Source organism: Methylomonas defluvii (assembly GCF_033949435.1).
GTDB lineage: Bacteria > Pseudomonadota > Gammaproteobacteria > Methylococcales > Methylomonadaceae > Methylomonas > Methylomonas defluvii.
On the sequence record NZ_JAXARY010000009.1, the window covers coordinates 57,216 to 114,413 of the forward strand.

54 protein-coding genes, 1 pseudogene and 1 riboswitch (2 of these 56 running past the window's edge) are annotated in these 57,198 nt (G+C 52.1%); of the genes and pseudogenes, 20 read left to right on the top strand and 35 right to left on the bottom strand.

Annotation, left to right across the window (positions count from 1 at the left end):
* The 4 genes from QLH52_RS11160 to QLH52_RS11175 form a co-directional block, all read right to left on the bottom strand.
* Positions 1-154, bottom strand: the beginning of a protein-coding gene (locus QLH52_RS11160; protein ID WP_319961597.1) for a hypothetical protein. Its footprint begins 284 nt before the window's first position; the window shows 154 of its 438 coding nt (coding positions 1-154); the start codon lies at positions 152-154; the stop codon falls past the left edge of the window.
* Complete coding sequence (locus QLH52_RS11165; protein ID WP_319961598.1) at positions 151-1,839, bottom strand: hypothetical protein; 1,689 nt, start codon at positions 1,837-1,839, stop codon at positions 151-153. Before QLH52_RS11165 ends, QLH52_RS11160 begins: the two co-directional genes overlap by 4 nt.
* Complete coding sequence (locus QLH52_RS11170) at positions 1,809-3,428, bottom strand: DUF1175 family protein (RefSeq protein WP_319961599.1); 1,620 nt, start codon at positions 3,426-3,428, stop codon at positions 1,809-1,811. Before QLH52_RS11170 ends, QLH52_RS11165 begins: the two co-directional genes overlap by 31 nt.
* Before the next feature lie 132 nt (positions 3,429-3,560).
* Positions 3,561-5,726: a zeta toxin family protein gene (locus QLH52_RS11175; protein ID WP_319961600.1), complete on the bottom strand. Its 2,166-nt coding sequence runs from the start codon at positions 5,724-5,726 to the stop codon at positions 3,561-3,563.
* A 305-nt stretch (positions 5,727-6,031) separates the two neighbouring features.
* Here QLH52_RS11175 and glyQ point away from each other — a divergent pair, with 305 nt between their 5' ends.
* Genes glyQ through QLH52_RS11205 form a run of 6 tightly spaced genes read left to right on the top strand, consistent with a single transcriptional unit; the run spans position 6,032 to position 11,839 of the window.
* Positions 6,032-6,937 carry a glycine--tRNA ligase subunit alpha gene (gene glyQ, locus QLH52_RS11180; RefSeq protein ID WP_341850218.1) on the top strand — a complete coding sequence of 302 codons (906 nt, stop codon included), beginning with the start codon at positions 6,032-6,034 and terminating at the stop codon, positions 6,935-6,937.
* Positions 6,938-6,949: 12 nt separating this feature from the next.
* Positions 6,950-7,960 carry an AAA family ATPase gene (locus QLH52_RS11185; RefSeq protein WP_319961601.1) on the top strand — a complete coding sequence of 337 codons (1,011 nt, stop codon included), beginning with the start codon at positions 6,950-6,952 and terminating at the stop codon, positions 7,958-7,960.
* Positions 7,953-8,477 carry a hypothetical protein gene (locus tag QLH52_RS11190; protein ID WP_319961602.1) on the top strand — a complete coding sequence of 175 codons (525 nt, stop codon included), beginning with the start codon at positions 7,953-7,955 and terminating at the stop codon, positions 8,475-8,477. The genes QLH52_RS11185 and QLH52_RS11190 overlap by 8 nt, the downstream gene beginning before the upstream one ends.
* A gap of 23 nt (positions 8,478-8,500) precedes the next feature.
* On the top strand, positions 8,501-10,570 hold the full coding sequence (glyS, locus tag QLH52_RS11195; protein ID WP_319961603.1) for a glycine--tRNA ligase subunit beta: 2,070 nt from the start codon (positions 8,501-8,503) through the stop codon (positions 10,568-10,570).
* Complete coding sequence (gene gmhB, locus QLH52_RS11200; RefSeq protein WP_319961604.1) at positions 10,567-11,109, top strand: D-glycero-beta-D-manno-heptose 1,7-bisphosphate 7-phosphatase; 543 nt, start codon at positions 10,567-10,569, stop codon at positions 11,107-11,109. The genes glyS and gmhB overlap by 4 nt, the downstream gene beginning before the upstream one ends.
* Positions 11,075-11,839, top strand: a complete 765-nt coding sequence (locus QLH52_RS11205; RefSeq protein WP_319961605.1) for a lysophospholipid acyltransferase family protein — start codon at positions 11,075-11,077, stop codon at positions 11,837-11,839. Before gmhB ends, QLH52_RS11205 begins: the two co-directional genes overlap by 35 nt.
* Positions 11,840-12,223: 384 nt before the next feature.
* Here the strand turns inward: QLH52_RS11205 and QLH52_RS11210 are convergent, their stop codons facing one another.
* The 3 genes from QLH52_RS11210 to QLH52_RS11220 all read right to left on the bottom strand — a co-directional run bounded on the left by QLH52_RS11210 (position 12,224) and on the right by QLH52_RS11220 (position 14,633).
* A complete protein-coding gene (locus QLH52_RS11210; RefSeq protein WP_165385996.1) occupies positions 12,224-12,361 on the bottom strand; it encodes a hypothetical protein in 138 nt (45 codons plus the stop codon).
* A 100-nt stretch (positions 12,362-12,461) separates the two neighbouring features.
* The gene (locus QLH52_RS11215; RefSeq protein WP_319961606.1) at positions 12,462-14,369 is read right to left on the bottom strand and encodes a DCC1-like thiol-disulfide oxidoreductase family protein; all 1,908 of its coding nucleotides are present in this window, start codon (positions 14,367-14,369) and stop codon (positions 12,462-12,464) included.
* Positions 14,370-14,504: 135 nt separating this feature from the next.
* Positions 14,505-14,633 carry a hypothetical protein gene (locus tag QLH52_RS11220; RefSeq protein WP_255189959.1) on the bottom strand — a complete coding sequence of 43 codons (129 nt, stop codon included), beginning with the start codon at positions 14,631-14,633 and terminating at the stop codon, positions 14,505-14,507.
* A 231-nt stretch (positions 14,634-14,864) separates the two neighbouring features.
* Between QLH52_RS11220 and QLH52_RS11225 the strand changes: the two genes are divergently transcribed.
* Positions 14,865-15,266: a hypothetical protein gene (locus QLH52_RS11225; RefSeq protein WP_084153294.1), complete on the top strand. Its 402-nt coding sequence runs from the start codon at positions 14,865-14,867 to the stop codon at positions 15,264-15,266.
* 58 nt (positions 15,267-15,324) lie between these two features.
* Here the strand turns inward: QLH52_RS11225 and QLH52_RS11230 are convergent, their stop codons facing one another.
* A complete protein-coding gene (locus tag QLH52_RS11230; RefSeq protein ID WP_033156854.1) occupies positions 15,325-15,516 on the bottom strand; it encodes a DUF2970 domain-containing protein in 192 nt (63 codons plus the stop codon).
* 75 nt (positions 15,517-15,591) lie between these two features.
* Here QLH52_RS11230 and metH point away from each other — a divergent pair, with 75 nt between their 5' ends.
* Together metH and QLH52_RS11240 are read left to right on the top strand one after the other, a co-directional pair.
* Positions 15,592-19,263, top strand: a complete 3,672-nt coding sequence (metH, locus tag QLH52_RS11235) for a methionine synthase (protein WP_319961607.1) — start codon at positions 15,592-15,594, stop codon at positions 19,261-19,263.
* Between the two features lie 11 nt (positions 19,264-19,274).
* The gene (locus tag QLH52_RS11240) at positions 19,275-19,538 is read left to right on the top strand and encodes a glutaredoxin family protein (RefSeq protein ID WP_319961608.1); all 264 of its coding nucleotides are present in this window, start codon (positions 19,275-19,277) and stop codon (positions 19,536-19,538) included.
* 67 nt (positions 19,539-19,605) lie between these two features.
* On the opposite strand, the gene QLH52_RS11245 is transcribed toward QLH52_RS11240, so the two are convergent.
* Positions 19,606-23,733 (bottom strand): PAS domain-containing protein, encoded by a 4,128-nt coding sequence (locus tag QLH52_RS11245; protein WP_319961609.1) that lies wholly within the window; start codon positions 23,731-23,733, stop codon positions 19,606-19,608.
* Positions 23,734-24,049: 316 nt separating this feature from the next.
* Complete coding sequence (locus QLH52_RS11250; RefSeq protein ID WP_319961610.1) at positions 24,050-25,075, bottom strand: HD-GYP domain-containing protein; 1,026 nt, start codon at positions 25,073-25,075, stop codon at positions 24,050-24,052.
* A 331-nt stretch (positions 25,076-25,406) separates the two neighbouring features.
* On the opposite strand from QLH52_RS11250, the gene QLH52_RS11255 reads away from it, so the two are divergent.
* A complete protein-coding gene (locus tag QLH52_RS11255) occupies positions 25,407-25,592 on the top strand; it encodes a YjfB family protein (RefSeq protein ID WP_205452606.1) in 186 nt (61 codons plus the stop codon).
* Positions 25,593-25,613: 21 nt separating this feature from the next.
* Here QLH52_RS11255 and rsmI read toward each other — a convergent pair whose 3' ends face one another.
* Complete coding sequence (rsmI, locus tag QLH52_RS11260) at positions 25,614-26,465, bottom strand: 16S rRNA (cytidine(1402)-2'-O)-methyltransferase (RefSeq protein WP_205452608.1); 852 nt, start codon at positions 26,463-26,465, stop codon at positions 25,614-25,616.
* A gap of 21 nt (positions 26,466-26,486) precedes the next feature.
* On the opposite strand from rsmI, the gene QLH52_RS11265 reads away from it, so the two are divergent.
* Genes QLH52_RS11265 through QLH52_RS11275 form a run of 3 tightly spaced genes read left to right on the top strand, consistent with a single transcriptional unit; the run spans position 26,487 to position 29,270 of the window.
* Positions 26,487-28,307: a penicillin-binding protein activator gene (locus tag QLH52_RS11265; protein ID WP_205452610.1), complete on the top strand. Its 1,821-nt coding sequence runs from the start codon at positions 26,487-26,489 to the stop codon at positions 28,305-28,307.
* A 1-nt stretch (position 28,308) separates the two neighbouring features.
* Positions 28,309-28,677, top strand: a complete 369-nt coding sequence (locus tag QLH52_RS11270; protein ID WP_205452614.1) for a YraN family protein — start codon at positions 28,309-28,311, stop codon at positions 28,675-28,677.
* Positions 28,678-28,682: 5 nt separating this feature from the next.
* A complete protein-coding gene (locus QLH52_RS11275) occupies positions 28,683-29,270 on the top strand; it encodes a phosphoheptose isomerase (protein ID WP_020483819.1) in 588 nt (195 codons plus the stop codon).
* A gap of 53 nt (positions 29,271-29,323) precedes the next feature.
* On the opposite strand, the gene glgC is transcribed toward QLH52_RS11275, so the two are convergent.
* The 3 genes from glgC to QLH52_RS11290 all read right to left on the bottom strand — a co-directional run bounded on the left by glgC (position 29,324) and on the right by QLH52_RS11290 (position 33,351).
* The gene (gene glgC, locus QLH52_RS11280) at positions 29,324-30,589 is read right to left on the bottom strand and encodes a glucose-1-phosphate adenylyltransferase (RefSeq protein WP_033156847.1); all 1,266 of its coding nucleotides are present in this window, start codon (positions 30,587-30,589) and stop codon (positions 29,324-29,326) included.
* Between the two features lie 101 nt (positions 30,590-30,690).
* A complete protein-coding gene (locus QLH52_RS11285; protein ID WP_033156846.1) occupies positions 30,691-31,164 on the bottom strand; it encodes a hypothetical protein in 474 nt (157 codons plus the stop codon).
* Positions 31,165-31,458: 294 nt separating this feature from the next.
* Entirely contained in the window at positions 31,459-33,351 is a 1,893-nt protein-coding gene (locus QLH52_RS11290; protein WP_171697225.1) for a transketolase C-terminal domain-containing protein, read from the bottom strand.
* A gap of 926 nt (positions 33,352-34,277) precedes the next feature.
* On the opposite strand from QLH52_RS11290, the gene QLH52_RS11295 reads away from it, so the two are divergent.
* A complete protein-coding gene (locus QLH52_RS11295; RefSeq protein WP_319961611.1) occupies positions 34,278-34,742 on the top strand; it encodes a hypothetical protein in 465 nt (154 codons plus the stop codon).
* A 74-nt stretch (positions 34,743-34,816) separates the two neighbouring features.
* On the opposite strand, the gene QLH52_RS11300 is transcribed toward QLH52_RS11295, so the two are convergent.
* Genes QLH52_RS11300 through rluD form a run of 3 tightly spaced genes read right to left on the bottom strand, consistent with a single transcriptional unit; the run spans position 34,817 to position 37,353 of the window.
* Complete coding sequence (locus tag QLH52_RS11300; protein ID WP_101052695.1) at positions 34,817-35,692, bottom strand: ZIP family metal transporter; 876 nt, start codon at positions 35,690-35,692, stop codon at positions 34,817-34,819.
* 1 nt (position 35,693) lies between these two features.
* A complete protein-coding gene (gene pgeF, locus QLH52_RS11305) occupies positions 35,694-36,419 on the bottom strand; it encodes a peptidoglycan editing factor PgeF (protein ID WP_101052693.1) in 726 nt (241 codons plus the stop codon).
* Positions 36,400-37,353 carry a 23S rRNA pseudouridine(1911/1915/1917) synthase RluD gene (rluD, locus tag QLH52_RS11310; RefSeq protein ID WP_319961612.1) on the bottom strand — a complete coding sequence of 318 codons (954 nt, stop codon included), beginning with the start codon at positions 37,351-37,353 and terminating at the stop codon, positions 36,400-36,402. The genes pgeF and rluD overlap by 20 nt, the downstream gene beginning before the upstream one ends.
* 83 nt (positions 37,354-37,436) lie before the next feature.
* On the opposite strand from rluD, the gene QLH52_RS11315 reads away from it, so the two are divergent.
* From QLH52_RS11315 to QLH52_RS11325, 3 genes are read left to right on the top strand one after another with little or no spacing between them, the layout of a single operon-like run.
* Positions 37,437-38,285: an outer membrane protein assembly factor BamD gene (locus QLH52_RS11315; protein ID WP_171697229.1), complete on the top strand. Its 849-nt coding sequence runs from the start codon at positions 37,437-37,439 to the stop codon at positions 38,283-38,285.
* A gap of 3 nt (positions 38,286-38,288) precedes the next feature.
* Positions 38,289-39,509: a hypothetical protein gene (locus QLH52_RS11320; protein ID WP_205452625.1), complete on the top strand. Its 1,221-nt coding sequence runs from the start codon at positions 38,289-38,291 to the stop codon at positions 39,507-39,509.
* Between the two features lie 54 nt (positions 39,510-39,563).
* Entirely contained in the window at positions 39,564-40,118 is a 555-nt protein-coding gene (locus QLH52_RS11325) for a DUF2058 domain-containing protein (protein WP_319961613.1), read from the top strand.
* 4 nt (positions 40,119-40,122) lie between these two features.
* On the opposite strand, the gene trmB is transcribed toward QLH52_RS11325, so the two are convergent.
* From trmB to aroG, 9 genes and pseudogenes are all read right to left on the bottom strand, one after another.
* Positions 40,123-40,800, bottom strand: a complete 678-nt coding sequence (gene trmB / locus QLH52_RS11330; RefSeq protein WP_319961614.1) for a tRNA (guanosine(46)-N7)-methyltransferase TrmB — start codon at positions 40,798-40,800, stop codon at positions 40,123-40,125.
* 147 nt (positions 40,801-40,947) lie between these two features.
* On the bottom strand, positions 40,948-41,550 hold the full coding sequence (locus QLH52_RS11335) for a hypothetical protein (RefSeq protein WP_319961615.1): 603 nt from the start codon (positions 41,548-41,550) through the stop codon (positions 40,948-40,950).
* A gap of 7 nt (positions 41,551-41,557) precedes the next feature.
* Complete coding sequence (locus QLH52_RS11340; protein WP_319961616.1) at positions 41,558-41,755, bottom strand: hypothetical protein; 198 nt, start codon at positions 41,753-41,755, stop codon at positions 41,558-41,560.
* Between the two features lie 271 nt (positions 41,756-42,026).
* Positions 42,027-43,042, bottom strand: a pseudogene (locus tag QLH52_RS11345) (IS5 family transposase).
* 166 nt (positions 43,043-43,208) lie between these two features.
* Positions 43,209-43,529 carry a hypothetical protein gene (locus tag QLH52_RS11350; protein ID WP_319961617.1) on the bottom strand — a complete coding sequence of 107 codons (321 nt, stop codon included), beginning with the start codon at positions 43,527-43,529 and terminating at the stop codon, positions 43,209-43,211.
* 5 nt (positions 43,530-43,534) lie between these two features.
* Positions 43,535-43,735 (bottom strand): (2Fe-2S)-binding protein, encoded by a 201-nt coding sequence (locus QLH52_RS11355; protein ID WP_171697235.1) that lies wholly within the window; start codon positions 43,733-43,735, stop codon positions 43,535-43,537.
* Positions 43,736-43,839: 104 nt separating this feature from the next.
* Positions 43,840-44,016 (bottom strand): hypothetical protein, encoded by a 177-nt coding sequence (locus QLH52_RS11360; RefSeq protein WP_319961618.1) that lies wholly within the window; start codon positions 44,014-44,016, stop codon positions 43,840-43,842.
* Between the two features lie 19 nt (positions 44,017-44,035).
* Positions 44,036-45,013: a sulfur carrier protein ThiS gene (gene thiS / locus QLH52_RS11365; protein WP_319961619.1), complete on the bottom strand. Its 978-nt coding sequence runs from the start codon at positions 45,011-45,013 to the stop codon at positions 44,036-44,038.
* A gap of 3 nt (positions 45,014-45,016) precedes the next feature.
* Entirely contained in the window at positions 45,017-46,096 is a 1,080-nt protein-coding gene (gene aroG, locus QLH52_RS11370) for a 3-deoxy-7-phosphoheptulonate synthase AroG (protein WP_319961620.1), read from the bottom strand.
* A 106-nt stretch (positions 46,097-46,202) separates the two neighbouring features.
* On the opposite strand from aroG, the gene QLH52_RS11375 reads away from it, so the two are divergent.
* Positions 46,203-46,997 (top strand): RMD1 family protein, encoded by a 795-nt coding sequence (locus QLH52_RS11375; protein ID WP_033156832.1) that lies wholly within the window; start codon positions 46,203-46,205, stop codon positions 46,995-46,997.
* Positions 46,998-47,213: 216 nt separating this feature from the next.
* Positions 47,214-47,936, top strand: a complete 723-nt coding sequence (locus tag QLH52_RS11380) for a hypothetical protein (RefSeq protein WP_033156831.1) — start codon at positions 47,214-47,216, stop codon at positions 47,934-47,936.
* On the opposite strand, the gene cobD is transcribed toward QLH52_RS11380, so the two are convergent.
* The 4 genes from cobD to QLH52_RS11400 form a co-directional block, all read right to left on the bottom strand.
* The gene (gene cobD, locus QLH52_RS11385) at positions 47,907-48,926 is read right to left on the bottom strand and encodes a threonine-phosphate decarboxylase CobD (RefSeq protein WP_319961621.1); all 1,020 of its coding nucleotides are present in this window, start codon (positions 48,924-48,926) and stop codon (positions 47,907-47,909) included. The two genes, QLH52_RS11380 and cobD, sit on opposite strands and share 30 nt — an antisense overlap.
* The gene (gene cbiB, locus QLH52_RS11390) at positions 48,919-49,836 is read right to left on the bottom strand and encodes an adenosylcobinamide-phosphate synthase CbiB (RefSeq protein WP_319961622.1); all 918 of its coding nucleotides are present in this window, start codon (positions 49,834-49,836) and stop codon (positions 48,919-48,921) included. The genes cobD and cbiB overlap by 8 nt, the downstream gene beginning before the upstream one ends.
* A 115-nt stretch (positions 49,837-49,951) precedes the next feature.
* A complete protein-coding gene (locus QLH52_RS11395; RefSeq protein WP_319961623.1) occupies positions 49,952-50,527 on the bottom strand; it encodes a hypothetical protein in 576 nt (191 codons plus the stop codon).
* Positions 50,528-50,546: 19 nt separating this feature from the next.
* Positions 50,547-52,370 carry a TonB-dependent receptor domain-containing protein gene (locus QLH52_RS11400; protein WP_051670006.1) on the bottom strand — a complete coding sequence of 608 codons (1,824 nt, stop codon included), beginning with the start codon at positions 52,368-52,370 and terminating at the stop codon, positions 50,547-50,549.
* A 119-nt stretch (positions 52,371-52,489) separates the two neighbouring features.
* Positions 52,490-52,707, bottom strand: a riboswitch (cobalamin riboswitch).
* A 139-nt stretch (positions 52,708-52,846) separates the two neighbouring features.
* Here QLH52_RS11400 and fliW point away from each other — a divergent pair.
* Entirely contained in the window at positions 52,847-53,305 is a 459-nt protein-coding gene (gene fliW, locus QLH52_RS11405) for a flagellar assembly protein FliW (protein ID WP_033156828.1), read from the top strand.
* Between the two features lie 48 nt (positions 53,306-53,353).
* Here the strand turns inward: fliW and panD are convergent, their stop codons facing one another.
* From panD to pcnB, 5 genes are all read right to left on the bottom strand, one after another.
* Complete coding sequence (gene panD / locus QLH52_RS11410) at positions 53,354-53,734, bottom strand: aspartate 1-decarboxylase (RefSeq protein WP_033156827.1); 381 nt, start codon at positions 53,732-53,734, stop codon at positions 53,354-53,356.
* A 97-nt stretch (positions 53,735-53,831) separates the two neighbouring features.
* Positions 53,832-54,683: a pantoate--beta-alanine ligase gene (panC, locus tag QLH52_RS11415; protein WP_319961624.1), complete on the bottom strand. Its 852-nt coding sequence runs from the start codon at positions 54,681-54,683 to the stop codon at positions 53,832-53,834.
* A 4-nt stretch (positions 54,684-54,687) separates the two neighbouring features.
* The gene (gene panB, locus QLH52_RS11420) at positions 54,688-55,497 is read right to left on the bottom strand and encodes a 3-methyl-2-oxobutanoate hydroxymethyltransferase (protein ID WP_319961625.1); all 810 of its coding nucleotides are present in this window, start codon (positions 55,495-55,497) and stop codon (positions 54,688-54,690) included.
* On the bottom strand, positions 55,494-55,997 hold the full coding sequence (gene folK / locus QLH52_RS11425) for a 2-amino-4-hydroxy-6-hydroxymethyldihydropteridine diphosphokinase (protein ID WP_319961626.1): 504 nt from the start codon (positions 55,995-55,997) through the stop codon (positions 55,494-55,496). The genes panB and folK overlap by 4 nt, the downstream gene beginning before the upstream one ends.
* A protein-coding gene (gene pcnB / locus QLH52_RS11430; RefSeq protein WP_319961627.1) for a polynucleotide adenylyltransferase PcnB crosses the window boundary here: on the bottom strand, positions 55,984-57,198 show its 3' portion. Its footprint extends 96 nt past the window's final position; 1,215 of the gene's 1,311 nt are visible here — the last part of the coding sequence; its start codon lies off the right edge, out of view; it ends in the stop codon at positions 55,984-55,986. The genes folK and pcnB overlap by 14 nt, the downstream gene beginning before the upstream one ends.

Genomic DNA, 57,198 nt, shown 5'->3' on the forward strand with positions numbered 1-57,198 from the left:
AAGCGGCATTCGGGTGGCTTTTCTTTTGGGTACTTTTCTTTGGCCAAGCAAAGAAAAGTACCTCGGCTGTCGGTCCGAGAACCGACATTAAAACGCCCGTCGCGATAGCGACACATCCTTCAAACAACTCAAAAACACACGAGATCCAACTCATTTCCCATCTTCTTGACCTACCAACCTACCTTCCAAAACAGCCCCAGAATCCCCCTCAACCCTCCCCGCATAACTCAAAATCGGCAAACCATAAAACAACTTATCCCCCTCCTGCCGCATCGCGGCCTTGGCGGTCTCATAGTCTTGCTGCCAGCGCGGCGCAAATTCATTTGCTTCCTGAGCGTTACCCGCGCCGCCTGCCAGAAATAGTTCTCGTACCGCGGCGCCAGGATTAACAAAAGCGGTTAGTTGCGCGGCTTGCATACGCTGTTTCTCGACGCCGCGTTGCCAATCCAACGGACTCAAGGACTGCTTGTTACAGGCGTCTTTCATCCTCGTCAGCAAGCTCTCCGAACTGGCCGCTAGAAATAAACTGCCGCCGGCACATTCAGCGCCCAGGTCAGGGTTTTTCAGATATTGCGCATACGCGGCACTGGCTTGCGGTTGCTGGGGACTGGCGACGATGATGCCCACCGCGCCGCTGGGGCTGTCGGCGGTGAAATCCCAAACCAAGCCCAGACCGGCCGGTTCGGGGCCGGGCGGGTTGGTCGACGGGCCGTTTGCAGCCAGAGCTTGCCAATCTTCTGCGGTTAAATCCGGCGATAACGCCAAACTGGCGGCCACGCCGGCAAAGGCGTCGTGCGGGATACTGGCTAAAACGCCTTCGAACAACTGACCGTGCAATTGGTTTTGCCAGGCAGCCGCCGGTAAATTCAACGTACCCAGTTGACCGTCTTTCAACGCAAAATCCCATTGCAACGGATACGTCGGGGCGCCGGTCAGCACCGGCAGCAAATTATCGATAAAGGCTTCGCTGCGCAGCGTTAAACTCAAGGGTGCATCGCTGCGGTGGCTTTGCGGGGCGATGCTGTCGATCACGTTCAATAACGCTTCCAGGCTTTGCGCCAGATAAATCCGCTCACGGAATTGAGTGAAAAACAGTTTTTGCAAACCGATGCGGGTTTCCAGGATAGGCTCCGGCAGTTTGTTGAGGCGGTAACCACTAGTTGCCAACACGCCAGCCAAGGCCGGCATGGCTTGATCGGCAAACTGGCTGTCGCTACGCGAGTAGCTGATGACCCAACCCTGGCTGGCGTGGGCCATGTCGTAGTGTAGTTCGGCATTGGCGGCGACGGCATCGCGTAGCAGCTGCGCCAGAAACTCGCCTTGTAGCCCCTCCAGATTGAGCTGTTCGGCTTTGACCTTTAGGCTTTGCAGCAAACCGAAAAACAGGCCTTGCACGAAGCGATTGCCCACTAAGCTTTGCACTTGCGGTTGTGCGTCCCACCAATTTAAAAACGCTTCGCCCTGATTGAAGTTAAGAGTAAAAGCCACCGAGTGCTTTTTTACATACCAGATCGCCTGCTTGGGGCAATCGGCGGGGCGTTGGACGGTGACATCCATCGTGGTACCAGATCCGACATCGCCACCGGTCAAGGCTGGACAATGGTCGTCGCCGGTCGGCACTTCGTCGTTGCTGCCCACCAGCGAAGTGCTGGCGTCCAAATCGTTATTGGCGGAGTCGCGCAATTTCACGGTCAAATCCAACAGCGGCAGACCGGTGCGCATCAAGCGGCTTAAAGGTTGCCGGGAATAATCCTGATAGCCGACGATGCCGGCGGTAGCGGTCAACACCGCCGCCGAGGCAATCACGGTCAGGCGTTTTGCGGGGCTAAGCGGTTCCATTCGTACACTCCAAGGAAATAGGGGTTTTCAGCGCGGGGGACCCACACCGGATCGGGCGATTGCAATAACTCGGCGACGCTAACCACGCGGACTTGGGCTTCGGCGCCCTGGGCGCCGTTGTGGTACACCACCAGATTCTGCGGATGGCCGCCGGCGAACAGCATCAAGTGGTAGGGCTCGTCGTTGACCAAGGGTTTTTGGTACACCAACAAATCCCCGCTTCGCGCCGCCGCCAAGTCCCTTGATTTCAAGCGAAAGTTGTAGCCGATCAGCGTTTCGGCATCGGCGAAGTGGCCGTAACGCGGCTGGCCGTTGCTCAGGCCGGTTTGCCAAATTTGCGGGTAGTCCGGTATGGCTTTGCGAGCCTGCTCGGATAAAGCTGGCAGCATTAGTTTGGCCGGCACGCCGAGTTTGGCGGTGCGGGTGGCGTCGCGTGGTTCTAAAGCGGTACGATAGGCAAATCTCACCAGTCCCGCGCAGTCGCGTTGTTTGGGTTCCCAGAGCGGGCTGAGTTTGCGGGCTTGCAGCAGGGCGACGTCGGTGACGACTTGGCGTAGCGCGTCGGCGTCTTGTGATGGTAGATAGGTTTGCTTATTTTTATTCTCCTCTCCCCAACCCTCTCCAGCAGGAGAGGGAGCAGATGCCAGCCCTGCCCCAGTAGGCGCCAATGCTCCCAAGTCCTCGCCGTTTTCTTCGCCTTCGCGCTTGGGTTCGTGTTTGATGTATTCCCTTACTTCCGCCGGCATGTCGCGCTCGGCGTCCTGTCCGGGCACATAGATTTTTGCCGGCTGGCGGTTGCCTTGGATCACCACATACGCCAGGGTTTTGGTTTCGCCGGGCCGGGCCAGCGGTTTTTGCACGCGGCGCCGACTTTCTGTGGGCAAACCTTCGTCGAGGATAATATCCAGATTCGCCAGCGTGTGCTGCACCGCGCCGCCCGGCCAGTAATTGGTGTCGATGCGGAACACACCGAGCGGCGGGGCCGGATGCACATACAAATAAGGCCCGTAGCCGGGCTGATCAAAGTTGTCGCCGTTTTGATTTAAAAAGAAGATGCCGCCGCTGTTGGAATTGGTGTCGGCCCAATACACGTGACTGTTGTCCGGCTCGTAGATATGCAAATCGGTGTAGACACCATCGCTGTCGCTGGTGAGGACCACTTTCAAACCTATCGAAGCAATCACCGCATCGACCGTGGTCGACGCTTTGGCGACGCCCGCGCTGTTAGCGCATTCGGCAATGACAGTGTTCTTGCCCTTGGCGGCCGGAAAGGCGCGGGAGAAGCTGCCGTTAGCGTTACGCACGTAGTAACGCACGCCGTTGATGTTGACCACTACCGGATCGGCAGTCGGGTCGGAACAGGTACCGGCCACGGTGATTTGCATGCCGCTGGTCCAGCCGCCAGCCGGCTTGCTCAGTGTTAAGGTTGGCGCAGTGGCTGGTCCGGTTGCCACGGGATGCTGCTGGCCGCGTCGGGCCAGAATATCCGGGTCATCGCTGGGCGCGGCAAGGCTTTGTGCGGATAAAGATAGCCACAAGACAACATGGCTTCCCAGCCGGCAGGCATCGAACAATTGAGGTTTCCGCATCCAGGCCTCCATTGGGCTAGGGGATTTAATCAGTGCTGGAAATGTAGCAAGCAAATTGGCTAACGGCAAATCTGCTGGACCGCGTTTCAGAATCTGATTGGTCGTGGCCCAACATTTTGCGAATCTATTTAGTCATTCGACGCTGCCCTGCAAACGGGTAATCCAAGCGTCTTTCGCATTCGGGTCAACATGAAATGCCAGCGCCACCGGTTTGTGAAGCAGGCCGTCCTCGCCGGACGCATTGGGGTTGAGCTGGCGTTTCTCGATAAAATCGATCAAGCGCCGCAGATGGTAAACCAGTAATACCCGATTGCTTTCGCTGCCTTTGTAGATTAAATAGCCGACGTTGTCTTCGCTCAAGTCCGGGTTCCGGGCGATCAGCGCGGTCAATCGGGTTTCGCAATCGCCGGCCAGGCTTTTCAACACCGAATCCGGATGCCGGTGGATAAACTCAAGTAGATGCCCGACCAAGTGGCCGGCCAACTGTTGCTGTTGCAATTGCTCCAGCTCGGCATCGCTAAGCAAGACACTTTCCGCCACCAAATAATGCTTATCCCGCTCACCGTCGTTGGCAAACAGCGAAATTTTTGCCAGCGCTGTGTCTTCAAGGGCATTTAGAAACTCTTGCGGCGAACGAATGTGTTTATCGATGGTGACCACCCAGGGCAAGGCGCGGCCTGTCGCTTCAAAGCGCGATTTGACGCTGCCGATCACACCGGAACGCGACAATTCCAGCTCGCGCCCGATTGGCTTAACTAAAAAGGCATCGACCGCGGCAATCTGAGTGCGAAAGCCGGCAGCTTGAAATTGTTTAATTGCAGTTGAATAGCGCGGCGAATAGGGAATACCTGTGCCGTCGTAGAGGATATTGATCCGCAGCTCGCGGGCCTGTTGCGCTACCAGGTCGCGCAGGCGGTTGGCGAACGGTTCGACGTATACGTAGTCGTCGCTATGATGATTGGCGGCGGTCAGCAAACGGTACAGATCGCTGAGCTTTCTGAATTCGTCCAGGGAAGCGATCACGAAATTGTCGCCACACAGCGCCGTGGCGATTTCCTCGACCGCGGTTTTGCCGGCACCGGCGCCGCCCATGCTCATCAGAAAATGCGGTTGGTCCACCGGGGTTTTACCGGCAAAAATCGCGTCCCTGGCCGCGATCAAAATGCGGGTGATCTTGGCTAAACGCTCGTAGGCAATTTCCACGGTGCGCCGCAAGCGCACTTCGTTACGGGCGGCGACCAGCATTTTTTGTTTTAGGGCTTCGTTGTCCGCCAATAAAAATAGATTGGCTTGCTCGCCTGCGCATTGCTTCAATAAATCCATCAATTCGGCTTGGCTGGGGGAGCGCAAGCCGGTGAGCATGTTCACGTCCAAACAGAACAAGGGCGCAACGCCGTCTTCTCGAATCGGGATTGCGTCGATCTCAAGTTTGCTCGGGGCGCGCAAATCTTCAGTACCCGGCAGATAGCCGATGATGTGCTCGGACACGCTCAAAGGATTGTCGGCAAAATGCTGGCCGGCAATCAATTGCTCGGCGGTAATACTGCTCAGCGGCACCAGACCGCCCGTCACGGTGATCAGGCATTCGATGCCGTCGCTGGTGGTATGCGACAGAAACGGAATCCCTAATAGAAAGCGTTTGTTCTCCGGCCATTTGCCGTAGCGGTTGGCTTGGTTGTGCAGGCTTTTAATTCGCCTGGGATCAAGGGCGTGCGTAAAGGCGCGGCTCAGCGCCCGGTGTTGACTATTATGATCGTGCAGCATCAAAGCGTCTTCGGCAGTTAGGCGGCGAAAATCGATGCCTTGTTCGTAGACGGCCTTGAAGGCCGGCAGGTTACCCAGCGCGGTAATGAAAAAATCCAGCGTCATCCGATTGCCGTAGCCATAAGGCCGAATGATCCGTAAGGAATGATAAAAGCTGGCCAGTCGCTCGGCGATGTCCTCGCTATGAATCACAAAGCCATTGTTATCGAAAATCGCCGTATCGGCATTGCTGTCCCCATCCAGCACCAAGCGCTCGATGGCGACGCGAAACTGTTTGCGTTTATCGGCATCCGGCATCGTGCCGGGGCGGTGGGTGACGGTGGGCTGCTCCTTCCAATCGCTAAACATTTCGCGATGAATGCGCGAGTACAAGCCGGTCATATAAGTGACGCGCTTGGTCTGGTCGTGCGAGACGGTGATTTCCAGCTCTTGCAACAAGGTCGACAACAGTCCGGCGCCTTGGGCAATAGCCAGCGCGGTACGCAGGCGTTTTAGCGGCCTGTAACCCGGAAGATTCCGGCTGGGGTTTTGCATAATCCACCCTCTTATTTTTTTATAGTTATTATTTTCTGGGGCTGATCTTAACCGGTTATTGGCGGAGAAGGAATATTGGCTGAATGTCTTGCAACGGAAAACTACTATTATTGGCGGTTGAGTAAGTCGGTATGGCATTCCGGCTTGTGAGGACGCTAGTGGGGATCCAGAGCGCACAGATTCTGCTTGCCTGGAGCGATGTTAGCAGGCTTGAGCGGGATTCTTTAAAGCCCCCTTGGCGCCTCTCTAGCGAGTACTTTTCAGGTACAATAAACTCATTTTTTATCTATCAAGTGGCTCCCGACGTGTCGATTAGCAAAAACGATGTCTCTACTTTTCAGGGCTTGATTCTGACCTTGCAGGAATACTGGTCGAATCAAGGTTGTGTGTTGTTGCAGCCTTTGGATCAGGAAGTCGGTGCCGGCACTTTCCACCCCGCCACCTTCTTGCGCGCCATTGGTCCAGAGCCTTGGAACAGCGCTTACGTACAACCTTCGCGGCGCCCGACCGACGGCCGTTTCGGGGAAAATCCCAACCGCTTGCAGCATTATTACCAATTTCAGGTAATCATGAAGCCGTCGCCGGACAATATCCAGGAATTGTATCTGGGATCATTGCGGCATTTGGGTCTGGATTTGCTGGAACACGACATCCGTTTTGTGGAGGACAACTGGGAGTCGCCAACGCTGGGTGCCTGGGGATTGGGCTGGGAAGTGTGGTTGAACGGCATGGAAGTCACCCAATTTACCTACTTTCAACAAGTCGGCGGCCTGGAATGCCGGCCGGTAAGCGGCGAAATTACTTACGGCCTGGAACGGATTGCTATGTATCTGCAAGGCGTGGAAAGCGTGTACGACTTGGTTTGGACCCGCGGCCCGCAAGGCGTGGTCACCTATGGCGACGTGTTTCACCAAAACGAAGTCGAGATGTCCGAGTTCAACTTCGATCACGCCAATGTCGACTTCCTATTCCAATGCTTCGATACCTACGAGAGTGAATGCCTGATGCTGCTGGAGAAAAACCTGCCGCTGCCGGCTTACGAAATGGTGTTAAAAGCGTCCCACTCCTTTAATCTGCTCGATGCTCGCCACGCCATCTCGGTCACCGAGCGGCAACGCTACATTTTACGGGTACGCAACATGGCCAAATCGGTCGCCGAAGCCTATTACGCGCGGCGCGAAAGTTTGGGCTTTCCGATGTGCGGCAATTAAGCGGAACTTAGCGTGAGCGTATTTTTCAATTCAGTAAGAATTCGTAATTTCAAGTCGCTGAAAGACGTGACATTGCCGGATTGCAAGCGAATTAATGTGCTGATTGGAAAACCCAATGTCGGTAAATCGAATATATTGGAGGCGATTGGGTTATTTTCGCTACCTTATATTCGATATAGTCAAAACGATAAAATTACTCAATTTGTCAAATTAGACAGCTTGGAAGAAATGTTCTTTGACGGAAATACCGAAAACACTATCGAGATTAACACAGACAAAAACAGCTCTCTTTCTATAAAACTCGAAGAGATAGATCATAAAGAGCAGGTCACAATAAGCATAAGCTCGGGATCATCATATTCTGGACAGACCTCATTGGAAGTCAATCAAGAGCTTAGTGTTTTATATCACGAACAGATATTTTGCGAATCAAACTTTAGATACTATAAGTTTCCAAACACATTTTATTTTGATAAGCATTCACTAAAAGAACTAATACCGCCGAGCGGTATCAATTTATTTCAAGTGGCGCAAAAAGGCCAATTAAAGAAAGAGCTATCTAAACTATTTCAAGAGTATCGCCTTAAGTTACTGTTTGACAAAACCAATCACACATTAAGAATTATAAAAGAGATAGATGACAATTCAGTTGTTTCTTTGCCATTTACCTCAATCGCCGACACCCTGCAACGGATTGTATTTTTCAAAGCTGCAATTGCTTCTAACACCGATGCGATCCTGTTATTTGAGGAACCGGAAGCGCACTGCTTTCTGCCCTACATCGCCCACATCACTCAGGAAGTGATTGCCGCACAAACCAATCAGTTTTTTATCGCCACCCATAGCCCTTATGTGCTGAATGCGTTTTTGGAGCAAAGCTGCGAGGACTTAGCCGTATTTATAGTCGATTATCGTGATGGTCAAACCGTTATTAACCGCTTGACCGATACCGAATTAAACGAGGTCTACGACTACGGCATTGACGTGTTTTTTAATTACGAACGATTCACGCAACATGGATAATCATATTTTGCCGGAGTGCTACCTGGATACTATGTTGACGGAAATCTTGGTGAAGCCTGTTTTCGGCTATAACCACCAGAAAGGCTGCAGTACCGTAACGAGCAAAATGCAAAACTGTAAAAACCTCAAAGACAATTTTGCTGTCGGCATATTGGATAATGATAAGAAACAAACGCCTTATTTAAACGAATTGAACCTAATTTCAGAAAAATTTGGCTTGAAACTATACAAACACCCGTATAAACATCATTATTTGATTCTGCATCCACCGATTGAGCAATGGCTATTGGATGAAGCGAACGCAGCCAATATCGATTTGAATAACTATCAATTACCGGGCGAACTTAGCGCGTTAAAAAAGCAAACCAAAACTGCCGCCAGCAAGCACGACCAACAGTTTAAAAATCTATTTCGTGACCTAAAAACCCGCGAAAGCTTTAGCTGTTTGTCGAATTGGCTAAGTTATTTAAAACAGCATCCTTACGATGCCTGCCTCGAACATTTACAACATTTATAAACCTTGCAATATAGGCAAACGCTGTGACTATGACACAAAATTTACTGTTCGAACTGGGCTGCGAGGAATTGCCGCCGAAGTCTTTGAAAAAACTCAGCCAGGCTTTGCTGGACAACATTTCGGCAGGCTTGCAAGAAGCCGGCTTGAGCTACGACCAAACCCGTGCCTATGCCACGCCGCGCCGCTTGGCGGTATTGATAGACGATCTGCAAACCTTTCAGGCTGATAAAGTCGTGGAGAAGCGCGGACCGGCCATTCAGGCGGCTTATGGTCCCGACGGTTCACCGAGCAAGGCGGCACTGGGTTTTGCGGCCAGTTGCGGCGCCAGCTTTGATCAACTTGAAAAATTGGAAACCGACAAAGGTTCTTGGTTGATTTTCAAACAGGCGGTAAAAGGTCAGGCAACCGCAGAATTGATCCCTGACATTATCCGCAAAAGTCTGGCCAATTTACCGATTGCCAAACGCATGCGCTGGGGAAGTTTCGATGCGGAATTTGCCCGGCCGGTACATTGGGCGGTTTTGCTGTTGGGTTCTGAAATTCTGATTACCGATATTCTCGGCCGCACGACCGGCCGCGTCACCCGTGGTCACCGCTTTCATTCACCATTGGATTTGAGCATCGGTAGTCCACGCGAATATCTGGACATCCTCAAACAGCACGGCAAGGTGCTGGCCGATTTCGAAGAACGCATGACCATCATCCGCGATGCTGCCAATCAAGCGGCCAGCAATGTTGGCGGGATTGCCCATATCGAAGACGATTTGCTGGAAGAAGTGGCGGCACTAAACGAATGGCCGGTACCGGTCGTGGGTAATTTCGATGCGCGTTTTCTGGAGTTGCCGCAAGAGGTGTTGATCACCACCATGCAGGCCAACCAGAAATATTTTCCGGTCAAAAATGCTGCAGGCCGATTGTTGCCGCATTTCATTACTTTCGCTAATATCGAAAGCTCCAACCCCGATTCCATCCGCCAAGGCAATGAGCGCGTGGTATTGCCGCGTTTGGTTGATGCCGAGTTTTTCTGGAAACAGGATAGAAAACAATCGCTGGCCGATCGGATTGAGAGCCTGAAAAGCATCGTTTTCCAAAAAGACCTGGGTACCTTGTTCGATAAAACCGAGCGCGTTGCGCATCTGGCGGCGTTGATCGCCGGGAAGTTAGGCGCCGATGTTGAATTAGCCAAGCGCGCCGCGCTGTTGGCCAAAACCGATTTGATGACCAATATGGTCGGCGAATTCGCTAATCTGCAAGGCACGATGGGCCGCTATTACGCAGCTGCGGACGGCGAACATGCCGACGTGGCTTTAGCCTTGGAAGAACATTATTATCCCAAACAATCCGGCGGCCCGACGCCGAGCGGTCAAATCGGCCAGGCGTTGGCGCTGGCGGAAAAAATCGACACTTTGGCCGGTATTTTCAGCGCAGGCTTGATCCCAACCGGCGATAAAGATCCTTATGCTTTGCGTCGAGCCACGCTGGGCATCTTGCGGGTACTGATCGAAAACGGTATTGCATTGGATGTCGTCGAGCTGTTGGATGCCGCGCTGGATCAATTCAGTCACGGCTTTAATAAAGCCGAAACCCGGCAAAAAGTGATAGGTTTTGTATTTGACCGTCTAAAAGGCTATTGTCTGGATCAAGGCTATACCAGCCACGAATTCGAAGCGGTGTTGGCGGTCAATCCGACCAGCCCACTGGATTTCATGTTGCGTATTCGCGCCGTGCAAAGCTTTAGAGCCTTGCCGGAAGCGGAAAGTCTGGCGGCCGCGAACAAACGTATTATCAACATCCTGAAAAAATCGGATCAAGCGCCTACGGAGACCATTGGCACTTTGGTTGAGGCTGCCGAGAAAAACTTGTTGGCTGCAGCCGAGCAATCGGAAGCCGACATTTTGCCGTTGTTGGCCGAACAGAATTATCCGCTGGCTTTGAGTCGTTTGGCCCAATTGCGCGATAGCGTCGATGCGTTTTTCGATAATGTGATGGTGAATACCGACGACGAAGTTTTACGTAATAGCCGTTTGGCATTGCTGGCCAAATTGTCCAATCAATTCCTGAAAATCGCCGATATTTCCAAACTGCAATCGTGACCGAGCGTTACGTTATTCTGGATCGGGACGGCACCATCAATGTCGATTCCGACGATTTTATCAAATCACCGGAAGAATGGCTGCCGCTGGCCGGCAGCCTGGAAGCCATTGCGCTGTTAAATCGACATGGCTACAAAGTCGTGGTGATTACGAATCAGTCGGGGATTGCCAGGGGCTTATTCGATTTGGCAACGCTGGCGGCGATACATGCCAAAATGCGGCAATTGGCGTCCCAGGCCGACGGACACATAGAAGCCATTTATTTTTGCCCTCACGGCCCAAACGACACTTGTGACTGCCGCAAACCTCTGGACGGACTGTTTCGGCGCTTTGCCGCCGATACGCAAGCTGATTTGAGCCGGACTTATGCGATTGGTGACTCCTTGCGCGATATTCAGGCCGCCGAATCGGCCGGTGCCAAAGCTATTCTGGTCAAAACCGGGAAAGGCGAAAAAACTGCCCTTAATAATCCACAACGTAACGTTCCTATTTTCGATAATCTTTATGACGCAGCCACGCACATCGTCTCGACAAGCTGATTTCAGAGTCTATTTGGGCTCGACATTGTTGTTCATTTACATAGTATTCTCGACACTGATTGTCGGGGTGGCGATTTTGGGCGGATTTTTTCTGCCGTTTCCGATGCGCTATAAAATCGCCGATATTTGGATCGATTGCCTGCTGTTTATGCTGAAGTTATGTTGCGGGCTAAGTTATGAAGTGGAAGGGCTGGAAAACATTCCTCGCGATAGCGCGGCGATTATTCTCAGCAAACATCAGTCGGCCTGGGAAACGGTGGCTTTGCGGCAATTTATTTTCCCGCAAACCGCGGTTTTGAAAAAATCGTTGCTGCAAATCCCGTTTGGCGGCTGGGCGCTGGCGACATTAAAACCCATCGCGATAGATCGGCAAAATCAGAAAGAAGCGCTAAAAATGTTGATCGATCAAGGGATTCAGCGTTTGCAGGAAGGTTTGTTCGTGGTGGTGTTTCCGGAGGGAACCCGAGTGGCGCCGGGAGCGCATAAAAAATTTAATGCGGGCGGTGCAATGCTGGCGCAAAAATCCGGTTTTCCGGTGATTCCGCTGGCGCACAATGCAGGAGAATATTGGCCGCGCAACAGTTTTTTGAAATATCCGGGCGTTATTAAGGTCAAGATTGGGCCGGTTATCAGTAGCATTGATAAAAAATCGAAGGATATTAATGCAGAGGCCGAAGCCTGGATTAATAAAGCGATGTTGGAAATCGATGCAGAACGAATGGCAGGGTAATTCGAATTAGAGGGCCAAAATTTAAGGTGCAAAAAAAAGGCCCGCATTCGCGGGCCTTTTTCTTCAAGCTTAAAGATTAAAGCGCTACAGAAGTAGAGCTAGAAACTTTTTGTTTTGATGCATCTGGATCGTCCATGCAACCGCTCAGGCCAGCAATCATCAGGGTCATAGCTAAAAGAGATAATACTTTTTTCATAACATCCTCCAAATAAAAGTTTTTTATTTTTGCGTGTGCTGAATCTAAACAAAAAATTAAGCACAGCTAGATTTAAACATGCCGAACCAGTGTGGCGCAAACTAAATCTGTTTGGAGGAAAAAAAACTGGAATATAAGGCCCACAGGGTGGGCCTTACTCAGGAAGGAATATCCTGCCAGGGCTAGGATTATTTAACCCCTGAACCTTGTTGGTTGGGTGAGCCATAGCCTTTTGGTTTTGGGTTGCCTTGGTCAGGGTCGTCCATGCAACCGCTCAAGCTTACAATCATCATTACCATAGCCAAGACAGAAAATACTTTTTTCATAACATCCTCCGATTTAAAGGTTTTTATTTTTGTGTGTACTCAAATTCAAGCACGCAAAATTTATAGCATGACAAAACCGAGTATGCAATACCCTAGATGTTTACAAAATATCGATGTCTTTCGGCAGGTTGATCTTTATGTCCTTTCCAGTCCATTGTGCGGAGCCTATTGCTTGCCATTCTCCGGTCAAGTTGCTGTTCCTGAGATCTTTTTCCCACACAAACGGTGCTCGAATTCTCTTCATTTTGACGATAAATTGCGTGCTATCGAGCTCTAAACCACTCTTTTTTCCCCAGAACGCCGTGACTTTCATGATGAATTTTTTCAAGCGGAGCTCGTCGATATTTGGGGTTACCGCAATGTTGGCCCACATGGAATGCACCCGTCCCCAATTCGGCGCCAACAGGCGGCCTTGCCGATTAACAAACGGTAACCATTGCTCTTCGCCGTTGGCATCCAAATAGGTAATAGCCAATAAGCGGTCATAGCCTTCGAAATGGTCGTGAAGATACAGCGCGTGAGGGGTGATGCCCAAAAATGTGTGAGACATCATCAAGACCGCGTTGCTCATATCCGCCAGCATGCTGGTTATCGGCGACTGGCGGGTATCGACATGCAGGCGGTACAGCAAACCATAGTGAAAGCTGCTGTTGAACTGAAACAAGATCAACACCAGCAACACTTTGCTGATTTTGTGTACGCGACTTCTGGCCGGTAAGGCATGCTCCGCTTCGAAAATTCGCTCGTACAAACTCGGCGGCAGGTTTTCAACTGATACCGGCAGACAGCTCACATCGCACGCCAATCGCGTGCGCGAATCGGCAATCGCCCGGTAGCGCCCGCATATCCACTGATAAAGCAGCGGCAGTTTCATGGCCCAACCTATCATCGCGGTGTAGCGCATCGAGATTAAAATTTGCGCGTAAGTATCAACGCCGGCATAAACCCGTCCATCGCCATCCACCGCGTACAAATCGGTCAGCAGTTGCTTTTCGCCCAATTCGGCTAGAGCTGGATAATCGATTGCAAACACTTGTGCGGGCTTGAAATCGACGCCGCGCAAAACGTCGAAATGATTCAGTGTCAAAACCGTACGATTGCACAATGGGCATTGTTGGTCGTAAAACACCGTCAATAGTGGTTGTTTGATCCGTAGAAGTGCCCCGATTTTTCTATACCAGGCAAATGGCATTACCAGGGCATAGAAAATCAGCATTCCCATTCCGAATGGGTAAATATTGAAGGACAGGGTAATGCCCAAATGCAAGGAAATCCCGATCAGAAAGTACAGCCATCTGAGCTGGCGGCGATGAAAAAACAACAGGAAAGTAAACTGGAATGCGATGATGGTGTAGCCGATGATTTTTTGCAAAATCTCGATATTCAGCAGCCAGGACAAATCCAGCGCGGACATGTAATACGGAATCGAAGACGGCAACCAAGCACCCAAGCCGTTGCGCCAATGCTCGGCAAACATCTTGTGTATCGCGGAATCGAAATACAAAAAGCCCAGACAAATCGCGACCGGTAGATAATAAGTCAGTGCAGACACTTCCGGAGCTTGGTATTGAGAATAATGCGTGAAGGGGCGCAGCAATTTTTTCCTAAGGCCATCAATAGAAAAGGCTTGGTCCATAGGCATGAAGATCAGAAAGAAATTGGCGCCGATCATGAACAAATCGAAGCCGCCGTCGAAATCGCGCTGCATAGGCGTGAAATTAACGAATAGCAGCCAAAAAATGTAGTTAGCAACACTGGCCGCCTGGCAGCGGTAACCGATGGCCAGACAAAACGCCACCGCGGCCCATAGCCAAAGGAAGAACGGAATCATCGGAAATTCGACATCCATGAACGGGATGGGGTCGAATATCAAGTGGTTGAAATACAGCAGAAAAAAAACTTCCTGCAGTGTCACCACCCCAAACAAAAGCCTGAAAAGGCCTACGCCGGTAGCGGGTACTTTTTTAGAATAAAGAGCATTGACTTTCTGAACTAACAGTTTGTACATGGCGGGTCGGCAGGCTAAAAGTCCACAGATTATAAGGGATTTGAAAATGGTATGCGTCAGGCAAAAAAAAAGCGGCTACGGGATCTATCCGTAGCCGCTTTTTCCAGAAAAGCTTTGTAAGCGAGGGGGTGTTGCTTACTCTTCGTCTTTAGGCTCAGCAAAAACCCATTTTACAAAGAAGTATCCTGCAGCGATGATAACTACCGCTCCAATCATGCCCGACGGTTCTTTCAGCATTTCTGTTAAATCTAAGATCGCTCCCATGGGTGCCTCCTACCTTTAGTTAGTTGTTATAAAATTTGCCATGTCTTTGGCGGTCGAGCTTCATATGTTACTTTAGCCACCTTCAAAGTCAAGCGATTCATGGCTATCGCGGAAACATCCGACCGCAATTGCCATCCAGGTGGATTATGGTAGTATGCTTTCTCAACCTGAATTTTGAGAATTATAAAAACAGTTTCAACAAGGGGAATAGAGATGATTGGTGGCGTAATAATGATTTTGACGGCAATCTGGGTATATCAAACCCTGATAAAAGCCAAAACGGGTAATGTGCTGATGTGGGTTGCCGGCTGTGCCATAGTGTTCTTGGTCATTCAGGTGTTGTTCTACAACATCAACATTATGATCATCGACGGCTTAGACGGTAAAGATGTCGGCGGCGAATATGATCGCGACTTGACCAGCGTCGGCGATAGAAAAACCCAGGAAGGCGCCGGCGGCTGGTTCATGCCGGTTTTCTTCGAATTACTACCGCCGTTTGCCGGTGTGTTGGCTGTCGCTCTAATTCGCTGTCAGTTTATTTTGAAACAAGCGTTGACACCAGCCAACCTGTTCAGCGGTATCAAAGAGTTGTTTGTCAGCATCAAAAACAGCTTCAAAACCTCCAGCAACTAACCAACTTGGCTGGCTCCGAAGCCCAAGGCCGCTTGGGCTTCGTTACCGTCGAAATTCCTCAGCCGCCGGTAACTGCGGATACAATGCTGACTATCGTTAAAATAAACAGCACAGTCGCAATCAGCCCGACGACAATATAGGCAGGCAAAGAGCCGTGCTGAAAATCAAGCTCTCTATTCTTATTGCTTTGCACGCCGATCACGGCGGCAAACACGCTTTTTATGACATGCAATAGACTGGGTTTAGACATGATTTCCCTCAAAATTTGGTTTGATAATAAAGCGGACTAGCCCACCGATATTCACCCTTACGACCCTCAGGCAGTATGAACAGCACACAAAGATTACACCAGTTATTATCTCAACGGATTTTGTTTCTGGACGGTGCGATGGGCACCATGATTCAGAGCTACAAACTGGAGGAGAAGGATTATCGCGGCGTACGCTTTGCCGACTGGTCTGTCGATCTTAAGGGCAACAACGATTTATTATCGATTACCCAGCCCGAGGTAATCAAGGCGATTCATCGCGCCTATCTGGATGCCGGCTCGGATATTCTGGAAACCAATACCTTCAATTCCACCCGTATCGCGATGGCCGATTATCGGATGGAAGACCTGGCTTACGAGATCAACGTAGCTTCGGCCCGCGTCGCTAAACAGGCGGCCAACGAAGTCAGCGCGTTAACGCCGGACAAGCCGCGTTTCGTCGCCGGCGTCTTGGGCCCCACCAATCGCACGTCATCAATGTCGCCGGATGTCAACGATCCCGGCTTCCGTAACATCACGTTCGACGATTTGGTAAGCGCCTACAGCGAAGCCACTCAAGGCTTGATCGACGGCGGCGCCGACATCATCCTGATCGAAACGGTGTTCGATACGCTGAACGCCAAAGCGGCGATTTTCGCGGTCGAACAGACTTTCGACAAACTAGGTTACAAACTGCCGGTAATGATTTCCGGCACCATTACCGACGCCTCCGGCCGCACGCTTTCAGGTCAAACCGCCGCCGCGTTCTGGTATTCGTTGAAACACGTGCAACCCGTCTCGATCGGCTTCAACTGCGCGCTCGGTGCGCAGGAACTGCGCCAATACATTGAAGAATTATCCAACATCGCCGACACCTACGTTTCCGCCCACCCGAACGCTGGCCTGCCCAACGAATTCGGCGAATACGACGAAACCCCGGAAATGATGGCCGCCGAATTGGCTGACTGGGCCGCCAGCGGCTATTTGAATATCATCGGCGGTTGCTGCGGCACTTCACCGGACACCATCCGCGCCATCGTTGCCGCGCTGGAAAAATATCCGCCGCGTAAGATACCCGAGTTGGAAAAACGCTGTCACCTGGCCGGCCTGGAAGCGATGAGCATCGGTCCGGAAACTTTGTTCGTGAACGTCGGCGAACGTACCAACGTTACCGGTTCGGCGATCTTCAAGAAAATGATCGTCGAAGAACGTTACGAAGAAGCCCTGGAAGTGGCCAAGCAACAGGTCGAAAACGGCGCGCAGATTATCGACATCAACATGGACGAAGGCATGCTGGATTCGAAAGCGGCGATGGTGCGCTTTTTGAATCTGCTGGCCGCCGAGCCGGATATTGCCAAAGTACCGATCATGCTGGACTCCTCAAAATGGGAGATTCTGGAAGCCGGCCTGAAATGCATCCAAGGCAAGGGCGTCGTCAACTCGATTTCGATCAAGGAAGGCGAAGAACTGTTCATCGAACACGCCAAGCTGGTGCGCCGTTATGGCGCTGCCGTGATCGTGATGGCCTTCGACGAACAAGGCCAGGCCGACACGATGGCGCGCAAGGTGGAAATCTGCACCCGCGCCTACAAAATATTGACCGAACAAATCGGCTTCCCGCCAGAAGACATCATCTTCGACCCCAACATTTTCGCGGTCGCCACTGGCATCGAGGAACACAACAACTACGGTGTCGATTTCATCGAAGCCACCCGTATCATCAAGCAGACCTTGCCGCATGCCTTGATTTCCGGCGGCGTCTCCAACGTGTCTTTCTCGTTCCGCGGCAACAATCCGGTGCGCGAAGCGATCCATGCGGTGTTCCTGTATCACGCGGTGCATGCCGGTATGGACATGGGTATCGTCAACGCCGGCCAGTTGGCGATTTACGCCGATATTCCGGAAGAACTGTGCAATGCCGTCGAAGACGTGATTTTGAATCGCACCCCGGAAGGCACCGAAAAGCTGCTGGAAATCGCCGAGAAATATCGTGGTAGCGGCCAGACAGCGAAACAGGAAACCTTGGAATGGCGTGAATGGCCGGTCAGCAAGCGCCTGGAACATGCGCTGGTGAAAGGCATTGCCGATTACATTGAAGAAGATTCCGAAGCGGCAAGGCTGGAAGCAGAAAAACCGTTGCACGTCATCGAAGGGCCTTTGATGGACGGCATGAATGTGGTTGGCGACTTGTTCGGCGAAGGCAAGATGTTTCTGCCGCAAGTGGTCAAATCGGCGCGGGTCATGAAAAAAGCCGTGGCGTATTTGATGCCGTTCATGGATGCCGAAATTGACGGTAGCGAGCGGCAAACCAACGGTAAAGTGCTGATGGCCACCGTGAAAGGCGATGTGCACGACATTGGCAAAAACATCGTCGGCGTGGTGTTGCAATGCAACAATTATGAAGTCATCGATTTGGGCGTGATGGTGCCAGCCGAAACTATTTTGAAAACCGCCCGCGAGCAAAACGTCGATGTAATCGGCCTCAGCGGTTTGATCACACCCTCGCTGGATGAAATGGTGCATGTCGCCAAGGAAATGCAGCGCCAGGGTTTTACCATCCCATTGATGATAGGCGGTGCGACGACTTCGCGCGCCCATACCGCCGTGAAAATCGAACCGCACTATCAATCGCCGACCGTTTATGTTACGGATGCATCGCGCAGTGTCGGCGTGGTCAGCTCCCTGCTCAGCGACGAGTTAAAAGCTGATTTTGTCGAGAAAACCCGTGCCGAGTATGAAGTGGTACGTGAACGCCACAAGGGGCGGCACGCCAAGAATCCGCAGCATAATCTGGAAAAAGCCCGGCTTAACAAATTCGATTACGCCAGCCATCTGCCGGTTAAGCCTAAATTTCTCGGCACCAAAGTCATCGATAATTTCCCGCTGGATACGCTGGTTTGGTATATCGACTGGACGCCGTTCTTCCAAACGTGGGAATTGTCCGGCAGCTATCCGGCCATTCTTAGCGACCATGTGGTTGGTGTCGAAGCGACTAAATTGTTCGAAGATGCGCAAGAGATGTTGAAACACTTGATTCGCGAACAATGGCTGACAGCCAAGGCCGTCATAGGTTTCTTCCCAGCCAACAGCGATGGCGATGACATCGTGTTGTACACCGACGACAGTCGCAGCCAGCCACGCGAAAAGCTGCATCATTTGCGTCAGCAAAATGTCAAGGCGCCGGGCCGGCCCAACTACTGTTTGTCCGATTTCATCGCCCCGGTAGGTAGCGGTATTGCCGATTATCTGGGCGGCTTTGCGGTCACGTCCGGTATCGGCATCGAAACCAAGTTAGCCGAATTCGAGAAAGATCACGACGACTACAGCGCCATCATGCTGAAAGCTCTGGCCGACCGGCTGGCCGAAGCGTTTGCGGAATACATGCATCAAGCCGTACGCCGCGAATACTGGGGCTATGCCGAAGAGGAAAATTACGACAATCACGCATTGATCGAAGAAGCCTATCAAGGCATCCGTCCGGCTCCCGGCTATCCGGCTTGCCCGGACCACACTGAAAAGGCCAAGCTGTTTGAATTGCTCAACGTGACGGAAAATACGACGATAGAACTGACCGAAAACTTTGCAATGTATCCGACTGCGGCGGTTAGCGGCTGGTATTTCTCGCATCCGGATTCGCAGTATTTCAATGTCGGCAAGATAGATCAGGACCAGTTAGAAGACTACGCGCGGCGTAAAGGCCTAAAGCTTGAAGTGGCCGAACGTTGGTTGGCCGCGCATTTGAATCATTGATCCATTCAGCCATGGCAGAGTTTATTCTATTCGGTACCGAAGGCTGTCATTTGTGCGAAGAGGCGGAAGCGTTATTGGTAGCCGCCGGGTTGGATTTTACGAGTCGGGACATTATGGACAATGAGCAATGGCAGGGGGCGTATGGTTTGTTGATTCCGGTGTTGTGGCATGCCCCAAGCCAAAAGCAACTGAATTGGCCGTTCGACAGCCTGCAATTAAAAGCATTCAGCATCGCCATCGATCCAAGCGAATACCAGTCAGCACGCCGGACGTAGTATCGGTTTGGCGGTCGCCAAATCGTACGTACCGGAACAGTGCAACTCAAAACGGCGAACGATAAAATCAGCTGGGCAAAGCCTTCAGAATGGCCGGATAGTCAAAGTTATCAGCCAGATAGGCCAGGGTTTTGCGCAATTGAGGATCCTGCGCCGTTGCCAGAACTATGGCATTTGCTATACGTTCCGGCTCCAGGCTTTCTAGTGCATTTTTCAATTCCTCCCGAGCCGATGCCGGCAAGCCGGCTAACATGTCCGGCGTTAATGGCGCGATTGGCGGGGTTTGTTCTGGAACACCCTCGTAAACATAACGTACCCCCAAGTGCTTCGCCAGACATTCGTAAATTTCGTTGAAGCGATAAGGCTTGCGCACAAAATCGTTCATACCGGCTTCCAGAAGCTCGCCGCGCTGCTCCAGGAATGCCGAGGCTGTGACGGCAACAATGACGACCTCCTGCCCGCCAGGCAACTCCCGGATTCTTTTCGTGGCTTCCAAGCCGTCCATTACCGGCATTTGCCTATCCATCCAGATAAAGTGCGGTTGCCAGGTTTGAAATAGCGCTATGCCTTCCGCTCCGTTGCCGGCCACTTTGCAGGAGAATCCGACCGATTCCATCAATTTTGCCAGCAATAACTGATTTTCGAGCTGATCTTCAACGATTAATATGCGGTAGTCGCTTTGCCCTTCCACTAAGCCGATGACGGCGCCGGCTTCCGCTTTGTCGACACTGCGGTCGGTAATATCCGCCTGATTCACCTCAGCGAGCGGCAGATCTATTCTAAATAAAGCGCCTTGATTCGGGTGGCTTTCCAAGGTAAGCGTACCGCCCATCAGTTCCACAAACTGGCGGGTAATGGTCAATCCCAAGCCGGTGCCTTGGCTATCCCTTTGCTCGCCTAGCTGTACGAATGGTTCGAATATACGTTGCTGATCGGCCAGCGGGATCCCCACACCGGAATCTTCGACCTCGATCTGTAGATGCGAAATGCGATTTTTTCGGGTGCCTAGGCGCAAGGTAACACCGCCTTGCTGCGTAAATTTAATAGCATTGCCCACTAAATTAATCAGCACTTGCCGCAAGCGGGCTTCGTCTCCAACAATGAAGCGCGGAAATTGCGATGCTTGGTCGATCAGCAACCTAAGGCCTTTTTCGGTGGCGCGGACGCTCATCATGTCGGTAATATCGCGCACCATATTGCCCAAATCGAAAGGCGCGTTTTCCAGGTGTAGTCGGCCTACTTCGATTTTAGCCATTTCCAATACATCGTTAATCAACATCAACAGATGCTCGCCGCTGCGATTGATAATATCCAGGTTTTGCCTTTGCTCGTCCGACAGTTGGGGATTTTTCCGCATCAATTTCGAGAACCCAAGAATAGCGTTCAGCGGGGTACGCAATTCGTGGCTCATATTGGCCAGGAATACGCTCTTGGCCCTATTGGCCGCTTCTGCCGCATCGCGCGCTATTATCAAGTCGGCGGTACGTTGCTGGATTTTATCTTCGAGGTGTTCTTTATAGCGCCGTAATTCTTCCTCGTTTTGCTTGCGATCATGGATGTCCATACGAATACCCAACATGCGTATGACCTTACCGTCCGAATCGCGCTGAATACCGAAACCGCACACATATTGCCAACGATAACAGCCGTCGGCGTGGCGCATGCGCGCTTGATATTGATATTCCGTGAAATCCCTGGACAACACGCCGCTCATTTTGTCGCTGACTTCCGCTTGATCATCCGGATGAACGCTTTCGAACCATGCGCGCCGATCAGCCATGCCGGTCCGAACTGGATAGCCGAGCATCGTGTAATAGGTGGGCGAAGCGTACCATTGGTCGTTTTTTACATCCCAGTCCCAAACGCCGACCTGCGCGGCTTCCAACGTCAACCGCAAGCGCTCCTCCGAGTCGCGTAAATGTTCCTCTGTGCGTAAACGCTCAGCCTTATCGCGGAGCACGGAAATGCCAAAGGCCAAATCTCCGGCCAGCTCCTCTAGCAAACGAATCTCCGTTGCCGTAATCGCATTGGGTTCTGCGGAATAAATCGTCAGCGCACCGAAAATATCCGCGTTCTGATCGGCCAAAGGCAAGGCAATAACCGAGCGATAGCCGCGCGCTAACGCTGCGTCTCGTGCCAAAGCCATCAACGCATCGGTGCAGACATCCTGAACATAGACTTTTTCGCCGCTGCAAATGGCGGCGGCAGCGGGACTGTGGGCGCCCGCTGCATCCCCGCCACTGTGATCGGTGACGGCCAGATAGCCGTTTTCAAAACCGGCCCAGGCCACCGGGCGTATTGTTTTGGGAGGGCCGTTTTCCAAGTAGCCGACCCAAGCCATGCGATATTCGGCTTCATCGCAGACGATACGGCAAATTTCTTTAAGCAGGCTTGGTTCGTTGTCATGTCGCAGCAAGGCCTGATTGCAATTACTGATCGCGCGCAATTCGCGATTGAGCTTATATAAGGCCGCTTCCGTTTGCTTGGCTTCGGTGATGTCCGTGCGTAAATATAGATAATTGCAAACCTGATAAGCTTCGTCGTAAATCGGTGAGGCGGTGATCTGTTCCCAGCGCAACTCGCCGTTTTTGTGGCGATTGGTCAGCGAGGATTTCCATAATTTGCCTGCTGCCAATTGTGCTTGGCAGGCTTGGTACGTATCGGCAGTTATTTCACTGGACAATAATGCGCGAGGCGTCATTTTGTAAGCCTCGCCGAACGTATACCCGGTAATCCGCGTATAAGCGTGGTTGGTATAGGTCAATACGCCCTGCAGGTCGGTAATCTGGATGCCGGTCGGATTCTGATCCGCCGCTTGCGCCAGCCGATTGATTTCGGTGGCGAATAGATGGCGTTCTGTAATGTCGCGGTTAGTGATGCGCCGGCCTCGGTAGTTATTGTCCGCCCCGAACACGGCCTGGCAACAATGCGAGATCCAGCGTATTTCACCATCGCGGCGGACAATGCGAAAGTCTACTTCAGCGAGGCGTAAATGCTCGACATCGTGGCGATGATCGGTCATTAAGTGCCGGTCGTCGGCATGTATGATGCGCGGCAATAACCCGGCATCGGTCATAAACTCCTCGGCCGCATAACCGGTAACCCGCAAGCTGGAAGGCGTCATATACAAAATCTGCTGATCGTCGCCTTCCCAATATTCCCAGTCGAAGGTGTAGTCCGCGACGGTATGGAACTTTTCCTCTTCGGCCGCCAACTTGGCTGCAACCAGCAATTGCTTTCGCCACGCACCGATGATGAACCGGGCGCTGCTAGCCGAAATCAAAGCAAACAGCAGGACCAGTCCGGCCATTTCCAGGACTTCATTCCACCACTCCGCCAGAAAGTCGTCCCGAGCCAGGCCGACGCTGACCCATAACGGGTAGGTGTCCAGTTTGCGAAAAGATACCACCCTGGCGGTATTGTCGAAGCTGAAAGGCGTGTGAAAGACACCCGAGATGTGTCCGGATGCGAGCATCCGGCGAAATTCCGGCGAAATGGTTTTATCGCCAATCATGTTGCCGGGTTCGGCATGGGCGGGATAGCGAACGATCAAGCCCATATCGGCATCTCTCAGGTTAATCGCCCCGCGACTGCCAATATCAACGCTGGAAATCGCTTTACTCAAGTTATCCAGTGAAACATTGGCAAAAACCACGCCGGCAAAACTGCCGTCGGCGTGGTTAAGGCGGCGCGCAAAATTTAGCACCCAAACCTTATTGATATGAGACATCACCGGTTTGTTGATAAATAGCCCAAGCGCCGGATTATCCCGCAAACTAGAAAAATAGAGCCGATCCGCCATGCTGAGCGGCTTATCTTTGGGTACATCCACGCCATAGGCTAGCCAACCTTGCGCGTCGGTAGCTCTAAGTCCGATAACCCATGGCAAACGCGCTTGTAAGCGCTGCATAAAAACCGACAGCGCCTCGGCGTCAACGCTCCCCAAAGCCTGTTGCCGCTGGATTTCCTCCACGGCCACCAACACGCCTAAGTCGACCTTTTCGATAAGGCTATCTAAGTTTTGCGCGATAACCTTGGCCAGGTTCTGCGTCGTGATTTCGGCGCGCTGTTGATATTTGTCGAAGCTGCGATATAGCGCAAACCCCACGGTGGCGATAACCAACAGGTTAAGGATTACCGCCCCGGCAATCAGCCGCCTCGAGACATTGTTTGGAAAATCAAGCTGACCTGGCATAGCTGAACTCACAAGACTGTTGTGGTGTATTGGCGGCCCGTAAGTGTGCGCGGGCAAAAGGTCCCATCGTATTCCTTAAACGCGCTGCAAAACACCTAAGGATAGGGTTAAGTAACTTTTCTAGCGCGGATTAGCGGAACTTTCCCGTGCTTGTCGAAGGATCGCCGGGGAAATCCGGGCCTTCATAGCCCTTAACCGTTCATGCTTCGACTGCGCTCTCGGCAATTGCTCAGACATCCAGGCCAGTCGAGTACGAACGGTTTGCCGGGAATAGTCATTTCGGTAAGTTATTTTTAGCGGAATTCTAAGGAGCCGCTCAAGCGGGCAGGCAGTAATCCCGTTCCCGAAAGAGCTTTAAACAAATCTCGACTACTTCGGCGTTATACAGCACACCGCGATTGTCGGAAATCTCCTGCAGTGCTGCATCCAGGCCTAAACCGGCGCGGTAAGGGCGATGAGACTTCATCGCTTCCACCACATCGGCAACTGCCAGAATCTCCGCTTCCAGCAATATCTCACCCTTCTTTAGGCCGCACGGGTAGCCACTGCCGTTGGGGCGTTCGTGATGTTGCAAGACGATTTGCGCGATAGGCCAAGGGAAGTTGATGGATTTGAGGATGTCGTAGCCGGTTTCGGCGTGCCGCTTGATCAGGCTGAACTCCAAATCGTCCAACCGACCGGGCTTGCACAGTATTTCGGCGGGGATTCGAATTTTGCCAATATCGTGTACTACGCTCGCCAACGTCAGCCCCTCTATCCGCTCTTCCGGCAATTGCAAGCCGCGGGCGATAGCCGTGGCGAGGTGGGCGACGCGGCGTTGATGGCCGGCGGTGTAGGGATCGCGTGCTTCGATAGTGGCCGCAATCGCGGTCACGAAATCCAGCATGCCGGCGCGCAAATTTCTCTCGCTTTCCATCAGTTTACGGGTTCGCTCTTCCACCTGTTCTTCCAGATGGTTGCGCAGGCGGTCAAACTCCAAATGAGTACGCACCCTAACCAGCAATTCATCGCGCTGATAGGGCTTGGTGACGAAATCCACTGCACCCAAGTCAAAGCCGCGCACTTTTTCGTCGGTATCCATGATCGCGCTGACGAAGATAACCGGCACATCGCATGTATTCGGGTTAGCTTTGAGTTGCCGGCAAACTTCGAAGCCATCCATCTCCGGCATGCGAATATCCAACAGCACCAGTTCCGGCGGGTGTTTGAAAGCGGAATTTAAGGCTAATTCGCCGCTAATAGCAGAACGGACTTCGTAGCCTTCGTCCTTCAGAATATCCGTTAACAACTTTAAGGACGCCGGGGTGTCGTCAACGGCGAGAATCTTGCCTTTATATGTCATAAAACTCTTTAATCGGTTTGCCTGAATGCTGCCAGGATACCCTGCCAAACGCAGTTTTCAGCAAAATATGCCAAGGTTTTCCGGGGCTGGCTCATATCGGTTGCGACGCGCCGGAGCGCTAAGTCGTTCGAAACCATTCGGACGCCGTTCGATTTTGAAGGGGCCGCATAGCTGATGCCGCAGGACATTATAGTGTATGCCCCAAGGCGTAGGCAGAGCGCAGGTAAGCAGTTATTTTTATTGATAGCCTAAAGTTATCGGCTTGCGGTTCGATAACCTTTTTAGCCGTTACGGCAATCGCTTTCCAAAACCAACCCGACGAGGCCACGCCATGCTTGATTCCGTCTCTTCCGTCGCCGCGCTGGCGACACAAATGTCCACCCAAAAAACCGCGCAACAAGTCGAAGTTGCGATGCTGGTAAAAGCCAAGGAGATGCAGGAACAACAAGGCCAAAACGCCTTAAAGTTATTGGAGTCGGCCAGCGTACCGGCGAAGGGTATCGATGTCAGGGTTTGAGCGGCGGAAGATTGCTGGAACTTAGCGGCCTTGCTTGTCCTGCATCGCCAGCGCCGCCTGATACAAGGTCTTTTTACGCTGGCCGGTAATTTCCGCAGCCATTGCTGCAGCGGTTTTGGTGGAGCATTCTGTTAGTAAGATGCCCAAAATCCGCCGCTGCTCGTCGGTTAATTCATCGTCTTGCTCACCAGCTTCGCGGCCAGCTACCAACACCACGAATTCGCCCTTGCGCATGTTTTCGTCGGTCTGCACTTTCTCTAACACCTTGGCCAGTTCGTCGCCGACAATCGTTTCATGCAATTTCGTGATCTCGCGGGCGACGACGATTTGATGATCAGCCGGAAATGCCGTCAGCATATCTTCCAAAGCGGCCTGGATGCGATGGCTGGATTCGTAAAAGGCCCAAGTCGAGCAGTCAGCTAACTTGTGTTCGAAGAAGCTGCGCCGCGCCGAGCCGGTGCGTGGCAAAAAGCCTTCGAAACTAAAACGGCTAGTCGGTAAGCCCGCCACCGACAAGGCGGCGATCAGCGCGCAGGCGCCGGGTATTGGACACACATCCACGCCTTGCTGTCTGGCCAATTTGACCAGAGGAAAGCCGGGATCGCTGATCATCGGCGTGCCGGCATCGGATACCAGTGCCACCGATAATCCTTCGCGGATTTTATCGATCAGGCCTTGCGAAGCGTGTTCTTCGTTATGTTGATGCAGCGATTGCAGCGGCTTATTGATGCCGTAATGTTGCAGCAACATCTTGACGTGGCGGGTATCTTCGGCGGCGATCAAGTCCACTTGTTTCAATATGTCCACCGCCCGGAAGCTGAAATCGGCCAGATTACCGATTGGCGTGGCAACCACGTATAATTTTCCGTACATTTATTCTTCGGTCCCCGTGTTATGTCTGATCGCAAATTTGCCGCCATTATGCCGCGTCGTGTTTTAAACCGCTGGTTTTTCGGCCTGTTGCTACTGGCTGCGTGTAGCGAGCAACCGGTCAAAAATAAAACCCAGCTGGAAGTGCGCCCGCAAACCAGTGCCCGCAAAGCCAAACCGGCCGAGCCACCGCGCAGTTACCGGATGGCCGACAATCAAAACAGCCTGCATCTGCTGGATGCCGACACCCGCCTGCAAGCCGGCGATAGTCAGGCCGCGCAAAAAGCCTTGGATAAGATCAACGCCGAACAGTTGCCGCCGGAGTTGTTCAGCAAATACAAATTGCTCCAAGCTCAAGCAGCGTTGAGCATGGGTGATGCCGAACAAGCCTTGAAAAAGCTGGAGGGCGTGCGGCCCGCCATACTGGCCGACGCCGATCAAATTGCTTATTACCAATCCGTGGCCTTTGTGCATGCTTTGTTGGGCGATGTTGTGCCCAGCGTCAGGGCTCGCCTGAAACTGGGCCGACTGTTGCAAAAACCCGAGCAGCAAAAGCAAAACATTATCGCCATTCTGGATGCGCTTAGCGTGCTGCCGTTGGAAACCCTTAGCGGTCCGTCTCCCATCGTTGACGAACTGAGCGGTTGGATGGCCTTGGCTAAAATTCTGAAGCAACGTAACGTGGCGGGTTTCGACACAGCCGGTCAAATCCTGCAATGGCGGCAAATTTATCCCGGTCATCCGGCCAACGCCGATTATCTGCAAGCCTATTTGAATCCGCCGCCTGTCAGTCAGCCGGCAGTCCAAGAACCGGAACAAGCGGCGCAACCGCCTGCTCCGGGTGCAACCATTGCCGTGTTGCTGCCTGGCTCGGGCTCTTACGCCAGCGCGGCTAAAGCCATCAGGGAAGGGCTGACGGTAGCCCATCGTCTGGCCGCCAGCGCCGCGCCGCAAATGCCGCTAAAGTATTACGACAGCGAAAAAGACGATATAGCCAATGTCTATCGGCAAGCCGTCAGCGACGGCGCCAAACAGGTGATAGGCCCCTTGGTGAAAGAACAAATCCAAAGTTTGGCGCAATCCACCGAATTAAGCGTGCCGGTGTTGGCGCTGAATCATGTGGAAAATCTCAGCAAAACCAATCTCTATCAATTCGGCCTCAGCCCGATAGACGACGCGGAACAATTGGTACAAAAAGCCAAGCGCGATGGCCAACAGAATGCCGTATTGCTGACGCCGAATACCACGCAAGGTGAGCGGGTGCGCCATTATCTAATGTCGGCTTGGCAAGCGGTCGGCGGCGCCGTGGTGGGTGTGGAAAGCTACGACCCGAAACAACACGATTTCGCAGCTATTGTAAAAACCTTGCTCAGCACCAGCGTCAGCTCGAATGGCCAGAAGCAACCCTTGGCCTTATTCGTTAGCGCCAGCCCGGAATTGGCCAGAGAGTTGGCGCCGCAACTCAAGTACTCGCAAAGCAGCGAGTTGTCGATTTATGCGATGCCGAATATCTACAGCGGCCGGCAAAATCCGGTGCGGGATAGCGAGTTGGGCAAGATTAATTTCTGCGATCTGCCCTGGGTGTTCGGCGATGCCTACACCGGCGCACTCAGCCAGCAAGCCGTGCAGAATACCTGGCAAGGCCTGAGTGACAGCCAGGTTAAACTGGTCGCGTTGGGCATAGATGCTTACAACATCATCGGCCAATTACCGCAGCTGACCGGGGCGTCTTACGCCGGCGCTACCGGCCGCTTGTCCGTGAACGGTGAAAACCGCATTACCCGCAAACTGGTTTGCGCCCAGTTTAAGGGAGGCGTGCCGGTCGCCTCCGGCTTTATCGAATAGTATGCTATTCGGTAAAGCCAAGCCGGTTCATTTGCAAAAGGGCGATAGCGCCGAACAATTAGCCTTGGCTTATTTGCAAAAGCAAGGTTTGGAATGGGTGTGCAGCAACTTTCGCTGCAAAATGGGTGAGCTGGATCTGGTGATGAAGGACGGTTCGGCGCTGGTGATTGTGGAAGTACGCTTTCGCAAATCGGAGCAATTTGGCGGCGCCCTGACCAGTATCACCCGGCAAAAACAGGCGCGCATCGTCGCCGCTACCCAACACTATGTCATAATCAACAACCTGAGCCAGCTCTCGATTCGTTTCGACGTGGTGGCTGTATCCGGCGACAACCGCCTGGACTGGATTAAAAACGCTTTTCAAACCTGAGTATTATGAGTTTACAAGACCGCATCATCGCCCACTTTTCCGACAGCATTCAAACCAAACAGGATGCGATGGCCAGCTTGTGCGAGCTGATCGAATTCGCCTCGCAAAAAATCGTCGAGGCTTTGGTGAATGACAAAAAAGTGCTGACTTGCGGCAACGGCGGTTCGGCGGGCGATGCCCAGCATTTTTCTTCGGAAATGCTCAACCGTTTTGAACGCGAACGTCCCGCGTTGCCGGCGATTGCGTTGAGCACCGATACCTCAACCATCACCTCTATCGCCAACGACTACCATTACGACGAAATCTTTGCGAAGCAGTTGCGCGCGCTGGGGCAGGCTGGCGACATCTTGCTGGTCTACACCAGCAGCGGTAACTCCGGCAATATCATTAAAGCCGTGAAAGTGGCGCATGACCGCGACATGACGGTCATCGCACTAAGTGGCAAAGACGGCGGTGTGCTGGCCGGCGCGTTGAACGAAGCCGATATTGAAATCCGCGTACCGTCTTATTCCACCGCCCGCATTCAGGAAGTGCATTTGTTGATCTCGCATTGCCTATGCGATTTAATCGATCATCAATTATTTGGCGGCTAAGGCCCAGGCGCCCGTTATCACTCAATCGGATAAACGGGCGTTTGCATACTTGATTACCTGACGTAATGTAGTTTTTGCCCCAACATTTCGGCAGTTACCAGCACTACCCCGCCCTCGCTGACATAAAACCTGTTTTTGTCGTCGTCAAGATTCTCGCCAATCACCGTGCCTGCCGGCACCTCGCAACCTTTTTCAACGATGGCTTTGGTAATTCGGCAATTTTGGCCTATGCAGACTTGCGGCAACAGAATGCTGTCTTTGATAAGCGCTGATTCGTTTACGGTGACATTGGAAAACACCATGGAATGTTGAATGGTTGCGCCGGAAATAATGGAACCGCCCGCAATCATCGAATCCACGGCCAGACCACGCCGGCCGTTGTCGTCGAACACAAATTTGGCCGGCGGTGTTTGTTCCTGATAGGTCCATATCGGCCAGGACGCATCGTATAAATTCAAATCCGGCTTGACGCCGATTAACTCCAAATTGGAAGCCCAATAGGCGTCTATGGTCCCGACATCGCGCCAATAACTTTGCTGGCCGCTTTGTAAATCCAAAAACGGATATGCATTAACAATATGATCGTCAATGACGGCGGGAATAATATCTTTGCCAAAGTCGTTAGTGGAATTTTCAGTGAGAGAATCTTTAATTAATTGCTCCCATAAAAAATCGGCGTTAAAGATATAAATACCCATTGAGGCCAACGCGGTGTTGGTTCTACCCGGCATCACGGGTGGGTTGGCCGGTTTTTCGACAAACGCCCGAACGCGGCGATTGCTATCCACGTCCATTACGCCAAAAGCGGAGGCGTCTTTTAAGGATACTTCCAAACAACCTATGGTTAGGTCGGCGTTTTTTTCTACGTGGTCGATTAACATGGCCGCGTAATCCATTTTATAAATATGGTCGCCGGCCAGGATTAAAATATGATCCGGTTTACGAGCCCGCAGAATATCGATATTTTGCAAGACGGCGTCGGCGGTACCTTTGTACCAGGAAGTCTCGTCTATCCGTTGTTGTGCCGGCATGATGTCGACGTATTCGCCAAATTCGCCGCGCATGAATCCCCAGCCTTTCTGAATATGCCGGATCAACGAATCGGCTTTGTATTGCGTCATCACGCCGATTTTACGGATACCGGAATTCACGCAATTGGATAACGGAAAATCGATAATCCGAAACTTGCCGCCAAAAGGCACGGCGGGCTTGGCGCGCCAATCCGTCATATTCATTAAGCGCGAACCGCGTCCGCCGGCAAGAATTAAAGCAATAGTATTTTTGGTTAATTGATGGATATTGTGTGTGGGCGCTGACATGGTTAAATCTTTAGAAAAATAAACTGTTGGCCGAATAGGTTTTATAGGGCATATCAAGTTTTCCCAAGGCTTTTTCAAACCTAAAAATTAACGGCGAAAACTCAAAATACACGCATTGTTTCAAGTGAAGCAAACGCACTTGAGTTGCTAATATCCGGAGTGATATGTAGTTCGATAATACTTACCGCGGGCAAGTCGAGGACGTGTTGTTCCGACTCCGCTGTGCACCCTTGCGGATTAAAATGCCATTGTTGGCGGACGATTTCGCGAAACGGCTGTCCGTTATCCGCAGAAATACGAAGGACGTATTCTTGTGTTCTGGCTATAGCCGATTCCAAAAAATCCAGTTGAATAGATTGCACAGGCTGGGCCTGCTTAAAAAGTAAGCGGATAACTTGCGGGCCGGGCATGCCCGCTCGCCACCCGCCGCTAAAGCCAGGCAGTAGCGCGGCTTCGATAGTGTGCTCCTTAGCCTCGGATGACACTTCAACGTCAGCAAGCGCTTCCAGATTTAACGGCTCTGTCATTGAGCTGGCTTTGTTGGGCCGACTGTCACCGATAATTCGTTTTTGCATGGTTTACCTGGCGTAGGACTGTATTAATTGGTCGAAATGGTTTGAATCCGGTTTTAGTTTGTCGGGATTGATTAACTTGAGTGCGATTGCTCCGTAATTGGATAGGCAGGCACCGCATGCCTAGCGTCCGGCTGTTTGGAAACAAGGAATGTAGGCATGGCTCGGTCCCGGTGAGAGCTGAGTGTTTTACTGCGAAATTGCCTGATGGCAATTGCTGATTACAAATGGCTGTTGCTCCCAAACCCCAGCCGAAAAATATGGGCGCTTCCCTGCGCCCCAGGTCGAGAGGGAGGCTTAACCCTTTAAAAAGCTGGCCATGATGCCAGCCGGGTCAATACCTTGATGCGGGAATTGCTCCCACAGGCCGCCGCAACCTTCTTTATGCGTGGCAATATAGTTGTATTTTGGTGTGTAACCGCGTTCCAACAACCATGTGCCCATGCGGCTACCCAAACCGGTTTTACGGTTGAAGGACTCAACCACCAGCACTTTCGGTGACTTACCGATTTTGGCCAGCATGTCTTCATCGATGACGTTCAAGGTCGGTTTGTTGATCAAGCCTACATCCACGCCTTGTTGTTTCAGGCGCTCGACCGCATCCAGCGCCCTGTACAAGGCTTCACCGAAGCTGACGATATAACCGGCCGTGCCTTCGCGAATGACTTCGTCTTTGCCGGGCACGAATTTGTAGTCGCCACCGAAGAACTCGTTGCCGTTGCTGTCCAGAATGGTGGGCACTTTGGAACGAGTGGAGAAGATGAAACGCAAGCCTGGATCGAAGAAGACTTTTTCCACGCAAGCTTTCATTTGCAAAGGATCTGCGGGGAAATACAGTTTGGTTTCATAGCCGTCGCTCAAGCCGTTGTCCGCGAACATATTGTTCAAACCGAAATGGCAGGTGTTGTCGGCCATGTCGTCGATACCGGAATGCGAGAAGTGGCTGAGCACGTTGGATTTGTTCAAGCGGGCCATGGTGATTTCCGACATCAGCATTTCCAAGAATGCGCTGAAGGTGCCGAAAATACCTTGTTTGCCTGCTTCCATACCAAAGCCGGCTGCTGCGGAGAAGTTACCGCGCTCCATGATGCCGGAGGAGATAAACACTTCCGGGAAAGCTTTGTGGATTTTGAACAGACCACAAGAGCCTTCCAAGTCGCTGTCGACTACCCGCACTTTGGCAACCCGTTCTGCTTCGCTCAAACGGCCCAAGACTTCCACGCACGCATCGCCGAAGACGTTGCGGTTGGCATCCCATTTGTCGCTGGAACCCAAAAATACCGCGTCGTTTTTCGGTGCTTTGACTTCGCGCAATGCATCGGCAGCGGCTTGTTGGCCATGTGACTCCAGGTATTCCAATGCCACTTTCACCGACACAACGTCGTGGCCGTGGGTTGAGCCTTCCAGGCCGACAATGCCAGGGCACATCGGGCGGTGGTTGATAACCGCAACCGGGCCAGGGGTGTTAATGGCGGTAATGATGCGTTTGTACAAATCGTCCAGATCTTCGCCGTCGCCTTCCAGTACGGTGACACCTTGACCAGCCAAGGTTTTGGCGGTGCTGCAGCCTTTTAAGTACTCGGATGGGTGGCCGGCGATGGTGACGTTGTTGTCGTCGATGATCAGTTTAACGTTCAGGCCTTGCGCCACAGCCAGACGGGCCGCTTCGGCATCGTTACCTTCCTGCTGCGAGCCGTCCGATCCCAGGCAGAACACAGTTTTGGCCGGGTTGGCGATGGCTACGCCGTTGACATACGGCCACATGTGGCCCAAACGGCCGGAGCTGAATTTCACGCCTGGGGTGAAATCCAATTCAGGATGGCCGGGCAAATGTGAATGCGCGGCACGGTACTCGATCAAGCGTTCTGCCGGCAAATCGCCGTTCAGGGTGGACATCAGATACTGGGTGGCGACGCGGTGGCCGGCTTCGTCAAAAAAGATGGGTACAAAATCATTGGAGCTGTGGAACAGCGCATCCATGATCATGACTTCCGGCACGGTATCGTATGGACCGCCGGTATGGCCGCCCACACCACGGGCTGCGCCGTTGGCTGTGAAATAGACAATAGCATCACGGCACAACTGAATGTTGGCTTTCAGGCTGGCACGTTGTGCATCGGTTAAAGTTGGGTTTTTTGGATCTAAGTTGATGCGCTGATAAGCGCCAAGATCGATTGGAAATTTGGACATAACTAATCTCATGGTGAGGACATTATTTTTATAGACGCGCAGCTAGTTGTTACGCTGTCATTTTTAAACGCGACATAGAACAAAGATAATATTTAGCCCCGGCAAATATTCGTTGCTAATTAACTACAATACCGCTGCTTTTTTACACAAGCCGTTGCTATTTTGTAGTCTTAAATTTGTTTTTCATGCCGTCGTATCGAACCTTACACCCATTAAAATGGGCTTTGCAAGACTTATTAAATACCTACTAATTTGTATATAAATTGAAACGGAAAGCCTGTATAGCCCTGAGACAAATAACAGAATACGTTCTATGGAAAATCAATTAGTTATTCAAGTCGCTTCTACTATCAAAGGATTATAAGCAGCAAAAAAATTTATTTTATTTTTCGCGGCAGTGCAGCTTTGCGGGACGAATTGATTGAATGGTAGTGTGTTGCCGAAACACGCCTCACCTATACACAATCCCAAATCGCCAGCGGAAAAATATCAAACATTTCGCCGGAGGGATCGGAACGCGGGCTTGGAACCATTAGTTTCGTTCTTGCTCTAATTGATGGGACAAAGGATGGCTTCGGCAGAGGAGAAGGGAGGCCGATTAGTCAAGCTTTCCGGTGCGGTGACCAAAACCATCGCGTTTCAAACAGCCTGGGGGGAGAGTCGGCAAGACATGGCAAAACGGTGTAAGTGGTCTTTCCAAAGGGAAAGGTCGCGTTAGTTGTATTTATCCGCAACGTGGACTATGTTTCCAACACCTAAAGTAACTGGTTGACGCTATATAGGGTAAGCAAGAGAGTCCAAGCCAATCAACTTAGCGGCAGTCCGGTAGCTTGATTTTCATGGTTTACGTATCGAAGGTAGTGAGCGTTGGCCCAAACCGTATTAACCAGCCTTGGGATACAGCTAAGTACTACCAGAGTGTCTTTATGATATTGATTATTAAAAATATCCCGTCGATTACGCAAGAAAGCGAGTTGGGAGACTTTGTCGCCCCGGCCCTCAGGTTTTGCCTGTTACTTCCCTTCAAGCTTGGCAATATTCTAAAAACCGACATCTTTTGTCTTAAAAATATCAAGACCAATGTGCTGTCGTTTCATGGCCGTATTTTTATTGACGATGACAAAGCCGGTAAGCTCGCAATCAAAAAACTGCATGGCAAGCGCTTCAAAAATAAAATCGTCGAAGTCAGAGAATATTTTATTCGTTCGCATAAAAACGACAGACGCTTAACGCAGCAGCCGGTATCGACAGACATACTGGAAAAGCGTAAAGGCGAACGGCGTTGCAATATCAAGCATGAAGGGCAAGCCGCCGCTTACACGAATGTATTTGATACCGAGAACATCTATCAAATTAGCCGCCGCTTGCGAGATGACGCTTATGATTACTGAGTCGCGGCGCCGGCGACCTAAATTTCGTTCGCATGGCGAAGAGACAGTTGACTTGTGACCTTATAAAGACTGGATCAAACGATACCAGTTTGCTCGACTCTATCCCCGTCAATTTTCCCTTCAAACCGATGCGCTATGCCTTGCATCACCAAAATCAACACCACCCCAGCCAAAATAAAACCAATCTGTTGTAATGAAGTTTTAATATCGGTCTTCTGATGCAAAGACGGGATCAAATCGGCAACCGCGATATAAATAAAACTGGAAGCCGCTAGGGTTAAAAAGTAGGGCAAGATGTGATGTAGGTCGCCAAGACTGAAATACGCCAAAACGCCGCCAACTACCGTGCTCAAGCTGGCAAGAATGTTGTAAAACAAAGCCTCGCCGCGCTTGTAACCGCTATGCAGCAAAATCGCGAAGTCACCGACTTCTTGCGGAATTTCATGCGCGGCCACCGCCAAGCTGGTGACGATACCCAGTTGCACGTCGGTTAAAAACGCTGCGCCGATTAACACGCCATCGACAAAATTATGGATGCTGTCGCCGAGGATAATAAACATCCCGGCGGGGCGGTGGCCGGCCGCTTGGATTGCATGCGTATGGCCGTGTTCGTGGTGATGGTCTTCATGCGATTCTTCGCCGTGGGCTTCGCAGGCGTGGGAATGACAATGGCGCCAGACCAGCAGTTTTTCCAAGACAAAAAACAACAGAATGCCCGCCAGAATTGTAGCCGAGAGTGCTGACATATCCTCGACCGGTACTTCTTCGAAAGCGTGCGGGATCAAGCCGCAAAATGCGCCGGTCAACAACGCGCCAATTGCAAAACTGATGCCGTGCGGCAGTACATGCTTTTGTTTGTGTTCCGGCAACAATAAAAACACCGCAGCAGCCAGCACACTCAGCACGCCACCCAGCGCGGTAAACAAGATAATCGACAACAATACAGTCAAATTAGTCTCTCCAGATCAAACTGGCCATGCGGCCAGTATTCGCGCCGTCACGGCGATACGAGTAAAAACGTTGAGGATCGGCGACGGTGCATAGGTCACCGCCATAAACGTGTTCCACACCCAGTTCCGCCAGTTTAATACGCGCCAGCCGGTAAATATCCGCCAGCCATTTGCCAGGCTGGCCGGCACGAAACGCTACGGACGTAATCGGATTGTCCTTAATAAACGCATCGCGTACCTCGTCGCCGACTTCGAAATTATCCGGACCTATCGCCGGCCCCAGCCAAACATGCACATCTTCACAACTCATCGCATACAGGGTTTCGGCGATGATGCCGGCCTGCAAACCGCGCCAGCCGGCGTGGGCGGCGGCAACCACTTCGCCGTCGTCTCCACAGAACAGCACTGGCAGGCAATCCGCCGTCAGAATCGCGCATACCGTGCCGGATTGATCGGCAAAGCTGGCGTCCGCCTCCACTAAGCTCTCGGTTTCGTCGGCGTTCACCACGCGCGTCCCGTGCACTTGTTGCAGCCAGACCGGTTCGGACGGCAGTTGCAGCATGTCCTTGATGATGTAGCGGTTGGTTTTGACGTGCTGCGGGTTGTCATTAACGTGACTGGCCGGATTCAAACTGGCGTAAGGGCCGGTACTGACACCGCCGGTGCGCAAGGTGACGGCGGCATGCACATGCGCCGGCAGCGGCCAATCAGGCTTGATCCAATTCATTTTCGGCCAATAATTTCAACAGATTTTGCATGTCTTCGGGGATGGGTTGTTCCCATTCGCAGTATTCGCCGGTTTCCGGATGCTCCAAACCCAATTTCGCGGCATGCAGGGCTTGGCGCTTAAAATTGCGTAAGGCCTCTGCCAACGCGGGATTACAGTCAGCCGGCATTTGGAAGCGGCCGCCGTAGACTTGATCGCCGACCAGCGGATAATTGATGTGCGACATATGCACTCTAATCTGATGCGTGCGGCCGGTTTCCAGCTTGACGCGAATCAGCGTATGGCGCTTAAAGCGTTGTTCCAGCCGGTAATGGGTAATCGCTTCTTTACCGCCGCGCCGCACTACGGCATTGCGTTTACGATCCACCGGATGCCGGCCGATTGGTTCGTCGACGGTGCCACCGGCGGTCATCCAGCCCTTTACCAGCGCCAGATATTCACGATGGATGCTGCGTGCTTGGAGTTGCTCGACCAGGCTGTTATGAGCCTGCAAGGTTTTGGCGATCATCAGCAAGCCGCTGGTATCCTTGTCGATGCGGTGCACTATGCCGGCGCGGGGCAGGGTATCCAGATTGGGGGCGTGATTGAGCAAGGCATTAACTAAGGTGCCATCCCAGTTGCCGACCGCCGGATGCACGACCAAACCGGCCGGTTTGTTAACGATGAGCAAAGAATCGTCTTCATAAACAATGTCTAGCGGGATTTCCTGAGGCGCATATTCGATCACGCGCTCAGCTTCGGCATCCAGCTCGATTTCCTCACCGCCGTCCAATTTCTCGCGGCCTTTCATAACCTCACCATTCACCAATACCCGGCCGGCTTTGATCCAGGTTTGCAGTTTGCTGCGCGAATAATCCGGAAACACTTCGGCCAGACACTGGTCCAGTCGCATACCTGCCAGTTCCTCGGGAACCCTTGCCGTCAATATCGTCATAGTCGTTTTTAAGTTATACTCGCGGCCAGAATGCCGCCAAAAGCTGCAAAAAACCCGCAATATTACAACGTGTTGATAAACGTATGCGATTAGTTTTAGTAAAAACCGTTTTTATCGCCTGTCTGGCTTGGACGCTGCAAGGCTGCGAGACCCTGGATGCCTTTATGAGCAAGGATTCTTCGGCTAATAATAAAGATGAAGAATACGCCGGTTGGGACGATAAGATGTTCCATGAAAAAGCCAAGGAGGCGCTGGACAATAAAAACTATCAAAAAGCGGTGACTCTTTACGAAGCGCTGGAATCGCGTTATCCGTTCGGCGACTATGCGGCTCAGGCCCAATTAAATGTCGCTTACGCTTACTATAAAAACGACGATCCGGAAGCTGGCTTAGCCGCCGCCGACCGCTTCATTAAAATCCATCCACGTAACCCCAATGTCGATTATGCCTATTATCTGAAGGGCCTGATCAATTACAACCGCGGCATCGGCTTTATAGACCGCTTTCTGCCCACGGACTCTTCGCAACGCGATCCCGGTCCGGCCAAAGATTCTTATGATAATTTCCAGGAATTGATCCGCCGCTATCCCAATAGCCAATATGTTGCCGATGCCAAACTGCGGATGATCGCACTCCGTAACAATATGGCAATGTACGAAGTCCATGTCGCCGACTTTTACATGCGCCGTAAAGCCTATGTCGCCGCTGTTAACCGGGCTAATTACATCATCAAGGAATATCAACGCACCCCGGCGGTGCCGTTTGCCTTGCAAATCATGCAGGACGGTTATCGGCAGTTGGGCATGGACGAGTTGGCCGCCGACGCCGAACGAATCTATACCTTGAATTACCCCGCCGGGGCACCGCAAGCCAATTACAAGGATGAAGGCGCCATTCAAAAAGTGTGGGACGCCATGGGCCTGGATAAATAAAACTTGCGCCGTTTGACCTTGTTGCGGCCTGCTTGCTTAGGCTGGCTGCTGTTAAATGCCGGCTTTGGATACGCAGCCGAGCCGGTACCGCTGTTTCAAAACCGCTTTTTCACGCTGTCGCAAAACACCGAATTGGTTTGCGCCACCAGCCAACAACAATTTACACCCACACCGGTACTGGCGGACATCATCCGCTTTTACGAAACAAACCACCCCGGTTTGCGCAAACAAGCGGTGGCGGTGCTGACCGATCATAAAAACCAGGATCATCTCGACGACTTGGCCGATTACCGCGAAGACTGCGCCAACAACACCGCTGGCGAACTCTGCGTACTGGAAAAATATTGGGACGACCCTGAAGCTGCCTGGCGGGCCTTGGCCTTGTTCTACGACACCAAAACCGTGGTCAAACACAGCGATGACTATCGATATGAAGTGCGACGCTTCAACGTAGATCATCTGCGTTTGTTCGAAAAAGCGATTCGTAAGATCCCGGCCTTTTTAAGACAAAGCATCAGCAAAGCCAAGCCGGTAGATAATCTAGAAGAGGAAATCGCCGACAAGCCCACGGTGATGCAGGAACTGATTCGCGATGCGTTTCAGGAGGACTACAAAAACAGCATCTGGCAGGATCATACTCATCCGTTGACGCTGGTGCCGGGCATAGGCTTTCGCTCGCAGACCGTGGCTCAGGTATTCAGCGGCCAGAATCTGATCGTGTTCACCGTCAAGGCTTTCGACAAGGGCAAGGAAGGCGGCACTTACCGGGACATCGGCGTGCAGTATCTGGTGGACTTTAGGCTGCCTATCGTCGTCCATGAAATTGCCCACACCATCGACAACTTTCATTTTTGGAACGGCCAGGATGACCTGTATTTTTTCTACAAGTACCACAAGATTTCCAACGACGAAGACATCATGAAAATCATCGCCGAGGCTAAGCTGGCGTTGTGGCCGTCGAAATGGTTCGAGGCCTTTGAATATTTGGGCGAAGTCAATGAAGGCCGTTATGACGGCACCACGCAAGAAAAACTGGCCGAGTTAGTGGCGCAATACATCCTGATCCCGGAACGCTTGCAACAAAGCGCGCCGGCCGCCTATCAATGGCTGCGTGAGGATATTTTTCGTGGCATCGAATACCAGGGTTACGACCGTTGCGCGGCGCCCTTGACCAAGCCGCTAAGCTGGTGGCAATACGCTACCGGCAAGATGCTGGGCCAGTAAAGCTTTATACTATGCTGACCTTGAATTTTAATCTCGCTAAACCGTTGTCTAGCCATGAAAAAACCGCAAAACCTATCCCTGCAAGAACAACTGCTTAAATCCGGCCTAAGCAACGACGCCAAGCTCAAGCAAGTCAAAGCCGAGAAGCGTAAACAAACCAAACTGGAACGCAATAACGGCGTCGAGGTTGTCGATGAGGTGAAGCTCAGTGCGGAGCAATTGCGACAGGAACAGGTGGAGCGCGACCGAGAACTGAATCGGCGACGCAAGCTGGCCGAGGAGCAAAAAGCCCTGGGGGCGCAAATCAAACAAATTGTCGAAATGAATCGTATCGCTCAGGACCCTAATGGTTTGGCGTACAACTTCACTGACGACAACAAAGTCAAAACGCTATACGTGGCGGAAAATGTACGGGTGGCCTTGATCAATGGCCGGGCAGGTATCGCCAAAGTAGACGGACATTATGAGATCGTACCGGCGGAGGTCGCCCGCAAAGTGCAGGCGCGGGACGCCGCCAGTATCGTGGTGTTGAACGAAGCGACGCAAGATGTCACTGCCGCTGACGATCCGTATGCAGCGTTTCAGATTCCGGACGATTTGATGTGGTGAAGCGCTAGATCTTCCGGAAAATCAAATCCCAAACTCCGTGCCCCAAACCCAGGCCGCGATTTTCAAATTTGGTTAAAGGCCGGTAAATCGGCCGCTCGCAAAAATCGTTGTTGGGGCTGCTGTTTTGCAAACCAGTGCCAGCTGACAAAATCCCCAGCATATCGTTGGCATAATGCTCCCAATCGGTAGCGGCGTGAAAATAGCCGCCGGCCATCAGCTTTTTGTTAAGCAATTCCACGAAACTGGGACGGACGATGCGGCGCTTGTGATGGCGGCGCTTTTGCCAGGGATCGGGGAAGAACAGATGCACGCCGGCCAGGCTGCGATCGGCAATTTTTTGCTCTAGAATCTCGATCGCGTCGTGATGGTAAATCCGCACGTTGTTAATGCCGCGCTGCTCCAGCAACATCATCAAATGGCCGACGCCGGGCCGATGCACTTCAATCCCCAGATAATTCAAATCCGGATTGGCCGCCGCCATCGCCGCCAGGCTGTCGCCGTTGCCGAAACCGATCTCGACAATCAACGGCGCTTGGCGACCAAAGGCTTGTTCGACATCAAAATTCGCCTGCGGCGATAGGCAATATTTATCCCAATGGCTTTCCAGTGCCTGTTTCTGACCGGCGGTAGCCCGGCCTTGGCGGCGGATGAAGCTTTTGATGCGGTGAGGGGAAGGGGGCATAGGATATTCGTGATTGATTAGGCTATTCTGGACTCGAGATGCTCGATAATTTAGCAAAAGAAGGGATCAGTAGCTTATTCGAAATAGGGTCGGTAACCTATTTCCGCATATAACGAACCTAACAAACTGATTACATTAATTAATCTGCTACTGTTTATCGTGTTCCGATGGTATTGCTGGCTTGCCTTTATTCTCTATGGCCTGTTTTAGGAATGTGTTAAATGTATCAAATGCGCCGTATCCAACAACCGCCATTCCGATTACGATAACTGTAAGTAAATTAACCAAGAAATTTGTACCAAGATCCCGTAACCATCCAGAAACTCCTTTTCGTTCAGTTAAATTACCTAACACTTTCGATATTTCGGACTGAATGAGTTGTTTCGAACTTTCGATATCATTACGAACATTCGTTTCTACCGTCCGGGATGTGGTGGCTAGCGTAGATTCTTGAAGTTCTTGTTGCATTTGCTCAAGTTGTCCAGCTAATACTTGATCTAAAAATTTATCGAGGATTACTTCTGCCTGTGCGCGGAATCCTGCAGCGGCAATTTCTGTATCCGTAGCGATATTAAATGACTTAAGAGCATCGTCATCCGGTTCTTGTCCACCATGTTCGTCGGCGTATGCTTGTATATATGCAATTTTTTGACGTTTATAAATCACGTAGGCGAGCGCTCCGACCATATCACTTGGGTCGTCAGCTAGTCTTTTGTATATCCAATTGTAATTACCGTGCTCCTCCGACATACAAACATCACTCTACATTTGCTTCTACTGCCCGAACAGCTTCGGCAAATGCTCGGCGTATATCGCTTGCAGATGGCTTATTTTTTTGAATGATATTTACAACACTGCTAGGCATTTTTGAGAAATCGACGGCTCTACCCTCAATCATTGCCATATTGGCTTTGATAATTGCATCTCTTGTAATCACGTTACGTTTTACAGTCATGGAAGTACTATTCCTTTTACGTATATATGTTCAGTTTACTCTAAAAAACAGCAACATCAAATAAAGACCTGGGGGGCATTGTTTTTTATCAGAAAAACGCCTTAATCGATAGTTTCGCCATATTAGATCAGGCTTTACTTAGGGAACCTCTGAAAAACAACCATTTTGAGCGGCAGTCACTGTCAAAGTGAGTCAAAAATTTCAATATTCGACCGTTTTTTATCAAAAAAGTAGCTTTTCCTCGCAAACCCGCCCGTTTTCGGGCTTATTTTCAAATTTCGGACGCAATCAGGCTCCGGCGTTCATAAGCGTCACCGCGCAGCACGTTGGCAATCGCCGTCAGGAAGGTCAAACGCGCCGCATTTTTGGCTAAACCGCGATAACGATTCTTAGCGTAACCGAAACGAATTTTAATATCCCGGAACACGTGTTCGACCTTGGCGCGGCGGCGGGCCAGTTCGCGGGCAGCTTGGCGTAGTAGCTGGGCATGCTCGCATTCGTCTTGCGTTAACTTAGCCAATTTGCCCGGACGCATGGCCATCACGCAGACCGGGGTGTTTTCGCTGGGCATCTCAGGACGTTTGTCCAAACCTTGATACCCGGCATCGCCGTGTACAAATTGTTCCTCACCGTGCAGTAACGACGCGGCTTCGGCAATGTCACTGACGTTGCCTGAGGTGACTTTCAAGGTATGCACCAAGCCGGTTTCGCTATCGACACCGATATGGAATTTGCTGCCGAAAAACCATTGATTGCCTTTCTTGCTCGAATGCATCTCAGGGTCACGCGCTTTGTCTTGGTTTTTGGTCGAGGTCGGCGCGGCAATCAGGCTGGCGTCAACAATGGTGCCGGCTCTTAAAAACAGCCCCCGCTCCCCCAGCGTTTGGTTGATAGCCTGGAAGATTTGCTCGCTTAATCCGTGCTGTTCCAATAAATGCCGAAACTGTAAAATGGTGCTTTCATCCGGCACCGCTGCCAGGCGAATACCGCAAAAGCGCCGCAACGATTCTATTTCGTACAACGCCTCTTCCACTTGTGCCCCGTGGGTATGCCCGGATCCGAGTAGTTGTAAACAATCTGTGCCACATGCACATGTAGCATGGCAACCAACGGAAACGGTTTTCGCCCCCGCCCGTTGCCTGGCGCATAATGCGGCGCAATCACTGCCAGCATCACCGCCCAAGGCAATAAGCCCTCGAGTTGGTCGAGAAACTTCTCGCGCCGGGTGATTTTGCCTTTGTTGGCGTATTCAGCATCGGCAAAGCTGAGTTGTTGGGGCTCGTTCATGCGCGTCGTCTCTAATGCGATTTCGATGACGCATTATACCGCTTGTCGCTTTGGGGAATTAATCAGAGGTTCCTTAGTGTTCAGTGACAATCTTGAGGCTTATCAATGTTACACGACCGCTAGCGCGGCAATTTAATCAACCAAGCTATAGCGAGAATAAATGGGATCAATCCCCTATTTGCGCTAGCCTCGCCATCGCCGCCAACCCAAATTCGGATTCCGGTTCCTTTTCGACGATTCGTTGCAATATCGACATACTGGGTTTCTCCAGCAAGGCAATGGCTCGCAGTCTTACCGAAGCGTGGTGGGCGTTTAGCGCCGCCAGTTCCGTCAGATAGCCGCTGGCGTCGTTCAATAGCTTGAGGATCACCTTCTCCGGGTCGTCGGTAAACAGATCGCGGACTAACTCGCCATACTGTTCTTGCAAGCGGATCAAGTCCCGGCGGTCGAGTTTTTTGGGTTCGGTGGGATCGTCGCAGCAAGCCATCGGCGTTACGTGTCTTGATTATGCTCGGAGATTAGCTGCTGAAATTCGAATTCGCAGCCACCGCAGCCGGATGCCGCGCCGGTAATGCGGGAGATTCGTTCCGGATCGGTGACGCCCTCGTCAAGTAGTTGTTTGATTTGCTGCTCGGTGGTGCCGCTGCAGTAGCAAATTACTTCGTTTTCGGTGTCAAGCTTCGTGGCGTTCATGATGAAAGGTTTAAGCGTATCAGATGATCGTGTTAACGGTGCGTAAACTGGCACGTTGGCCCATTCGTTCGGTTACGCCCTATCGGGCTAACCCAACCTACGTTCTAAGTTCCGTACTTGATTGTCACAAAAACTGATAGTGCAATAAAAACACCGAAAATGGCCCAACCAATTCGGTTGGCGATTTTTTCAGCATCGTTTTCGGAATGGCCAAGTTTCTGCAAAAAAACAGTAAAAGCTAAATGGACCAACTTTAAAACAAATTTTACAGTTTCCTCCATTACCTAATCTAATACGAGATTACAAAAACAACCCATCAATCGGCGAAGAGGCCGAAGCAAAGCGCTTGCGCGGCATGCGTCCGGCCAGGAAGGCTTCGCGGCCGGCTTCTATGCCTTTTTTCATCGCAGAAGCCATCAATACCGGGTTTTTCGCAGCGGCTATCGCAGTGTTCATCAACACGCCGTCGCAGCCCAGCTCCATCGCCATCGCAGCATCGGACGCAGTGCCGACGCCGGCATCGACCAGAATCGGCACTTTGGCGTTTTCGACGATGGTCAAAATGTTGTAGGGGTTGCGGATACCCAAGCCGGAACCGATCGGCGCCGCCAAAGGCATTACCGCCACGCAGCCGATTTCTTCCAGGCGCTTGGCGGCAATCGGGTCGTCATTGGTGTAGACCATCACGTCAAACCCCTCTTTGACCAGCAATTCGGCGGCTATGTAGGTTTGGGCCACATCCGGAAACAAGGTCAGTTGGTCGGCCAATACTTCCAGCTTGACCAGCTTATGGCCACCCAATAACTCCCGGGCCAGCCGGCAAGTCCGCACGGCATCGTCAGCGGTATAGCAACCGGCGGTATTGGGCAGGATGGTGTATTTGTCCGGAGAAATCACGTCCAGCAAGCTAGGTTCGCCGGGATTTTGGCCGATGTTGGTGCGGCGGATCGCGACAGTGATAATCTCGGCGCCGCTGGCTTCGGTGGCCAGGCGGGTTTCTTCCAGATCCTTGTACTTGCCGCTACCGACCAACAAACGCGAGCGGTATTGTTTGCCGGCCAGCGTGAAATAATCATCCTGTCCGCCACCGATGGCTTGCACGATCTCCAATCTATCGTCAGCTTGCAAGCGTTGGCTGGCGTGTTGGGTAAACGGCAGGATTTCTTTGTTCAATTCCACGGCGATGCGTTTGCCGGTCAAGCCCAAATCGGCAATTACGTCGGCAACGGTGGCGTTTTCGCCATACTCGCGATGATCGCCATTGACCTGTATTTTCATATGTTAAACCTTGTGTGTTTTGGCGGCACGGCGGCGTTCCACGGCGCCGGCCAGATGATGTAACAATTCGGCGCTATCGTCCCAACCCAGGCAGGCGTCGGTGATGCTTTGGCCGTAAGTCAGCGGTTTACCTTCTTCGACATCCTGACGGCCGCCCACCAAGTGGCTCTCCACCATCGCGCCGATGATGCGGTTGTCGCCGCCGCGAATTTGGCTGGCCACATCCTCGGACACCAACATTTGCCGCTGGTATTTTTTCAGGCTGTTGGCGTGACTGAAATCAATCATGATGTTTGGGCGTAACCCGGCTTTCTCCAGACCTTCGGCGACTTGATCGACACTGACTTCGTCATAGTTCGGGCGGCTGTTGCCGCCGCGCAGAATGATGTGGGCATCTTCGTTGCCGCGCGTCGAGAAAATCGCCGAGCGGCCTTCTTTGGTGAGCGACAGGAAGTGGTGCGGACTCATCGCGGCATTGATCGCATCAATGGCGATTTGAATGCCGCCGTCGGTGGCGTTTTTGAAGCCGACCGGACAAGACAAGCCGGATGCCAACTCGCGATGCACCTGGCTTTCGGTGGTTCTGGCACCGATGGCGCCCCAGGAAATCAAGTCCGAGACGTATTGCGGTGTGATCAAGTCCAGATACTCGGTGGCGGCCGGCACGCCGAGATTATTCACATCCAACAATACTTGACGGGCCATCCGTAGGCCTTTGTTGATGTTGAAGCTGGAATTTAAATCCGGATCGTTGATCAAGCCTTTCCAACCTACCGTGGTCCGCGGCTTTTCGAAGTAAACCCGCATCACGATCACCAGGTCGTCTTTCAACTCGTCCATGATCAGTTTCAAGCGCCCGGCGTATTCCACTGCCGCTGCCGGATCGTGGATGGAGCAAGGACCGATAATCACCAGCAATCTGTCGTCGGCACCGGTCAGAATGTTGTGAATCGCTTCCCTGGCATGCAGAATGGTGGCTGCGGCTTGCTCGGTCATCGGGATTTCTTCATGAACCTGAATCGGCGCCACCACGTCCTTGGTTTCACAAATTCTTAAATCATCGGTGTTATAGTTAGTTGGCATGACACTCAGCAATACGCTTTCAGTAGAGGAATTAATTGGCTATTTTAACCGTTTTGCCTGTCGGTGTTACAAACTAATGCCGAAACCGACTTGAGAAAATACGGACATGACAGACGACAGACCCATTAAACGCTGCTTGACGGTGTGCCTGGCGCAATCGTTCGAATTCGCGCAATTGCGGGAAAAACTGCTGGATACCACCCGCGCGCAACTATTTAGAAACGCTTTGGTGGTCGATTACAAAACCGGCTGCGCGATTGTGTTTGCCTATGGCGTGATGGTGTGCTGGAACCTGAATCTCGACGACCGCCGCGCCTTGCAGGATTTATTGCTGGATTACGCGATTAAACCCGACGCCGAACCGCAGGAAGACAATTTCAGCTATGAAATAGGTTGCGAGCAGGACCGGATTCAGCACGATCATATCGAATTGCAATCTGCCGACTTCAAAGTGCTGTTGGCGCTTTCGCACGCGATGGCGCAATCGATCAAATTAGCGGCGTTCGAAGGCCACGCCATCGACACCATTCGCGCCACCAGCCATTTACCGCAATCGCTGGCGCGGGAAGGCAAAATCAAGCTGAATCGCAAAACCATGGCGATGATCCGCGGCCAGCTGTTTCTGACCAAGAGCGACATCATCCTCAATTATGATCTGCTGGATACCCCGGAATTTTTTTGGGAACATCCCGAATACCAGCATATTTATTCAATGGCGGCCAATTATCTGGAAATTCAGCAACGCACCGACGTATTGTCAAAAAAGCTTGAGACGATACACGAGCTGCTGGAAATGCTGGCAGATGAACAAAAACACCAGCATTCCTCAGCCTTGGAGTGGATCATTATCTGGCTGATTGCCGTGGAAATCGTGATGTCGATTTTGGACAAGCTTTTTTAGTTAGCCCAACTCTCAGCGGCCCATTTCGGCACCGGGTTTGCAGCAAGCTAACGTTTGCCCAGGAAAATCAAGGGTTGACGGTATCGACCGGCTGCCGCGATAATCGGTCCAGAGATTGAACTCGCTCACAAAAATATTGGTATCCCCTGCGTCTCCGCTTAGTTTTGCTGCTAAGTCTAAGAAGTCGCATCACTAAATTTACTTTAAGGACAAACCATGAAAATACTATCTGCCCTATTAGCGACGTTTTTGTATTCGGCTAACGCGACTGCGGCTCTTGAATTTACTTTTTCAGGCGATTTCGTCAATTTCAGCACCGGCAATTTTTCAGGACAAGTAACGGTCGATGCTTTGTCACCGAGCTCCAGCGACGTTTTTCCGGCGTCAGGCAGCGAATCCGCCAGTTTACGTTTGGGCTATTCGCTAAGTGCTCCGCTTTCCATATTAGCTAATGGACAAGCGTTGGCGATCGATAACGACCACGCTGTGCTAAATATCGTCGACAACGCCACCGTCAGCGAAGCTCAGATAAACAGTCAGGGGTTTACCAGTACCCAAGTAATGCCGGGCACTTATGACATCCTGACCCTTCATATGGAATCGGCTAGCAACCAATACGATGACAGTGGTCTTTTGGTATCCGGTGCGGAATTTTCGGTGACAGGTTTTTTTGATCAGCTATTACTGGGCGGGGTAGACCTTGATCCGACTAAACTGCCCAGCCTGTTTGGCTTAGCATTTGCCGATAATTTGAAGTTTTTGGTTTTTGAAGTTAACCGAAAATTAGGTGACAGCGAAGATTTTCGTGGCGCTGGTGTCATTACCGCCAGTGACATTGTCGACACTCACGTGTTTACCCCTGTGCCGCTACCCGGCGCGGCGTGGTTATTTGCAAGCGTTATCGCCGGATTAGGTTTGCGGATGCGCAAACACGCTTAATTGCCTGATATCAGGATGAGTCATTGCCTGGGTCAAGCGTTGCCAGGCTGACTCGTCCTTCGGTAAGCCGAAACGCACACTGGCCGGCTCCTGAAACAAGCGGGTCAGAATACCCTGCCCAGCCAATAAATCGTGCAGCTTAGCTGCCTGCTCGCACTTCACCCATTGAAATAAATCGCATCCACCGCTGGGTGGCCAACCGCTGTCGGTCAATAGCTGCTGTAGTCGTTGCCCCTGCTTCGCTAACGATGCAGCAGCGGCGGATTGCCAGCTTCGATCAGCCAAGGCCAGTGCAGCGACATAACGGCCTGGATGGCTGATAGCCCAGGGCCCAAGCCGCTCAGCAAGTTTCGCTAATAAGTCCGACTGGGTAATCACGAAGCCGCAACGGATGCCGGCCAAACCAAAAAACTTACCGACAGACCGTAATATTATCAAACCCGGCCGCACAGGTAGTGGTGCCAGACTGTATTCGGCGGGCAAACTATCGATAAACGCTTCGTCGACTAGTAGCCAGCCGCCACGCCGGCTAAGACTTTCATGCCAATTCAATAGCTGTTGCCGGTTCCATAGCCGGCCAGTGGGATTATTGGGATTGACCAGAATCAGCACATCCAACTCGTCCAGCCGGTCGTCAATTGCCTCCGCTTCGACTCTGACAACTTGATGCTCCGCTTTTTGCCAACTGCCGGCATGCTCGGCATAGGCAGGGTGCAGCAAGCCCACTCGTGATTTCGGCCGTAACAAAGGTAACGCTTGAATCGCCGCTTGCGAGCCGGCTACCGCCAGCAAGGAGTCGTTCTGATAGTAAGCGCGTGCCACCACTAATAACTCGTCATCGTCTTCCGGCAAGCGTTGCCAGCATGCGGCGGGAATCGCAGGCGCCGGCCAGCCGTTGGGATTGATGCCGGTGGACAAATCCAGCCAGTCGGCCAAAGGAATGTCGTATTGGCTTGCGGCTCGCCGCAAGCGTCCGCCATGTTCAAGCAAGGGCGTCTCCCGCGCCGATGACGATTAACCACAACAGCAGAGTTCGGTACATCAGCTTGCAGGCGCGCTTAATATCGCCGTTTTCCGGTAGTTGTGGGCCGCCAAACCAGGGTTTTTGTTTCAGTTGTCCGTGATAACAAGCCGGCCCGCCCAGCTGCAACTGCAGTGCGCCGCCGCCAGCTGTCATCACCGGTCCGGCGTTAGGGCTGTCCAGTAGATGGGCTTGCGTCCGCCAGGACTTGATAGCCTGTGTGGTGTTGCCGAGCAGGGCATAGCTCAAGGCCGTCAAGCGTGCCGGCAACCAATTCAGCAGGTCGTCGAAGCGCGCGGCGGCCCAGCCGAAATATAAATAGCGTTGATTTTTATAGCCCCACATGGCGTCCAGGGTATTGCTGAAGCGGTAGAGCAAGGCGCCGAACGGCCCCAATACGACGAACCAGAACAAGGGCGCAAACACCGCGTCGGCACCGTTTTCCAGCACCGATTCGATAGTTGCACGGCGTACGTCGGCCTCGGTCATCGCTTCGGTCTGACGGCTCACAATTTTACCCACCTGTTGCCGCGCTAACGGTAAATCGCTATCCGATAAGGCGGAATGAACGGCCAGCGCATGTTGCTGCAAGCTACGGGCTGCGATGCAAAAATACAAAACCAGTACATCGATTGTAGTTTGCAGCGGTGGCCAACTCGGTACAAGCCGCAACCAGAGCAGGCAGGGAATTAAGACTATTGCCACCGCCAAAAAGCCGCTGACTCGTTGACGAAAAACCGATTGCTCGTTGTTTAACAGCCGCATTTCTATAGCGCTAGCCCATTTGCCGAACATCACTAGCGGGTGATAAGTATTGCGCGGCTCGCCCAGCCAAAAATCGATGGCTACAGCCAGCAAAATGCTGAGGGTGAGAATCATGATTTACGTTGGATAAACAGGTATTGCAAATCTGGGAGAGCGGAAGGGCATGCTTGCCGACATAGTCCTGACCAGCGCGGCGATGAGAATCACCGCGCTGGATTCTGGAATGCTGTTAGAGGGCTTCGCGAGTGGCTTTGGCAGCCAGTAAGGATTTTACGACAGTTACCAAGCCAAAAATGACTACGCCATAGATCAAGGTAGACGTCAGATAAGGCGGATAATACATCGCAACGCGCTCAATATATTGTGTGAATGAGCCGTTGGGATAGCGTCCGGATAGCCAGTAAAAGCTGCCGTTGGAAAACAGAAACGCGATGGATGTAGCCGCTACTAGAGCCATCAGGCGTTGCGCGGCGGTGGCTATCGACAACCCAGTGAATTGTCGGCACCATTTGCCACCCAACCACATCGCGCCGTAAGAGCCGACCAGAAATACGTAGGCTTTGGAGACGCAAAAATCGCTGACACCAAGTTTAGTGATCGCCAAGTAATCAATCAGCACCGCTTCCGCCAGCAGTAAGGCGAACAAATAGCGTCCGCCCAGCCATAAGCCGGCGAAAAAAAACACCGCCAGCGAAGCGTCCGGCAACGCAAACGGCGTACCGAAATGGTGAAAGCGGGTGGCGGCCATCAGGGCCATCAACGCGACCGCGCCGGGTTTAACAGCCAAGGTTTGATTCAAACTCATAGGGTTCTCCAAAAAAGGTTTAGTAATTGTAATGGATAGAAAAATAGAAATTTCTACCGAAGCTGTTATAGGTGTTAACCGTTTGATAGCGTTTGTCGAACATATTATTCAGTTTGGCGCTTAACATCCAATTTTTGTCGATGCGATAAGCGGTACGCAGATCGGCGGTCATAAAGCTGCCCAGACGGACCCGGTTCGCGGCGTCGTCGAATCGTTCGCTCTGAGCCAGCACGGAGGCACCAATATCAATGTCACCGAACGAGCGCGAGACATCATAGGACAAGCTTTCCGTCACTCGACGCGGCAGGCGCAAATTAGTCTGCCTGTCCTTCGGTGTCATCAGGTTCATGCTTAGTTTGTTGTTCCAGCCGAAAATTGGCGCGGACACTTCGGCTTCTATGCCGTCTATCTGCGCCTTGCCGATATTTCTGGCGGTGGACGGCGTGCCGCTAAATACAATCAAATCCTCGATATTGGTGTGATAAGCGCGCAGTTCCCAGTTGGCCCAATCGTGATGGCCGGCAAAACCGGCTTCGAAGCTGGTGGACTTTTCCGGACGCAAGCCGGGGTTGCCGAAGCCTGGGAAGTATAACTGGTTAAAGGTCGGCGCCTTAAACGCATTGCCGAAACTGGCAAAAGCGCTGAGACCGTAATCCCAATTAAACCGCCAGCCGAAATTGCCGGTGACACTATCGCCGAAAGCCTGGTTTTCGTCCCACCGCAAGGAAGCGTTCAAAAAATGCTTGTCGAAAATCCGGCTGTGCAAATCAGCGAACACTCCGACATCGTAACGCGAGGTTTCGACATAGCGTGTGGTGCTGTCGACTTCGTCGAAGCGGTAATCGGCGCCCACTGTCAATTGGTGATCCTTATGCAAGGCCAGTTCGTTCAGCCAACTGGCGTTCCAGCGCGTGGTGTTGAAACGGCTGGTAAACCGACCGTTATGCCGAAACTGATCGGCATCGTCCATGCTTTGTCCCACCCGCAAAGTGGATTTCCATCTATCGCTGAAATTTGCGCTGGCTGTGGCTCCTAGTGTCTGATTGACAAACTCAGTGGTGCTACTGATGGAGTTGTCGATCTCGGTTTCGCCTTCGGCTCGCAGGAAAAATGCTTCCAGTTCCGCGCCGTTGTCGAAGCGGTAACCGGCTTTGGCATTCAGACTGGTGTTGTTATAGCCGTCGCGGTCCGGATTATAGCCGCTCGCGACGCTGACACCGCTCAGCGCATTGATGCCCTGGCTACCGAGTTGAGCGGCGCTCAAGCTATACCAAGCCTTGCCCCATTTACCGTTGACGGCCGCCGAGCCGTTATAGGTGTCGTATGAGCCGCCGCCGGCTTCCAGCGCAATGTTCGGCCGTTCACTGGTGCCGCCCTTGCGAGTAAATATCTGAATCACCCCGCCGATCGCTTCCGAGCCATAGAGGCTGGACTGCGGGCCTCGAGTGATTTCCACACGTTCGATTTGATCTATAGGAATAAACTGAAATGCGCTGGTGCCGGTGGTCACCGAGCCGGCCTTGATGCCGTCGATTAAAACTAGTACATGATCGGAGTTAGTGCCGCGCAGATAGAGATTGGTGTCCTTGCCGTAACCACCGCTTTGCACCATGTCCACACCCGGCGTGCCTTTTAGTAATTCGGGTAGGGTTCTGACCTGAAGTTTCTCGATGTCCTGACGATTATAAACCGTCATCGCCGTGGCTAATTCGTTCTGCCGAGTCTCGGTTCGGGTAGCCGTCACGACTGTTTCGGCAAGGTTGATAGCCTCATCGCTAGTCGCCGCCCACACTGTAAAAGGCGTACTCGCCAGCAATAAAGATCTGTATAGAATTGTTTGCATATTATCCTCTGCGCCCGCCGCGCATCCGGGTGAAAAAGGACAGAGGAAAAACGGAAAACGAAAAAGACGGAGGCAGGCTAGGCATGGACTCAGACCATTCCGTCAACAGCCCTCCGCTGTCTCGAATGATCTTCCGGGCCAGTCTCCGGGCTTATAAGTGGCTTGAGGCCTGATCTGCGACCTTCCCATGCAAAGCGCACAGTGGCAAAAACGCAGCTCTTTACTTATCTACCGTTGCGGGGGCAGCGCCGGCATGGGCGGTTAAAACCGCCGCACCGACTTCCTGTTTAAGCTTGGCCGAGAAAGCGGCGCAAACACCTGAAAGAAGCGCGCAATTTTAGGGAGTCGGGCATGATAAAGCAAGAGTGTCCGAGCGGGTCGCCCACAATCGGCATTGCAAATACCCCTTTCCGTGCTATACATTGGTGCATTGATTAATGCTGTTAACTTAGACTTCAACGAATACGGGCGGGATCATGGAAATTCAATCGAAATTGTTAGGCAACCAAGACATCAATCCGGACACTATCATCAATTTTCCGCGCGGCCTACCCGGTTTTGAAGATCAGACCCGCTTTAAATTATTTCATCAGGAAGGCAGCGAGATTGTCTATTGGCTGCAATCGGTCGATAACGCGGAGCTGACTTTTTCCGCGGCTCATCCGTCGCACTTCAACATCAATTATAACTTTACGGTAACCGACCCCGAAGAAGCGCTGCTGCAACTAGAGCCGGGCGACGAACTGGTGATATTAATTCTGCTACACAAAGACAACGAGCAGGATAATGGTAAGCCGACCATTAAAGGCTCGATCAAATCGCCAATCTTAATCAACGCCAACAAACGCATCGGCATGCAAAAAGTATTGGTGGCAATCGAACAAAGCATCACCCTGACCGAGAAGGTCAGTGAGATAGATGTATCTGAAGCTTAAAAAATGCAAACATCCACCGGCGATTGCGTTCGCCGGCGGATGTTTAAATCAGGCGGCCTGAACAGGAATGGAATGACTGGAATGGCTAATACGATTGTTGCCGTCGAAATACACCAAAGTCGGCTTGTAGTTCGTCAGTTCCTTCTCATCTAAGCTGGCGAACGCACAAACGATAATCAAATCGCCAGGGCACGCCAACCTTGCAGCTGCACCGTTAATCGAAAATACGCCGGAATCTTCTTCGGCGCGAATCGCATAGGTGGTAAAGCGTTGACCATTGTTAATATTGTAAATATGGATTTGCTCGTACTCCCTGATGCCGGAAAAATCCAAAATTTTACCGTCTATAGCACACGATCCTTCGTAATCCAGCTCGGAATGCGTTACCCGCGCACGGTGTAACTTAGCTTTAAGCATGTTTATGTTCATGGTAAACAAGGTCGAATACTAGGGCCGGCGATTATGCCTGAAATTGACTCTGCTATCAAATTTAAGCATTAGCTTTTAAAGGTAAAAACCAATGCAGTCAGTTGTTTATTGTAGAAAAATACAGGTTATCGATCAGGCGTGTAGTGCCCAGCTTGGCAGCAGCCAAAATCAGCAGATTAGCGTCGCAGGTGCTGGCCGGCAATAAATCCTTGCTACGGCAAATGCTGAAATAGTCGACGGCAAAACCGGCTTGCTGCAGATTTTGGCGCTGCCGTTCTGCCACGGCTGGATAATCGACATGTCCCGCTAAAATCTCGTCGCGTGCAGCGATCAAGGCTTGATAGAGCTTGGGCGCGTGCTGTCTTTGTTGGTCGGTCAGATAGCCGTTGCGGGAACTCATCGCCAAGCCATCGTCCTCCCTAACCGTTGCCACGCCCTGGACTGCAACGGGTATATTCAAATCGGCGACCATTTGCCGAATCAGCGTCAGTTGTTGAAAATCCTTCTCGCCCAACAACAACAGGTCGGGCTGGACCATGTTCAACAGCTTGCAAACAACCAAGGCTACGCCGTCAAAATGTCCGGGCCGGCTGGCCCCGCAATGCAGGGCCGACAAGCCGCTGACTGAAATGCCGGTTTGCGTGGCTTGCGGATACATTTCCGTCACCGCCGGCAAGAACAGTAAATCGGCGCCGTTTGCTATCAGCTTTTCCTGATCCTGCTGCTCGGTGCGCGGGTAACTGGCAAAATCTTCGTTTGGCCCAAATTGGGTGGGATTGACGAAAATACTGACCACCATTTTATCGGTCTGTTGCTTGGCCGTGCTAACCAGTTTGATATGCCCGGCATGCAGATTGCCCATGGTCGGCACGAAACCGACGCTATGGCCGGCTTGCCGCCATTGGCGGATGACTTCTCTCAAGGCGGCGACGCTGGTGACTATCTGCATAAGCTTAATAACTGTGTTCGGACGCTGGAAATTGCGCGGATTTAACCGCTTGATGATAGTGGCGCACCGCCTCTTCTATGCTGGAGGCGTCGGCCATAAAGTCTTTAGAAAAGCGCGGCCGCTTGCCGGTGCTGATATTCAACATATCGTACAGCACCAACACCTGGCCATCGCAATCAACACCAGCGCCGATGCCGATAGTCGGAATACTCAGCCGCTGACTTATTTCGGCGGCTAGTTGCGCAGGTACGCATTCCAGTACTAAAAGGCTTGCTCCCGCTTGCTCGATTTTTTCCGCATCCGCCAAAATTTGTTTGGCTTGCTGTTCTTCACGACCCTGCACTTTATAACCGCCTAAGCGATTTACGGATTGCGGTAACAGACCTAGATGGCCGCAGACCGGAATGCCTTGATCCACCAGAAAGCGAATGACGTCGAGCTTGGCGCCTTCCAGCTTGACCATTTGCGCGCCACCCAACTGCATCAAGCTTGCCGCATTCAGCAATGCCTGCTCCGGTGTAGCGTAACTGGCAAACGGCAAGTCGGTAACCACAAAAGCTCGCTTCCTGGCCATTGCCACGCTACGGCTGTGATACACCATATCGCTCAGTGTGACCGGCAAGGTGCTGCCGTGTCCTTGAATCACCATGCCTAACGAATCGCCGATCAGCAGTACGTCGATACCCGCTCTGTCCAACAGCGCGCTGAAGCTGGCATCGTAAGCAGTCAGGCAACTGATTTTCTCGCCGGCTCGTTTCATTGCCGCCAGATCACTGATCGTCAGCGCCTTTAAGGCATCGGCATATAAGTTCATACTGTTATTTTTCGCAAGCCGTCGGGCGGACAAGCCGCCAAGAGTTGCGACAATGAATCCAGGTCCGGAATCTGCAAATCGCTGCTTGCCACATCGGCCAAGGGATACAACACAAATGCCCGCTTGGGCAGCTCCGGATGCGGCACAATCAGGTCCGGTTCGTTAATGCGCTGTTGTGCGTAAAGCAATACATCCAAATCCAGGGTTCTGGCTCCCCAACGCACGTTGCGCAGCCGGCCATGCTGGTTTTCGATTTGCTGTAATTGTCTGAGCAAAACCAAAGGTTCCAGCTCGGTCGAAATTCGCAGCACCGCATTCACGTAATCGGGCTGATCTTGCGGCCCAACCGGCAAGCTGCGGTACAAGGGCGAGAAGGCAATTTCGACCACACCCGGCAAGGCCGCGATTTCCTGTCTGGCCCGATTGACATGATCGACAGAGTCTTCGAGATTGCTGCCCAAGCCTATATAGGCCTCGACAGCTGACTTAGCTAGCGTCATTGCCGACGGGGGCGGGTTTGCCTCGAGAACGGTAACGACCGGTTTTCCGGTTACGGGGTTTACCGCCGCCGGATTTTGGCGGCGCGGTCATTCTTTCCCGCTCCGCATCGTCGGCTTCCTGAAAACGTGTCCACCATTCGACCAGTTCCGGATCGGCGCCGCCGGTTTCCGCGCGTAGCCGCAAAAAATCGTACGCTGCTCTGAATTTAGGCTGCTCCAGCAAACGATAAGGCCTTGGCCCAACCGTTCTGGAGAACTTGTTCTGCAAAAACCACACTTCGCGCATCGATTGGGTGATGTGGCGCGGTAGCGCAGTGACCTTGATTTGCCGGGTCAGCACTTCGTTGGCGGCGTTCTGATAGGCCAGTGTTTCGTTTTCGCCGTGGGCGATGCGTCTTTGCGCGGCTAATTGCAGCGGCTCCCACAACAGGGCGGCTAATAAAAAATAAGGTGTCAGCGTTTTGCCGTCGTTGAAGCGGGTGTCGGAGTTTTCCAAGGCCCGGATCAAGAACAAGCGCGGAAAATCATGATCTTCGCTGGCCAGGCAGCGATCGGTTTCCGGAAATAAAATCGCAAACAAGCCGTAATGCCTGAGCATCTCGAAGGTTTGTAGGCCGTAACCGGACAAAAACAATTTAATGACTTCATCGTAAAGACGCGCCGAGGGGATGCTCTTCAATAAATCGGCTTGGGCGTAAATCGGTTTTTCAGTATCCGGATGCAGCGTAAAACCCAGCTTCACGGCAAAACGGATGGCGCGCAGCATCCGCACCGGGTCTTCTCTATAGCGTACTTCCGGGTCGCCGATGAGACGCATGACCGCCGCCGCGTGATCCTGCATGCCGCCGGTATAATCCACCACGGAAAAATCGCGGATGTTGTAATACAGCGCATTGACAGTGAAATCTCGGCGCCAGACATCCTGTTCCAGTGTGCCGAACACGTTGTCGCGCAATAACCGGCCGTCTTCATGCACAACTTGCTGGTCGGATTCTTCCGTTTCCGAGCCGCGAAACGTCGCCACTTCTATAATCTCGCGGCCGAAAAACACATGCGCCAGTCGAAAGCGCCGGCCAATAATTCGGCAATTACGAAATACTTGCTTGATTTGCTCCGGGCTGGCGTTAGTGGCCACGTCGAAATCCTTAGGCTCCCGCCCCAGCAGCAAATCCCTGACGCAGCCGCCCACCAAATAGGCCTC

What these genes read in the sequence shown, in the direction of transcription:
- QLH52_RS11325 (WP_319961613.1), top strand. Translation starts at nt 39,564, where the DNA reads ATGAAAAAACCGCAAAACCTATCCCTGCAAGAACAACTGCTTAAATCC.
- QLH52_RS11230 (WP_033156854.1), bottom strand. Translation starts at nt 15,516, where the DNA reads ATGTCTAAACCCAGTCTATTGCATGTCATAAAAAGCGTGTTTGCCGCC.
- QLH52_RS11210 (WP_165385996.1), bottom strand. Translation starts at nt 12,361, where the DNA reads ATGAAAAAAGTATTTTCTGTCTTGGCTATGGTAATGATGATTGTAAGC.
- QLH52_RS11215 (WP_319961606.1), bottom strand. Translation starts at nt 14,369, where the DNA reads ATGTACAAACTGTTAGTTCAGAAAGTCAATGCTCTTTATTCTAAAAAA.
- trmB (WP_319961614.1), bottom strand. Translation starts at nt 40,800, where the DNA reads ATGCCCCCTTCCCCTCACCGCATCAAAAGCTTCATCCGCCGCCAAGGC.
- rluD (WP_319961612.1), bottom strand. Translation starts at nt 37,353, where the DNA reads ATGACGATATTGACGGCAAGGGTTCCCGAGGAACTGGCAGGTATGCGA.
- QLH52_RS11175 (WP_319961600.1), bottom strand. Translation starts at nt 5,726, where the DNA reads ATGCAAAACCCCAGCCGGAATCTTCCGGGTTACAGGCCGCTAAAACGC.
- cbiB (WP_319961622.1), bottom strand. Translation starts at nt 49,836, where the DNA reads ATGATTCTCACCCTCAGCATTTTGCTGGCTGTAGCCATCGATTTTTGG.
- QLH52_RS11395 (WP_319961623.1), bottom strand. Translation starts at nt 50,527, where the DNA reads ATGAGTTTGAATCAAACCTTGGCTGTTAAACCCGGCGCGGTCGCGTTG.
- QLH52_RS11295 (WP_319961611.1), top strand. Translation starts at nt 34,278, where the DNA reads ATGATATTGATTATTAAAAATATCCCGTCGATTACGCAAGAAAGCGAG.
- rsmI (WP_205452608.1), bottom strand. Translation starts at nt 26,465, where the DNA reads ATGTACGGAAAATTATACGTGGTTGCCACGCCAATCGGTAATCTGGCC.
- QLH52_RS11245 (WP_319961609.1), bottom strand. Translation starts at nt 23,733, where the DNA reads ATGCCAGGTCAGCTTGATTTTCCAAACAATGTCTCGAGGCGGCTGATT.
- QLH52_RS11360 (WP_319961618.1), bottom strand. Translation starts at nt 44,016, where the DNA reads ATGGAGGAAACTGTAAAATTTGTTTTAAAGTTGGTCCATTTAGCTTTT.
- panB (WP_319961625.1), bottom strand. Translation starts at nt 55,497, where the DNA reads ATGAACTTATATGCCGATGCCTTAAAGGCGCTGACGATCAGTGATCTG.
- metH (WP_319961607.1), top strand. Translation starts at nt 15,592, where the DNA reads ATGAACAGCACACAAAGATTACACCAGTTATTATCTCAACGGATTTTG.
- QLH52_RS11275 (WP_020483819.1), top strand. Translation starts at nt 28,683, where the DNA reads ATGAGTTTACAAGACCGCATCATCGCCCACTTTTCCGACAGCATTCAA.
- QLH52_RS11225 (WP_084153294.1), top strand. Translation starts at nt 14,865, where the DNA reads ATGATTTTGACGGCAATCTGGGTATATCAAACCCTGATAAAAGCCAAA.
- QLH52_RS11265 (WP_205452610.1), top strand. Translation starts at nt 26,487, where the DNA reads ATGTCTGATCGCAAATTTGCCGCCATTATGCCGCGTCGTGTTTTAAAC.
- QLH52_RS11315 (WP_171697229.1), top strand. Translation starts at nt 37,437, where the DNA reads ATGCGATTAGTTTTAGTAAAAACCGTTTTTATCGCCTGTCTGGCTTGG.
- QLH52_RS11250 (WP_319961610.1), bottom strand. Translation starts at nt 25,075, where the DNA reads ATGACATATAAAGGCAAGATTCTCGCCGTTGACGACACCCCGGCGTCC.
- QLH52_RS11290 (WP_171697225.1), bottom strand. Translation starts at nt 33,351, where the DNA reads ATGTCCAAATTTCCAATCGATCTTGGCGCTTATCAGCGCATCAACTTA.
- QLH52_RS11165 (WP_319961598.1), bottom strand. Translation starts at nt 1,839, where the DNA reads ATGGAACCGCTTAGCCCCGCAAAACGCCTGACCGTGATTGCCTCGGCG.
- folK (WP_319961626.1), bottom strand. Translation starts at nt 55,997, where the DNA reads ATGACGCTAGCTAAGTCAGCTGTCGAGGCCTATATAGGCTTGGGCAGC.
- QLH52_RS11285 (WP_033156846.1), bottom strand. Translation starts at nt 31,164, where the DNA reads ATGCAAAAACGAATTATCGGTGACAGTCGGCCCAACAAAGCCAGCTCA.
- QLH52_RS11270 (WP_205452614.1), top strand. Translation starts at nt 28,309, where the DNA reads ATGCTATTCGGTAAAGCCAAGCCGGTTCATTTGCAAAAGGGCGATAGC.
- QLH52_RS11355 (WP_171697235.1), bottom strand. Translation starts at nt 43,735, where the DNA reads ATGAACGCCACGAAGCTTGACACCGAAAACGAAGTAATTTGCTACTGC.
- QLH52_RS11340 (WP_319961616.1), bottom strand. Translation starts at nt 41,755, where the DNA reads ATGACTGTAAAACGTAACGTGATTACAAGAGATGCAATTATCAAAGCC.
- QLH52_RS11220 (WP_255189959.1), bottom strand. Translation starts at nt 14,633, where the DNA reads ATGGGAGCGATCTTAGATTTAACAGAAATGCTGAAAGAACCGTCGGGC.
- thiS (WP_319961619.1), bottom strand. Translation starts at nt 45,013, where the DNA reads ATGAAAATACAGGTCAATGGCGATCATCGCGAGTATGGCGAAAACGCC.
- QLH52_RS11350 (WP_319961617.1), bottom strand. Translation starts at nt 43,529, where the DNA reads ATGGCTTGCTGCGACGATCCCACCGAACCCAAAAAACTCGACCGCCGG.
- QLH52_RS11190 (WP_319961602.1), top strand. Translation starts at nt 7,953, where the DNA reads ATGGATAATCATATTTTGCCGGAGTGCTACCTGGATACTATGTTGACG.
- QLH52_RS11255 (WP_205452606.1), top strand. Translation starts at nt 25,407, where the DNA reads ATGCTTGATTCCGTCTCTTCCGTCGCCGCGCTGGCGACACAAATGTCC.
- QLH52_RS11240 (WP_319961608.1), top strand. Translation starts at nt 19,275, where the DNA reads ATGGCAGAGTTTATTCTATTCGGTACCGAAGGCTGTCATTTGTGCGAA.
- fliW (WP_033156828.1), top strand. Translation starts at nt 52,847, where the DNA reads ATGGAAATTCAATCGAAATTGTTAGGCAACCAAGACATCAATCCGGAC.
- QLH52_RS11380 (WP_033156831.1), top strand. Translation starts at nt 47,214, where the DNA reads ATGAAAATACTATCTGCCCTATTAGCGACGTTTTTGTATTCGGCTAAC.
- panD (WP_033156827.1), bottom strand. Translation starts at nt 53,734, where the DNA reads ATGAACATAAACATGCTTAAAGCTAAGTTACACCGTGCGCGGGTAACG.
- aroG (WP_319961620.1), bottom strand. Translation starts at nt 46,096, where the DNA reads ATGCCAACTAACTATAACACCGATGATTTAAGAATTTGTGAAACCAAG.
- QLH52_RS11335 (WP_319961615.1), bottom strand. Translation starts at nt 41,550, where the DNA reads ATGTCGGAGGAGCACGGTAATTACAATTGGATATACAAAAGACTAGCT.
- QLH52_RS11400 (WP_051670006.1), bottom strand. Translation starts at nt 52,370, where the DNA reads ATGCAAACAATTCTATACAGATCTTTATTGCTGGCGAGTACGCCTTTT.
- panC (WP_319961624.1), bottom strand. Translation starts at nt 54,683, where the DNA reads ATGCAGATAGTCACCAGCGTCGCCGCCTTGAGAGAAGTCATCCGCCAA.
- QLH52_RS11375 (WP_033156832.1), top strand. Translation starts at nt 46,203, where the DNA reads ATGACAGACGACAGACCCATTAAACGCTGCTTGACGGTGTGCCTGGCG.
- QLH52_RS11205 (WP_319961605.1), top strand. Translation starts at nt 11,075, where the DNA reads ATGACGCAGCCACGCACATCGTCTCGACAAGCTGATTTCAGAGTCTAT.
- glgC (WP_033156847.1), bottom strand. Translation starts at nt 30,589, where the DNA reads ATGTCAGCGCCCACACACAATATCCATCAATTAACCAAAAATACTATT.
- QLH52_RS11170 (WP_319961599.1), bottom strand. Translation starts at nt 3,428, where the DNA reads ATGCGGAAACCTCAATTGTTCGATGCCTGCCGGCTGGGAAGCCATGTT.
- pgeF (WP_101052693.1), bottom strand. Translation starts at nt 36,419, where the DNA reads ATGAATTGGATCAAGCCTGATTGGCCGCTGCCGGCGCATGTGCATGCC.